Origin of the sequence: Polaromonas sp. A23 (assembly GCF_002001015.1) — a bacterium.
Lineage (GTDB): Bacteria > Pseudomonadota > Gammaproteobacteria > Burkholderiales > Burkholderiaceae_C > Polaromonas.
In genome coordinates this window covers 280003-335281 of sequence record NZ_MUNO01000045.1, presented here as the reverse complement: position 1 = coordinate 335281, position 55279 = coordinate 280003, and the positions used below count along the sequence as shown (strand labels likewise).

58 protein-coding genes (2 of these 58 running past the window's edge) are annotated in these 55279 nt (G+C 62.7%); 39 read left to right on the top strand and 19 right to left on the bottom strand.

Going from position 1 to position 55279, the window contains the following annotated elements:
* Both B0B52_RS20840 and B0B52_RS20835 read right to left on the bottom strand, forming a co-directional pair.
* Positions 1–605, bottom strand: the start of a protein-coding gene (locus B0B52_RS20840; protein WP_077595577.1) for an aspartate aminotransferase family protein. It extends 739 nt beyond the left edge of the window; only the first 605 of its 1344 coding nucleotides appear in the window; it begins with the start codon at positions 603–605; its stop codon lies off the left edge, out of view.
* 17 nt (positions 606–622) lie between these two features.
* On the bottom strand, positions 623–1750 hold the full coding sequence (locus B0B52_RS20835; protein WP_077595576.1) for an FAD-binding oxidoreductase: 1128 nt from the start codon (positions 1748–1750) through the stop codon (positions 623–625).
* Between the two features lie 76 nt (positions 1751–1826).
* Here B0B52_RS20835 and B0B52_RS20830 point away from each other — a divergent pair, with 76 nt between their 5' ends.
* The 3 genes from B0B52_RS20830 (at position 1827) to B0B52_RS20820 (ending at position 4004) form a co-directional block, all read left to right on the top strand.
* Entirely contained in the window at positions 1827–2435 is a 609-nt protein-coding gene (locus tag B0B52_RS20830; protein ID WP_077595575.1) for a helix-turn-helix domain-containing protein, read from the top strand.
* A gap of 291 nt (positions 2436–2726) precedes the next feature.
* Positions 2727–3035 (top strand): hypothetical protein, encoded by a 309-nt coding sequence (locus B0B52_RS20825; protein ID WP_077595574.1) that lies wholly within the window; start codon positions 2727–2729, stop codon positions 3033–3035.
* Between the two features lie 21 nt (positions 3036–3056).
* Positions 3057–4004 (top strand): lytic transglycosylase domain-containing protein, encoded by a 948-nt coding sequence (locus tag B0B52_RS20820; RefSeq protein WP_077595573.1) that lies wholly within the window; start codon positions 3057–3059, stop codon positions 4002–4004.
* Between the two features lie 12 nt (positions 4005–4016).
* On the opposite strand, the gene B0B52_RS20815 is transcribed toward B0B52_RS20820, so the two are convergent.
* The 4 genes from B0B52_RS20815 to xdhA all read right to left on the bottom strand — a co-directional run bounded on the left by B0B52_RS20815 (position 4017) and on the right by xdhA (position 9551).
* On the bottom strand, positions 4017–5033 hold the full coding sequence (locus B0B52_RS20815) for a phosphotransferase enzyme family protein (RefSeq protein ID WP_077595572.1): 1017 nt from the start codon (positions 5031–5033) through the stop codon (positions 4017–4019).
* Between the two features lie 216 nt (positions 5034–5249).
* The gene (locus B0B52_RS20810) at positions 5250–5495 is read right to left on the bottom strand and encodes a nuclear transport factor 2 family protein (protein WP_254425791.1); all 246 of its coding nucleotides are present in this window, start codon (positions 5493–5495) and stop codon (positions 5250–5252) included.
* A gap of 139 nt (positions 5496–5634) precedes the next feature.
* Positions 5635–8076: a xanthine dehydrogenase molybdopterin binding subunit gene (xdhB, locus tag B0B52_RS20805; RefSeq protein WP_077595571.1), complete on the bottom strand. Its 2442-nt coding sequence runs from the start codon at positions 8074–8076 to the stop codon at positions 5635–5637.
* On the bottom strand, positions 8073–9551 hold the full coding sequence (xdhA, locus tag B0B52_RS20800) for a xanthine dehydrogenase small subunit (protein ID WP_077595570.1): 1479 nt from the start codon (positions 9549–9551) through the stop codon (positions 8073–8075). Before xdhA ends, xdhB begins: the two co-directional genes overlap by 4 nt.
* A gap of 71 nt (positions 9552–9622) precedes the next feature.
* Between xdhA and B0B52_RS20795 the strand changes: the two genes are divergently transcribed.
* The 6 genes from B0B52_RS20795 (at position 9623) to B0B52_RS20770 (ending at position 16499) form a co-directional block, all read left to right on the top strand.
* A complete protein-coding gene (locus B0B52_RS20795) occupies positions 9623–10555 on the top strand; it encodes a LysR family transcriptional regulator (protein ID WP_077595569.1) in 933 nt (310 codons plus the stop codon).
* Between the two features lie 58 nt (positions 10556–10613).
* On the top strand, positions 10614–12188 hold the full coding sequence (locus tag B0B52_RS20790; RefSeq protein ID WP_077595568.1) for an ABC transporter ATP-binding protein: 1575 nt from the start codon (positions 10614–10616) through the stop codon (positions 12186–12188).
* A complete protein-coding gene (locus B0B52_RS20785) occupies positions 12175–13239 on the top strand; it encodes an ABC transporter permease (RefSeq protein ID WP_077595567.1) in 1065 nt (354 codons plus the stop codon). The genes B0B52_RS20790 and B0B52_RS20785 overlap by 14 nt, the downstream gene beginning before the upstream one ends.
* A complete protein-coding gene (locus tag B0B52_RS20780) occupies positions 13239–14159 on the top strand; it encodes an ABC transporter permease (protein WP_077595566.1) in 921 nt (306 codons plus the stop codon). The genes B0B52_RS20785 and B0B52_RS20780 overlap by 1 nt, the downstream gene beginning before the upstream one ends.
* A gap of 49 nt (positions 14160–14208) precedes the next feature.
* On the top strand, positions 14209–15360 hold the full coding sequence (locus B0B52_RS20775; RefSeq protein ID WP_077595565.1) for a BMP family ABC transporter substrate-binding protein: 1152 nt from the start codon (positions 14209–14211) through the stop codon (positions 15358–15360).
* A gap of 98 nt (positions 15361–15458) precedes the next feature.
* Positions 15459–16499, top strand: coding sequence for an adenosine deaminase (locus B0B52_RS20770; RefSeq protein WP_077595564.1), 1041 nt, complete (start codon positions 15459–15461; stop codon positions 16497–16499).
* Between the two features lie 51 nt (positions 16500–16550).
* On the opposite strand, the gene B0B52_RS20765 is transcribed toward B0B52_RS20770, so the two are convergent.
* Positions 16551–17327 (bottom strand): response regulator transcription factor, encoded by a 777-nt coding sequence (locus B0B52_RS20765; RefSeq protein WP_077595563.1) that lies wholly within the window; start codon positions 17325–17327, stop codon positions 16551–16553.
* Positions 17328–17511: 184 nt separating this feature from the next.
* On the opposite strand from B0B52_RS20765, the gene B0B52_RS20760 reads away from it, so the two are divergent.
* The 6 genes from B0B52_RS20760 to dcd all read left to right on the top strand — a co-directional run bounded on the left by B0B52_RS20760 (position 17512) and on the right by dcd (position 22225).
* Positions 17512–17868, top strand: coding sequence for a surface-adhesin E family protein (locus B0B52_RS20760; protein WP_077595562.1), 357 nt, complete (start codon positions 17512–17514; stop codon positions 17866–17868).
* 214 nt (positions 17869–18082) lie between these two features.
* Positions 18083–19171: a BMP family ABC transporter substrate-binding protein gene (locus B0B52_RS20755; RefSeq protein ID WP_077595561.1), complete on the top strand. Its 1089-nt coding sequence runs from the start codon at positions 18083–18085 to the stop codon at positions 19169–19171.
* Positions 19168–19800 (top strand): 7-carboxy-7-deazaguanine synthase, encoded by a 633-nt coding sequence (queE, locus tag B0B52_RS20750; protein ID WP_077595560.1) that lies wholly within the window; start codon positions 19168–19170, stop codon positions 19798–19800. The genes B0B52_RS20755 and queE overlap by 4 nt, the downstream gene beginning before the upstream one ends.
* Positions 19797–20159: a 6-carboxytetrahydropterin synthase gene (locus B0B52_RS20745; RefSeq protein ID WP_077595559.1), complete on the top strand. Its 363-nt coding sequence runs from the start codon at positions 19797–19799 to the stop codon at positions 20157–20159. The genes queE and B0B52_RS20745 overlap by 4 nt, the downstream gene beginning before the upstream one ends.
* 55 nt (positions 20160–20214) lie before the next feature.
* The gene (gene guaD, locus B0B52_RS20740; RefSeq protein WP_077595558.1) at positions 20215–21525 is read left to right on the top strand and encodes a guanine deaminase; all 1311 of its coding nucleotides are present in this window, start codon (positions 20215–20217) and stop codon (positions 21523–21525) included.
* Between the two features lie 127 nt (positions 21526–21652).
* Complete coding sequence (gene dcd / locus B0B52_RS20735; RefSeq protein WP_077595557.1) at positions 21653–22225, top strand: dCTP deaminase; 573 nt, start codon at positions 21653–21655, stop codon at positions 22223–22225.
* A gap of 73 nt (positions 22226–22298) precedes the next feature.
* Here the strand turns inward: dcd and B0B52_RS20730 are convergent, their stop codons facing one another.
* Together B0B52_RS20730 and B0B52_RS20725 are read right to left on the bottom strand one after the other, a co-directional pair.
* Entirely contained in the window at positions 22299–22721 is a 423-nt protein-coding gene (locus B0B52_RS20730) for a universal stress protein (protein WP_077595556.1), read from the bottom strand.
* 32 nt (positions 22722–22753) lie between these two features.
* Positions 22754–23197 carry a universal stress protein gene (locus tag B0B52_RS20725; RefSeq protein ID WP_077595555.1) on the bottom strand — a complete coding sequence of 148 codons (444 nt, stop codon included), beginning with the start codon at positions 23195–23197 and terminating at the stop codon, positions 22754–22756.
* Between the two features lie 105 nt (positions 23198–23302).
* Here B0B52_RS20725 and B0B52_RS20720 point away from each other — a divergent pair, with 105 nt between their 5' ends.
* The 10 genes from B0B52_RS20720 (at position 23303) to B0B52_RS20675 (ending at position 31877) form a co-directional block, all read left to right on the top strand.
* Entirely contained in the window at positions 23303–25588 is a 2286-nt protein-coding gene (locus B0B52_RS20720; RefSeq protein WP_077595554.1) for a cation-translocating P-type ATPase, read from the top strand.
* Positions 25589–25726, top strand: a complete 138-nt coding sequence (gene ccoS / locus B0B52_RS20715) for a cbb3-type cytochrome oxidase assembly protein CcoS (RefSeq protein ID WP_077595553.1) — start codon at positions 25589–25591, stop codon at positions 25724–25726.
* A 64-nt stretch (positions 25727–25790) separates the two neighbouring features.
* Entirely contained in the window at positions 25791–27224 is a 1434-nt protein-coding gene (gene ccoN / locus B0B52_RS20710; protein ID WP_077595552.1) for a cytochrome-c oxidase, cbb3-type subunit I, read from the top strand.
* Positions 27225–27239: 15 nt separating this feature from the next.
* On the top strand, positions 27240–27869 hold the full coding sequence (gene ccoO, locus B0B52_RS20705; protein WP_077595551.1) for a cytochrome-c oxidase, cbb3-type subunit II: 630 nt from the start codon (positions 27240–27242) through the stop codon (positions 27867–27869).
* Positions 27870–27878: 9 nt separating this feature from the next.
* Positions 27879–28016, top strand: coding sequence for a cbb3-type cytochrome c oxidase subunit 3 (locus B0B52_RS20700; RefSeq protein WP_077595550.1), 138 nt, complete (start codon positions 27879–27881; stop codon positions 28014–28016).
* A 93-nt stretch (positions 28017–28109) separates the two neighbouring features.
* Positions 28110–29030, top strand: coding sequence for a cytochrome-c oxidase, cbb3-type subunit III (gene ccoP, locus B0B52_RS20695; RefSeq protein WP_077595549.1), 921 nt, complete (start codon positions 28110–28112; stop codon positions 29028–29030).
* Positions 29031–29043: 13 nt separating this feature from the next.
* Positions 29044–30474: a cytochrome c oxidase accessory protein CcoG gene (gene ccoG, locus B0B52_RS20690; RefSeq protein WP_077595548.1), complete on the top strand. Its 1431-nt coding sequence runs from the start codon at positions 29044–29046 to the stop codon at positions 30472–30474.
* 34 nt (positions 30475–30508) lie between these two features.
* Entirely contained in the window at positions 30509–30784 is a 276-nt protein-coding gene (locus B0B52_RS20685; protein ID WP_077595547.1) for a FixH family protein, read from the top strand.
* Positions 30785–30809: 25 nt separating this feature from the next.
* Positions 30810–31091: a hypothetical protein gene (locus B0B52_RS20680; protein ID WP_077595546.1), complete on the top strand. Its 282-nt coding sequence runs from the start codon at positions 30810–30812 to the stop codon at positions 31089–31091.
* Between the two features lie 156 nt (positions 31092–31247).
* Positions 31248–31877, top strand: a complete 630-nt coding sequence (locus B0B52_RS20675; RefSeq protein WP_077595545.1) for a phosphoribosyltransferase — start codon at positions 31248–31250, stop codon at positions 31875–31877.
* Positions 31878–31911: 34 nt separating this feature from the next.
* Here the strand turns inward: B0B52_RS20675 and B0B52_RS20670 are convergent, their stop codons facing one another.
* A complete protein-coding gene (locus B0B52_RS20670) occupies positions 31912–32382 on the bottom strand; it encodes a universal stress protein (protein ID WP_077595544.1) in 471 nt (156 codons plus the stop codon).
* Positions 32383–32790: 408 nt separating this feature from the next.
* Between B0B52_RS20670 and B0B52_RS20665 the strand changes: the two genes are divergently transcribed.
* From B0B52_RS20665 to B0B52_RS20640, 6 genes are all read left to right on the top strand, one after another.
* The gene (locus tag B0B52_RS20665) at positions 32791–34260 is read left to right on the top strand and encodes a PAS domain-containing sensor histidine kinase (RefSeq protein WP_168173605.1); all 1470 of its coding nucleotides are present in this window, start codon (positions 32791–32793) and stop codon (positions 34258–34260) included.
* Positions 34257–34901: a response regulator transcription factor gene (locus B0B52_RS20660; protein WP_077595542.1), complete on the top strand. Its 645-nt coding sequence runs from the start codon at positions 34257–34259 to the stop codon at positions 34899–34901. The genes B0B52_RS20665 and B0B52_RS20660 overlap by 4 nt, the downstream gene beginning before the upstream one ends.
* A gap of 212 nt (positions 34902–35113) precedes the next feature.
* Positions 35114–35503: a response regulator transcription factor gene (locus B0B52_RS20655; protein WP_077595541.1), complete on the top strand. Its 390-nt coding sequence runs from the start codon at positions 35114–35116 to the stop codon at positions 35501–35503.
* A gap of 25 nt (positions 35504–35528) precedes the next feature.
* A complete protein-coding gene (gene fnr / locus B0B52_RS20650; RefSeq protein ID WP_254425790.1) occupies positions 35529–36317 on the top strand; it encodes a fumarate/nitrate reduction transcriptional regulator Fnr in 789 nt (262 codons plus the stop codon).
* A 16-nt stretch (positions 36318–36333) separates the two neighbouring features.
* Positions 36334–37257, top strand: coding sequence for a DnaJ C-terminal domain-containing protein (locus tag B0B52_RS20645; protein ID WP_077595539.1), 924 nt, complete (start codon positions 36334–36336; stop codon positions 37255–37257).
* Entirely contained in the window at positions 37238–37555 is a 318-nt protein-coding gene (locus tag B0B52_RS20640; RefSeq protein ID WP_077595538.1) for a chaperone modulator CbpM, read from the top strand. The genes B0B52_RS20645 and B0B52_RS20640 overlap by 20 nt, the downstream gene beginning before the upstream one ends.
* Before the next feature lie 201 nt (positions 37556–37756).
* Here B0B52_RS20640 and B0B52_RS20635 read toward each other — a convergent pair whose 3' ends face one another.
* Positions 37757–38089, bottom strand: coding sequence for a helix-turn-helix transcriptional regulator (locus tag B0B52_RS20635; protein WP_077595537.1), 333 nt, complete (start codon positions 38087–38089; stop codon positions 37757–37759).
* A 103-nt stretch (positions 38090–38192) separates the two neighbouring features.
* On the opposite strand from B0B52_RS20635, the gene B0B52_RS20630 reads away from it, so the two are divergent.
* The 7 genes from B0B52_RS20630 to petA all read left to right on the top strand — a co-directional run bounded on the left by B0B52_RS20630 (position 38193) and on the right by petA (position 46413).
* Entirely contained in the window at positions 38193–39053 is an 861-nt protein-coding gene (locus B0B52_RS20630; protein ID WP_077595536.1) for an MBL fold metallo-hydrolase, read from the top strand.
* A gap of 166 nt (positions 39054–39219) precedes the next feature.
* The gene (locus B0B52_RS20625) at positions 39220–40299 is read left to right on the top strand and encodes an efflux RND transporter periplasmic adaptor subunit (protein WP_077595626.1); all 1080 of its coding nucleotides are present in this window, start codon (positions 39220–39222) and stop codon (positions 40297–40299) included.
* Between the two features lie 7 nt (positions 40300–40306).
* Positions 40307–43603 (top strand): efflux RND transporter permease subunit, encoded by a 3297-nt coding sequence (locus B0B52_RS20620; protein ID WP_077595627.1) that lies wholly within the window; start codon positions 40307–40309, stop codon positions 43601–43603.
* A 40-nt stretch (positions 43604–43643) separates the two neighbouring features.
* A complete protein-coding gene (locus tag B0B52_RS20615; RefSeq protein ID WP_077595535.1) occupies positions 43644–44915 on the top strand; it encodes an NAD(P)/FAD-dependent oxidoreductase in 1272 nt (423 codons plus the stop codon).
* Positions 44916–44947: 32 nt separating this feature from the next.
* Positions 44948–45172, top strand: a complete 225-nt coding sequence (locus B0B52_RS20610; RefSeq protein WP_077595534.1) for a DUF2892 domain-containing protein — start codon at positions 44948–44950, stop codon at positions 45170–45172.
* 2 nt (positions 45173–45174) lie between these two features.
* Positions 45175–45621, top strand: coding sequence for an OsmC family protein (locus B0B52_RS20605; RefSeq protein ID WP_077595533.1), 447 nt, complete (start codon positions 45175–45177; stop codon positions 45619–45621).
* A gap of 135 nt (positions 45622–45756) precedes the next feature.
* Positions 45757–46413: a ubiquinol-cytochrome c reductase iron-sulfur subunit gene (gene petA / locus B0B52_RS20600; protein ID WP_077595532.1), complete on the top strand. Its 657-nt coding sequence runs from the start codon at positions 45757–45759 to the stop codon at positions 46411–46413.
* A gap of 80 nt (positions 46414–46493) precedes the next feature.
* Here petA and B0B52_RS20595 read toward each other — a convergent pair whose 3' ends face one another.
* From B0B52_RS20595 to B0B52_RS20560, 8 genes are all read right to left on the bottom strand, one after another.
* Entirely contained in the window at positions 46494–47096 is a 603-nt protein-coding gene (locus tag B0B52_RS20595; protein WP_077595531.1) for a hypothetical protein, read from the bottom strand.
* A gap of 22 nt (positions 47097–47118) precedes the next feature.
* Complete coding sequence (locus tag B0B52_RS20590) at positions 47119–47769, bottom strand: SagB/ThcOx family dehydrogenase (RefSeq protein WP_077595530.1); 651 nt, start codon at positions 47767–47769, stop codon at positions 47119–47121.
* Positions 47770–48017: 248 nt separating this feature from the next.
* The gene (locus B0B52_RS20585) at positions 48018–48611 is read right to left on the bottom strand and encodes an NAD(P)H-dependent oxidoreductase (protein WP_077595529.1); all 594 of its coding nucleotides are present in this window, start codon (positions 48609–48611) and stop codon (positions 48018–48020) included.
* Positions 48608–49507: a ribose-phosphate pyrophosphokinase gene (locus B0B52_RS20580; RefSeq protein WP_077595528.1), complete on the bottom strand. Its 900-nt coding sequence runs from the start codon at positions 49505–49507 to the stop codon at positions 48608–48610. Before B0B52_RS20580 ends, B0B52_RS20585 begins: the two co-directional genes overlap by 4 nt.
* Positions 49507–51030, bottom strand: a complete 1524-nt coding sequence (locus B0B52_RS20575; RefSeq protein ID WP_077595527.1) for a thymidine phosphorylase family protein — start codon at positions 51028–51030, stop codon at positions 49507–49509. Before B0B52_RS20575 ends, B0B52_RS20580 begins: the two co-directional genes overlap by 1 nt.
* Positions 51031–51131: 101 nt before the next feature.
* Positions 51132–52601 carry a bifunctional aminoglycoside phosphotransferase/ATP-binding protein gene (locus tag B0B52_RS20570; RefSeq protein ID WP_077595526.1) on the bottom strand — a complete coding sequence of 490 codons (1470 nt, stop codon included), beginning with the start codon at positions 52599–52601 and terminating at the stop codon, positions 51132–51134.
* Between the two features lie 207 nt (positions 52602–52808).
* Positions 52809–53294: a phasin family protein gene (locus B0B52_RS20565; RefSeq protein ID WP_077595525.1), complete on the bottom strand. Its 486-nt coding sequence runs from the start codon at positions 53292–53294 to the stop codon at positions 52809–52811.
* Complete coding sequence (locus tag B0B52_RS20560; RefSeq protein ID WP_077595524.1) at positions 53291–53716, bottom strand: TraR/DksA family transcriptional regulator; 426 nt, start codon at positions 53714–53716, stop codon at positions 53291–53293. The genes B0B52_RS20565 and B0B52_RS20560 overlap by 4 nt, the downstream gene beginning before the upstream one ends.
* Before the next feature lie 140 nt (positions 53717–53856).
* Between B0B52_RS20560 and B0B52_RS20555 the strand changes: the two genes are divergently transcribed.
* On the top strand, positions 53857–55279 hold the 5' portion of the coding sequence (locus B0B52_RS20555) for a bifunctional acetate--CoA ligase family protein/GNAT family N-acetyltransferase (protein WP_077595523.1). It continues 1253 nt past the right edge of the window; 1423 of the gene's 2676 nt are visible here — the first part of the coding sequence; its start codon is at positions 53857–53859; the stop codon falls past the right edge of the window.

The following is a 55279-nucleotide window of genomic DNA, read 5'->3' as shown; positions in this document are numbered from 1 at the left end:
TGGGCCTGCACCAGCGCGCGCACCGCATCGATGTCGTTGTAGGGTGCGACCACAAAATCGTGCGGCACGTTCACCTGCGAGCCGCCACCGCCAAACGACAACACCCCACCGTGGTAAGCACCGTTGAACACCAGCACCTTGCGCCGGCCCGTGTGCGCGGTGGCCGCAGCCAGCGCCATCAGATTGGCTTCGGTGCCCGAGTTGGTAAAACGCAGCAGCGCCATGCCGGGAAAACGGCGCTGGATTTCATGCGCCAGCGCGGCCTCGCGCGCGGTGTGCGAAGACAGGCTCAGGCCGTCCTGCAGCGCAGCCACGATGGCTTGCTGGATCACCGCATTCGAGTGGCCGTAAATGCCCGCCGTGAATTCGCCCAGCGCGTCCAGGTAGCGGTGGCCATCGGCGTCCCACAGGTGGCAGTCTTCGCCCCGCGCCATGTAGAGCGGAAACGGCGTGTAGAACAGCACACTGCGGGTGTTGCCCGCGGGCAGCACATCGGCCGCTTCAAGCAGCAGCCGCTCGCTGGCGGGGTTGTGCGCACGGTAGCGGGCGGTCGCCTCGGCCAGGGCTGCATCAAGTGCAGTGGCTGGAACGGAGGAGGTGTTCATGCAAAAGTCTCTGTTGATCAGCGCAGGCGAGCCGGTGACAGCGCGGCCGCGTTGACGCCATGTTGAACCAGTTCGGCCGGCAAGGCCACTTCGCGCAGCAGGGCATCGGCCAGCGCACTGGCACCGGCTGCGCTTTGAATGCCGTAACCCCCCTGTGCTGCGAGCCAGAAGAAGCCGGGGCAGGCAGCGTCGGGGCCGATCACCATTTCACCGTCAGGCACAAACGAGCGCAGGCCGGCCCAGGTGCTGGTGGGGCGACGAATGCTCAAGGTGGTGACCGACTCGATCTGGTGGATGCCCATGGCAATGTCCAGCTCTTCGGGTACCACGTCATGCGGCACGGTGGGGTCGGCATTGGCGGGCGAGCCCAGCAACTGGCCGGCGTCGGGCTTGAAGTAGTAACTTTCATCCATGCCCCCCACCACTGGCCAGCCGGAAACATCCATACCCTCGGGCCCCTTGAAGGTGAAGGCGCTGCGCCGGTGCGGCACCAGCCCGATAGGGGCGGCGCCGAACAGGCCTGCCAGCTCGTCGGCCCAGGCGCCGGCGGCATTGACGACCGTGCGGGCACGGAAGGCCTGGCCATCGGCGAACTGCAGTGTCCAGCATTGCCCGTCGTGTGCGGCCTGTGTCAGCGTGGCGCCGGTGCGCAACTCGCCGCCCTGCTGGCGGAAGCCGCGCAGAAAACCCTGGTGCAGCGCGTGCACGTCGATGTCCTGGGCGCCCGGGTCGTACAGGCCGCCATGCACCATCTCGGGCCGAAGGCAGGGCACGCGCGCCAAAGTGGCGCGAGCATCCAGCACTTCAAGGTCTGGGCAGCTCGTGGCCAGTTCGCTGCGGGTTTGCGTCATCAGCGCCTCCTGCCCGGGAGTGGCAACGTACAGCGCCCCGCGGGGATGCATGAGAGGCGCTGTGGCAAATCCTTCGGGAGGGTGCTCGTAGAAGGCACGGCTGGCGCAGGTGAGTGCCCGTACGGCCGGCGGGCCGTAACTTTCCATGAACATGGCGGCCGAGCGGCCGGTCGAGTGGTAGCCGGGCTGGGCCTCGCGCTCCAGCAGCAGCACGCTGCGCTGTCCGGCCAGGCGCCAGGCCAGGGATGCACCGGCCATGCCGGCACCAACAATGATCAGGTCATATTCTCGCATTTGAGAATTCTCACATGCGAGAATCATGCCTGTCCAGTCCGCCTGTCTGCTTTTATTTCAAACAAGGGAAAACGCCATGCCCGCACGCTCTGCCCGCGCCCCTGCCGCTGCCCCCGAGGCTGACCGGGCGCAGCTTGGCCTGCAACTGCGCGAACACCGCAAGGCAAGGCGGCTGACCTTGAAGGATTTGTCCGGCCGTTCAGGCGTGGCGCTGTCCACGCTGTCCAAAATGGAGCTCGGGCAGATTTCCGTGAGTTACGAAAAGCTGGCCGCAGTGGCCCGGGCGCTGGCGCTGGACGTGGGGCAGTTGTTTGATGCGCGTGCCGCGGCACCGGTTGGCGCAAAAGCGCCGTCGGTGGTGTGGTCCTCGGCCGGCACGGCGCCGGCCTACAGCTCCGGCAACTATGACTACCGCATGCTGGCCACCGGCTTTCCCGGCAAGCGGATGACGCCACTGTATGGCCGTATCGTGGCACGCAAGCGGGACCAGTTTCCCGATTTCATAAGGCACCAGGGGCAGGAGTTTGTCATGGTGCTTGCAGGCCGGGTGGCCATCCATTTCGAAACCGGTGAAACGATAGAGCTGGGCCGCCACGAGACCGCCTATTTCGACAGCGGCGTGGGCCACATCTATCTTTCGCTGGGGCGCGGCGACGGGCAGGTGGTCGTGGTGATGAGCGAGTAATTCCATTTCCAAATCATCGCGCGCACTTTGTAACGCGCAGGCTTGTGCATGCGAGCGCCATGAGGGTGAATGTGACCGTCTTGGTGAGAATGTTGAAAGTTGTTTCCTGAAAGACAAATCAACATGTAGCCCGCATAAATGCTTGATGTATTGCTATCAAATTTGAACTTCCGTGAACAAAAATTTACGATATGAAAGCAAGTTCCACAATGGCCATCGGCCTTGTCCTACAGGGTGTGTCATTCAGCTTGCCTAGAGTTGAAGCGATCAGCAGAAGAAGGATTTGTATTTATGTCTTATGCCGACACGGGGTCGAACTTCATCCGTATCCACGACGACAGGGCGCTTGACGGCGCGGAATATGGCAAATGGGCCAGCGATTTTGCCCATGCCTACTATGCTTTGGTTAAAGGCGAGGCTGACCTCGGCGACATGATGGAGCGCGGCTATGAAATATGGCCGCAGAGAATGCACGACTCGCCCATCGACGTGGCCCAGGAATTGTTTGATACCATTCCGGATGAAAAGCGTAGACGCTACCTTGCCGGAGGGGAAGCCTATAAGGCCTTCGAGCAATGGCAAGCCTCCTTGGCGGATTGAGACGATGAGTCAAGTTCCGGCATGAGCGTGGCCGTATATCTTCATCGATGGTTCAACGTCAGTCATACAGGGTCTGCAACGCCCAAAACGAAGCCTGCGAGCGTACCCCTTCGTTTCCATGCGTTGTTCGGCGTGCTGGCTCTGTTATGCCTGCATGCCTCACCCGCGAAGGCCGATATCTGGGGTTACCTTGATACGGACCGAATGCCGCATTTTGCTTCCAGCCGCCTCGACGAGCGGTATGAACTTCTTCTCAAAGACAGCGACGCGGTAGAACCATACCGGCCCATGGCTGGTGCGAGTCCTGCGCAGCGGGAGGCATCGAAGCCGGTCGAAGCAGATATGCCCGAAGTTGTTCCGTTTGTTGCCAGTGCCGGTGGTGCCCGCGCTGTGTCGCCCCGGCTGCTGGAGTTCTTTGAACGGTCCAGCAACTACAAGGCGTTCAGTCCTTTGCTGCGGGAGGCGTCAAAAACACACGGCATTGACTATTCGCTGTTGCAGGCCCTGATTAGCACCGAGTCGGGCTTCAATGCCGAGGCCGTTTCACCCAAAGGTGCGGTCGGGTTGATGCAGGTGATGCCGCCTACTGCGGAGCGTTATGGCGTGACAGCAAGCAAGAACAGCACGGTTGCGAAAAAACTGACCAACCCCAAAGTCAACATCAAGGCGGGCGCGAGGTACCTGGCAGACCTGATCAAGATGTTTCCGGGGCGGCTGGAACTGGCGCTGGCTGCCTACAACGCGGGAGAAGGTGCGGTGCAACGCGCCGGGAACAAAATCCCCAACTATCCCGAAACGCAGAAGTATGTGAAAACTGTCATGCAGCTCTATACCGGCCTGGAGCCTTCTGCCGACACCACAGTCACGGCATCGTCCAACGGGAGGGTGCGCGTGGAAATAGGGGGCCGCAACCCGGCGCGTAAACCCACGGTACAGCTGGCGGAATCGAGGTCTTCCCGCTCGCGCTGATTTTTCAGCCCGTTACGCCGATGGCTGGGACTCCGGAATGGTCAAAGTTTCCCAATTCTTCAGCATTTCAAGCTGCTTTCGAAGGTAGGCGGTTGGCATGGCCTGGGAGCCCCAAACTGGAATTCGACCTGCGTACTCTCCCAGCAGCCAGAAGTGGCGCACTGCCATGAAGGAAGGGACCGCCTGCAGGTCGACGGCGGGCAGGGGCCGCACCGTTCGATAGGCAGAGATGAAGTGGTGCCAGCGGGCAAGGGCCTTCTCGTCAAATTGCCCGGCCGTTGTGCGTGGATGCATGCTCCATGCATAAACCGCCAGCTCGAAAGCGAGATACCCCGGCCCCGCGTCGTCAAAGTCAAAGAAAGAGGCAATACGTTGCTGGCCTTGGCCCTCGGACACGAAATTGTTCTGGCCGTGCGCGTCTCCATGGCATACGACACTCATCAGGCCCTCCATGGCGGAGATGCGATGGTGGAGACGGCTTCCAAGTTCGGTGAACCGGGTTTGCATCTCTTCCGTCATGGTCGGGGCTGCCAGCAGACGCTGCAGCGGCGATTCAAGCAGGTAGCTCAAATCCAGCGTGTAGTGGCTCTGGTCGGCAACAAAATCGTCCGCAGCCTCGTGGAGCATGGCCAGCCCCCGGCCAAAGGCTTCAACATCGGGAAGTGCTTCACCGGTCATCTCTCCATCGAGATGCTCAAACAACATCAGGGGGCGTTCGCCCTCGGGCAGTGTCACCATCACCGCCGTCGCGCCGCTGGATGTGCGCAGGCAGTCGGCCACCGGAACATTGCGCGCGCGCAGGTGCCCCAGCAAGGCGGCTTCATAGCCGATCTTGGGATCTCCTCGGGGCCGTTCGGCGCTCAGGCGCGCAACGGCGCGACGTCCGTCGGAAAATTCAAGGCCATACACCTGGTTGAAGCTGCGCCGCAAAAGCTCGCATTCGGCCACTTCTCCGAAGGGATAATGTTTCGAGACCATGCCAGCAATGGCTGCGCCCGTGGGCGTTGATTGCGCAATCGCAAGCGTCATGGCTGCTCCTTCAAGTGCTTCGGTCAGGGCGTGCGATTCTGCCACGCCTCTCGGGCTGTACTTGTTCGGCCAGCAAATAAGAGGCCCTCACCGGGCGTGCGTTCCGTGTTTGTTATCGGGGCTCGATGACAAAAGCTTTCAACTCGGCCATCTTGTTGTCGCGAAAGCGCCAGACGTCGCAGTAGGCATGAAGCGTTGCCTTTCCCGCTTCGGACTTCAAGGTGATCTCTCCGAGCACGGCGAGGAGTCCCCCTCGGCGATCGTGCGCCGGACTTTGAAATTGGGCGGCTCTTTGTACGCGTCTCTCATCCATTGCCTGACGGCTTCCTTGCCTTTCAGCGTCTGGTCACCGACGAACTCCCATTCGGTATCTTCGGTGCAGAAGACCAAAAATCCTTCAAAGTCGCCTCGCATGATGGCCGCGTTGGCCTTTTCGAGGATCGATGTGTGTGTATCTGACATTCGGAGTTCTCCCGTGGGGATGACGGTATTGTTGAGGCGGAATGCAAACAAAATCTGGCTGCAACCCTTATAAAATAAGCGCCAACAGCTACCAATTTCATAGCGCTAAAGTTCGCGGGACGCACGGCACGGTGGCGGGTCAGGCCCGCAATGACGGGCTGGTGAGTGCCTTCAGCACGTTCTCCGCCGTCGCCGGCGCGGTCAACGCCACCGGCTGCCCCTCAGCCCTTGCCGCACCCACAGCCTCCCGCAGCGCCTCATACACACTGATCGCCAGCATGAACGGCGGTTCGCCGACAGCCTTGCTGCCGAACACGTTGTCTTCGCGGTTCGGCTCGGGCCAGAGATCAATCTTGAAATGTTCAGGAATGTCGCCGGCCGCCGGAATCTTGTAAGTGCTGGGGGCATGGGTGCTCAGGTAGCCCTTGTCGTTCCACACCAGCTGCTCGGTCGTCAGCCAGCCCATGCCTTGTACAAAGCCGCCTTCAATCTGGCCGATGTCGATGGCCGGGTTGATGCTGGTGCCGACGTCGTGCAGGATGTCGACCTTCAGCACGCGGCTTTCGCCGGTGAGCGTGTCGATGGCGACTTCGCTGCAGGCGGCGCCGTAGGCAAAGTAATAAAACGGCCGGCCGGTCAGCGTGGTCTTGTCATAGTGGATTTTTGGCGTGCGGTAAAAGCCGTCGCTCCAGAGCTGAATGCGGTTGGCATAGGCCATGCGCACCACTTCCGGGAAGGGCCGGCTGGTTTTTGGCGAGCTGATCATTCCGCCCGCAAATGTCACGGCGCCAGCGCCGCAGCCGTCGAGGCCGGCCACAAACTGGGCCAGGTTGTCCCGCACGTTGCGCGCGGCGTACTGTGCGGCGCGCGCGTTGAGGTCAGTGCCGGCCGAGGCGGCGGTGGCCGAGGCGTTCGGGATCTTGCTGGTGTCGCTGGCCGTGGCCAGCACATCCTCAAAGGCCACGCCCAGTTCGTCGGCGACGACCTGTGCGACCTTGGTGTTCAGGCCCTGGCCCATTTCTGTGCCGCCGTGGTTCACCTGCACGCTGCCATCGGTGTAGACGTGCACCAGTGCGCCGGCCTGGTTGAATAGCGTGGCAGTGAACGAGATACCGAACTTGACCGGCGTGATGGCGATGCCGCGCTTGATCACCGGGCTCTTCGCGTTCCATGCCGAAATGGCCTCACGCCGTCGTCGGTATTGGGCGGACAGCTCCAGTTTTGATAGCAAGGGATCGAGGATGTTGTCCTCGACCTTCATCTGGTAGTGGGTTGTATCGCGGCGCCTTTCAGGCGCGATTCCGCTCATCGGCGCGACGACTTCGTCGCTATACAGGTTGCGCTTGCGCACATCCAGCGGATCCAGGTCCAGATGCCGGGCGATGTCTCCCAGAATGGTTTCAATCAGCACCACCCCTTGCGGCCCGCCGAAGCCGCGGAAGGCGGTGTGGCTTTGCGTATTGGTCTTGCAGCGGTAGGAAGCAATCTCGACGTCTTCAAGAAAGTAGGCGTTGTCGGTGTGGAAGATGGCGCGGTCGGCGACGGGGCCGCTGAGGTCGGCACTGAAGCCGCAGTTGGCAGCCATCATCAGCTTCAAGCCCGTCAACCGGCCGGTGTCGTCGAAGCCCACCGTGTAGTCATAGGCAAACGGGTGGCGCTTGCCGGTGACCATGAAATCATCGTCGCGGTCCAGCCGCAGCTTGATGGGGCATTTGAACTTGTTGGCCGCCAGCGCTGCCCACACGGCGAGGTGGCCGGCCTGCGTTTCCTTGCCGCCAAAGCCGCCGCCCATGCGCCGGCATTCAACCCGCACCGCGTGGTTGCTGATGCCCAGCGCATGCGATACCCAGTGCTGCACCTCGCCGGGGTGCTGGGTGCTCGAGTACACCAGCCACTGGTTTTGCTCCTGAGGCAGCACATAGGCGACCTGGCCTTCAAGGTAGAAATGTTCCTGCCCACCAACCTCCAGTTGACCGGTCAGCGTGTGTGCGGCGGCTTTGAGCGCCTTCGCTGCATCGCCGCGTTTGACAAACACAGGCGGCAGCACATAACTCTCGGCCTTCAGCGCATCGCGCACTTTCAGGATGGCCGGCAGTTCTTCGATGTTGAGTTTTACCTTGCGCGCAGCGCGGCGCGCGGCCATCACCGAGCTGGCCACCACCAGGCCAATGACCTGTCCGACATGCTGGACGGTGTCGGTGGCAAGCACCGGTTCGTCATGCACGAAGGTGGCGAGCAATGGGTCGCCAGGGATGTCCTGCGCGAGAACCACGCCCTCCACGCCGGGCATGGCCAGCGCTGCCGTGGCGTCGACGCCGAGCAACCTGCCATGGGCGACGGTCGAGAGAATGGGCGCGGCGTGCAGGGTGCCGCGGACTTCGGGGATGTCGTCGACATAGGTTGCAACACCGGCAACCTGGGCGCGCGCGCTTTCGTGTTTGTGCGAACGGCCGGCGGCGCCGTGGGCGGGTTTGCTCCCGGCCACAGGGGCTGCCACGGGCGACACGGGAAGCAGGGGCACGGTCGGGTTGTCGGCGCGGCTGACCGGGCCTTCGTCATGGTTGGTTTCCCTGGCGTTCACGAGGATTCCTCCACCAAAACGAAGGATTCCAGATTGATCTGCTGCATGCCCTGGCTCTCCAGCCAGAAGCGCTGCAGCAGGTTGCCCAGCACTTCGCTGCGGTAGGCGCCGGAGGCCCGCATGTCGGAGATCGGCGAAAACTCGGTACGCAAGGTCGTGGTGGCTTGCCGGACTGTTTGCAAGGTCCATGGCTGGCCGGTGAGCGCTGCTTCGGTACGCATCGCGCGCACCGGCGTAGCTGCCACGCCGCCCGCGCCCAGGGAGGCCGAGGCGACAACGCCGTCCTTCATGTGCAGCTTGATTGCCAGACACACGGCCGAGATGTCGTCGTCATAGCGTTTGGAAATCTTGTACACACGGAGCTGCTCATCCGCGACCGGCTTGGGCACTTTGATCCAGGCCAGCACCTCGTCGACGGCCATCACGTTTTTCCGATAGCCGGTGTACAGCGCTTCCAGTGGCATTTCACGATGGCCGCGCCGGCTCATCAGCACGACATTCGCACCCAGGGCAATCAACAGCGGCATGGAATCACCAATCGGCGAGCCGTTGGCCACGTTGCCGCCCAGGGTGCCGGCGTTGCGCACCGGCAGGCCGGCAAAACGGTTGGCAAAGGTTTGCAATTGAGGCCTGTCGGCGACCAGCGCGGCAAACGCGTCGCTGAGCGTGACGGCCGCGCCTATGGCGATGTGCTGCGGGTAATGCTCCACGCGCCGCAGCTCTTTCACCCGGGTGACGTCTAGCACCTTGCCGAACTGCATGTGCATTTTGGTGACCCACAGGCCGACGTCGGTGCAGCCGGCGACCAGTTGGGCATCGGGGTGCGCGGCGCGGGCGGTCAGCAGTTCTGGCAGCGTTCGGGGAGATTTGTAAGTGAAATCGGCTTCTGGCCCTTTGCTGACGGGCGCGAGCAGCTTCAGTTTTGATAGCAAATCGGCTTCGTCGATTTTCACTGGGGGCAAGGCCGCCATCTGCTGCGCAGCGTCAAAGATGGGCCGGTAGCCGGTGCAACGGCACAGATTGCCGGACAGGTCTTGCTGCGCCAGCTCGCGCGTGATGGGCCGTCCCTGCCGCACATGGTTTTGGTACATGCCGAACAGGCTCATGACGAAACCGGGGGTGCAGAAGCCACACTGGGAGCCGTGGCACTGGACCATGGCCTCCTGGGCCGGGTGCAAGCTACCGTTGGCGCCAGCCAGATCCTCCACAGTCCACAGTGCCAGTCCGTCCACGGAATGCGCCAGCTTGATGCAGCTGTTGACCGCCTTGTAATTGATGTGATCGCCCTCGGCCTCGCCGACCACCACCGTGCAGGCACCGCAGTCGCCTTCGCCGCAGCCTTCCTTGGTGCCGGTGCAGCCCAGGTCCTCGCGCAGCACCTCCAGCAGCGTGCGGCTGGGTGGTACATTGGCGAGCGAGACCACCTCGCCTCCACGGACGAACTGGATGGTTTTTAGGGGTGGCTGAATATGCATGGCAACAGGGTAAGACTATTTGGCTCGGGCTGGTATACCGGCCCTCATATCAAGGCAATGTATAAAAAGGTATGAAAGACCAGGCCTTATTCGACAAGATAGACCTCCATCTCATAAGGGTCTTGAACACCGTGCTGACCGAACGCAGCGTTTCACGCGCCGCCATCCGCCTTGGAATGTACCAACCCGCCGTCAGCGCGGCGCTCAAGCGCCTGCGCGAGCTGGCCGGCGACCCCTTGCTGGTGCGGTCCGGTTCCGGCATGGTGCCTACCGATGCCGGCCTGCGCATGATCGAACCGTCAGCGCGCATCCTGCGGGCGGCCGAGGTGCTTTTCAGCGATGCACGCGGGTTCGATGCGGCCACCGCCACACACACCTTCAGCCTGGCCGCCAGCGACTACATGGACCCGTTGTTTCTTCCGCAACTGGTTACGCAGATCAAGAACGAGGCACCGCTGTGCCATGTGGACATTCATCCGCTGTCGGGCGAGTCGGACTACCGGACCCGGCTGGCGCAGGGCGAGGTGGATATCGTGGTCGGCAACTGGCCGGCGCCACCGGACGACCTGCACATGGCACGGCTTTTTGGCGATGAGGTGGTGTGCCTGGTGGCAAAAAACCACCCGGCCGTGCGCCGCGGCTGGGATAGCGAGAGCTGGCTGACCGCCGAGCACATTGCGCCCACCCCGACGCACCCTGGTGCCAAGGGCGTGATTGACGTGCACCTCGACAAGCTCGGCCTGCAGCGCAACATCACCGTCCGCTGCCCGCACTTTGGCCTGATCCCGGCCATGGTGGCCGGCAGCCTGCTGGTGCTGACGACTGGCCGCCAGTACTGCGAGCGCTACACCGCCACGTTGCCGGTCAAAATTTTGCCTTGCCCCATCGACTTCCCGCGCATGATGTATTACCAGCTCTGGCATGAACGCACCCACGCCTCGGCCTCGGCCAAATGGTTGCGCGACCGTGTCAAGGCGGTGGCGGCGGCGCTACGAAAAGAATAGCTGCTCGCACCTGTGCAACAAGGGCCAGAGCCATAAAACCTATAAAAATCCAGAGACAATGACCGTTCCCACCGTGTCCACCGCCATTCCGGGTTCTGCCAGCGGCACAGTGTTGCCGCGGTTGCAGCTCACCGGCATTACCAAGGCCTACCCGGCGGTGGTGGCCAACAGCGATGTTTCCCTGACGGTGCAGCCCGGTGAAATTCATGCGGTGCTCGGCGAAAACGGCGCCGGCAAGTCGACGCTGATGAAAATCATCTACGGCGCGGTCAAGCCCGACGCTGGCAGGGTAGAGGTCGACGGCCGCAGCGTCGTGATCCGAAATCCGCAGGAGGCGCGTGCGCTGGGCATCGCCATGGTGTTCCAGCACTTCAGCCTGTTCGACACGCTGACTGTTGCCGAAAACGTCTGGCTCGGTCTCAGTAAAAGCCTGAGCTTGGCCGAAGTGTCGCGCCGAATCATTGCCACCACGCAGGAATACGGCCTGCAGCTCGAGCCCACGCGGCCGGTGCACACGCTGGGTGTGGGTGAGCGCCAGCGTGTGGAAATCGTCCGCTCGCTGTTGACCAACCCCAAGCTGCTGATTCTTGATGAACCGACCTCGGTGCTGACACCGCAAGCAGTGGAGAACCTGTTTGTCACCCTGCGCCAGCTGGCTGCGCGCGGCTGCAGCATCCTTTACATCAGCCACAAGCTGCATGAAATCCGTGCGCTGTGCACAGCCTGTACCGTGCTGCGCGGCGGCAAGGTCACCGGCGTGTGCGACCCGCGCCAGGAGTCGAACGCCTCGCTGAGCCGCCTGATGATTGGTGCCGAGCCGCCGGCACTGGAACATCGGGAGCAAGCTGCCGGTGCGGTGGTGCTGCAAGTGCGCGACTTGAACCTGCCTCGGGAAGACCAGTTCGGTATGGACCTGCAGCACATTGCGCTGACGGTGCGCGCCGGCGAGGTGGTCGGCATTGCCGGTGTTTCCGGCAACGGGCAGAAAGAGCTGTTGTACGCGCTGTCGGGTGAAGACACGCGCGCGCCAGCGAATGCGATTGAAGTGGCGGGGAAGGCGGTGGGGCGGCTCAACCCCGCGCAGCGCCGCGTGATGGGGCTGCATTTTCTGCCGGAAGAACGCCTTGGTCGCGGCGCGGTACCCACGCTGGGCCTGGCGCACAACCTGTTGCTCACCCGGCGCGACGCGGTGGCTCGCGGCGGCTGGCTCAGGCTGGGTGCCTTACGTGCGCAGGCGGCGGGCATCATCGCGCGTTACCAAGTCAAGGCCGGTGGTCCGCAGGCGGCGGCGCAGTCGTTGTCAGGCGGTAACCTGCAGAAATTCCTGGTGGGCCGCGAGGTCGAGGCCAGGCCCACGCTTCTTATCGTCTCCCAGCCAACCTGGGGCGTGGATGTGGGCGCTTCGGCGCAGATCCGCGGCGAACTGCTCAAGTTGCGCGACAACGGTTGCGCCGTGCTGGTGGTCAGCGAGGAGCTCGAGGAATTGTTCGACGTCAGCGACCGGCTGTATGTCATGGCCAAGGGCCAGATCTCACCAGCCCTGCCGCGTGCCGACGCGTCGGTGGCGCTGGTCGGACAGTGGATGAGCGGTTTGTGGGCAGATGCCGCGGGAGGCACACATGCTCAAGCTTGAAGCGCGCCCGCAGCCGTCCCAATGGTGGAGCCTGGGCTCGCCGCTGCTGGCACTTTTGATCACCGTGCTCATCGGCGTTGCGCTGTTTGTTGCCCTGGGCAAAGACCCGGTGCGCGGCCTGCAGGTTTTTTTCTGGGAGCCGATCAAGTCACCCTATGCGCTGAGCGAATTGATGGTCAAGGCCACACCACTGCTGATCATTGCGCTGGGCCTGGCTGTGTGTTTTCGCTCCAATGTCTGGAATATTGGTGCGGAAGGGCAGTTTGTCATTGGCGCAGTCGCAGCTGGCGGCGTGGCCCTGCTGGCCGGCAAGACCACCGGACCGTGGATTGTGCCGGCCATCATTCTTGCGGGCATGCTGGGCGGCATGGTGTGGGCGGGCATCACGGCCTTGCTGCGTGACCGCTTCAACGCCAACGAAATCCTCGTCAGCCTGATGCTGGTCTATGTGGCCGACATGGTGCTCAGCTACCTGGTGTTCGGCCCGTGGAAAGACCCCCAGGGCTATAACTTTCCGCAAACCAAAACCTTTGAGGCGGTGACGCAGATCCCGCGTCTGCTCCAGGGCTCGCGCGTGAACATCGGCATCTTGCTGGCACTGACCGGGGCGGTTGCTTTGTGGATTTACCTGTTTCGCACCTATGCCGGGTTTGCCCAGCAGGTGGGAGGCCTGGCGCCTGCGGCTGCACGTTATGCCGGCTTTTCATCGCGCAAGGCTTTGTGGGTGGCGTTGCTCACCTCTGGCGGCGCGGCCGGCCTGGCCGGTGCGCTGGAAGTGGCGGGGCCCATTGGACAGCTCACGCCGTATGTGCCGGCGGGCTACGGGTTTGCCGCGATCATCGTGGCCTTTGTCGGACGTTTGCATCCGGCTGGCATGGTGTTTTCGGCCATTCTCATGAGCATGTTTTACATCGGCGGTGAGCTTGCGCAGTCGCGCCTGGGCTTGCCCAAATCGCTGACCGGGGTGTTCCAGGGCCTTCTGCTGTTCAGCCTGCTGGCTTGCGACACGCTGATCGCTTACCGCGTCAAATTCCGCAAGGAGGTTCGCTGATGGACTCCACTGCGCTGCTGTTGGCGGCCACCCTGAGCGCTGGCACCGTGCTGGCGATTGCCGCGCTGGGCCTTTTGATCAACGAGAAGGCCGGCATCGTCAACTTGGGCGCTGAAGGCATGATGCTGTGCGCCGCCATTGCCGGCTTTGCCGCGGTGGTGCACAGCGGCAATATCTGGCTGGGTTTTGCGGCCGGCATGGTTGCCGGTGCGGCGCTGGCAGCCATTTTTGGTGTGCTGGTGATCTGGCTCAACACCAACCAGTACGCCACCGGCCTGGCGCTCAGCCTGTTTGGTGCGGGTTTCTCGGCCTTTGCCGGCATCAAATATGTGCAGGAAAAGCTGCCTGAGCAAAGCCACTATCCCTTGCCCTGGCTGGGCGATTTGCCTTTTGTCGGCCCGGCGCTCTTTCGCCAGCACCCCATGGTTTACATCGCCATGGCGCTGACCGCGGGCCTGATCTGGTTTTTGTACCGCACGCGCGCCGGCCTGGTGCTGCGCTCGGTGGGCGAAAGCCCGGAGTCGGCGCACGCGCTGGGTTACCCGGTGCGGCGCATCCGGCTGGCCGCCGTGGTGGCCGGCGGTGCACTCTGCGGCCTGGCCGGCGCCTATGTATCGACGGTTTACACGCCGCTGTGGGTTGAGGGCATGATTGCCGGCAAGGGCTGGATTGCGCTGGCCCTGACCACCTTTGCCACCTGGCGCCCGGCACGGGTGTTGCTTGGTGCCTATCTGTTTGGTGGTGTCACCATGCTTCAGTTCCACTTGCAGGGGCTGGGAGTGGATGTGCCTTCCCAGTTCCTGACCATGCTGCCCTATCTGGCTACCATCGTGGTGCTGGTGCTGATCTCGCGCAACCCGCGCTGGATCAGGCTGAACATGCCGACATCGATAGGAAAACCGTTTCACCCCGGTTCATAATCGGATTTTTTCGCCAATTCTTGGCATAACCGTCGCTACAGGAGACGACATGACTGACTTGCAAAAACGTTCATTGCTCAAGCTGGCTGCACTTTCCGCAGTTGCTTCAGCCGCGCTGATGGGTTGCGGCAAAAAGGAAGAGCCCGCACCGGCACCTGCTCCGGCTCCCGTGGCCGCACCGGCACCTGCGAAGCCCGCGCCGCTGAAAATCGCGTTTGCCTATGTCGGCCCGGTCGGCGATGGCGGCTGGACTTTCGCACATGACAACGGCCGCAAGGCAATTGAAAAAGAATTTGGCGACAAGGTCGTCACCAGCTTCGTCGAGAAGGTTCCCGAGTCGGCCGATGCCGAGCGCGTGATTCGCGACATGGCCAGCCAGGGCAACAAGCTGATCTTCGGCACCACCTTCGGCTACATGGAGCCCATGCTCAAGGTCGCGCCCGACTTCAAGGATGTGAAGTTCGAGCATGCCACCGGCTACAAGACCGCAGACAACATGCGCACCTATGACAGCCGCACTTATGAAGGCGCCTACATGGCCGGCGTGATTGCCGGCAAGATGACCAAGACCGGCACGCTGGGCGTGGTCGGTTCCATCCCGATTCCTGAAGTCGTGCGCAATATCAACAGCTTCACGCTGGGTGCGCAGTCGGTGAACCCCAAGGTCAAGACCAAGGTGGTCTGGGTTAACGAGTGGTTCAATCCACCCAAGGAAACAGAAGCTGCAACCTCGCTGATCAACGGCGGCGCAGACGTGCTGTTCCAGAACACCGACTCTTCTGCCGTACTGCAGACTGCCGAGAAGATGAACAAGCGCGCTTTCGGCTGGGATTCGGACATGACCGCCTACGGCCCCAAGGCCCACCTCGGTTCGGCCATCATCAACTGGGCGCCTTACTACGTCAAAGCCACGCGTGACGCGCTTGAAGGCAAGTGGGCCACCGGCCAGGTCTGGTGGGGCGTCAAGGAAGGCGCGATTGACATGGTGTCGATTGCTGCCGATGTGCCGGATGACACCAAGAAGCGTATTGACGAAATCAAGGCTGGCCTGAAAGACGGCTCGTTCTCGATCTGGAAGGGCCCCATCATGGACAACACCGGCAAAGAGCTGGTGGCCAAGGATGCTGTGGCCGATGACAAGTTTCTCGGCGGCCTGAAAACCTACGTCAAGGGCGTTGAGGGCAAAGTCCCGGGCAACTGATGCCTGATACTGTGCGGTACAGCGGCGCCGAGCCGCTGACCGTGCAGTGCTAATGCCCAAGCCGCCTCCGGGCGGCTTTTTCTGTTTTTGGAGCTCACATGATTTCCGTTCGATCTGTACCCCCCGAGAGATTGCCCGAGTTGCTGCGCCTGATGCCCAAGGCCGAGCTGCACATTCACATTGAAGGCTCGCTTGAGCCGGAACTGATTTTTGCGCTGGCCCGGCGCAACGGTATTGCCCTGCCTTATGCCAGTGTGGAAGCCTTACGTAGCGCCTATGCCTTCACCAATCTGCAGAGTTTCCTGGACATCTATTACGCTGGCGCGAGTGTGCTGTTGACCGAGCAGGATTTCTACGACATGACGTGGGCCTACCTGCGCAAGGCTGCGCAGGACAACGTGATTCACACCGAGATATTCTTTGATCCGCAGACCCACACGGCGCGCGGGGTGGCCATGGAAACCGTTGTCAAGGGCTTGCACCGGGCCTGTGTGGACGCGCAGGCCGAATTGGGCATCAGCGCCGCGTTGATCATGTGTTTCCTGCGCCATCTCAGCGAGCAAGAAGCTTTCGAAACGCTGGAGCAGGCCCTGCCTTGGCGCGACCTGATCATCGGCGTCGGACTCGACTCCGGCGAGGTTGGCAACCCGCCGGAAAAGTTTGCCCGCGTGTTTGCGCGCTGCCGCGAGTTGGGCCTGCACCTTGTGGCGCATGCGGGCGAGGAGGGCCCGCCCGCGTACATCTGGACGGCGCTGGACCTGCTCAAGGTCGAACGCATCGACCACGGTGTGCAATCTGCCAAAGATCCGGCGCTGATGCAGCGCCTGGCCAAGGACCGCATCGCGCTGACGGTGTGCCCGCTGTCCAACCTCAAGCTATGCGTGTTTCCGGATCTGGCGCAGCACAACCTGCGCCAATTGCTGGATGCCGGGCTGGCTGCCACCGTGAACTCAGATGACCCGGCTTATTTCGGTGGCTATATGAACGACAACTTCACGCAGACTTTTGCGGCCACCGGCATGGATGCGCAACACGCCTACGCGTTGGCCCGCAACAGTTTTGAGGCAGGGTTCACGAGTGCGGCGGACAAGCGCAGCCAGATTGAACGGCTGGACGCATGTTTTGAGTCTTTTCGCTAGGCCCCGGCGTTTGCGATCACCGGGTCGGCCGATGAATGCGAGGTGGCGGGCTCAGAGCAGCGAAAGCCCCGGCCCTTTGGGCTCGCCCATGCCGAGCACGGTGCGGACCACGTGCATCAACGCATCAGCCTCGAAGGGCTTGGTGACATAGCCGTCTGCACCGCCGGCCAGACCCTTGAGCACGGCTTCACGTGTGGCCTTGCCCGTCAGCATGATCACCGGTACGTTTTTAAGTGCCGGGTGCTGGCGCAGCCTGAGCAGGATGTCAAAACCGTCCGCGTCGGGCAGCACCACGTCAAGAAGAATCAGGTCGGGCACCGGCAACTTGCGGAATTCGGCGACAACCTCTGCCCGATTGCTGGCCAGCCGAACCTGAAAGCCTTCAAAAGAAAGGTAGCTCTGGATGAACTTGGCAAGCATGGGTTCGTCGTCCACCACGATGGCAGACAAGGGCGTACCCGGCTGCCGGGGTGGCGTCTGGCTGCGCGGCCTGGCTATCCGGACAAAATAGCCGGCTTTTTTCAGGGATGCTGCGCCCGTGTCGGCTTCGGCTTCGTTCACGACGAACTGGTTCATGCTGGCATTGAACTGCTCGGTAAAAGGATCCACCGTTGCCAAGGTGAGCATCCCCTTGTCCAGCAGCCTCATGACTGCAGCCGTGAATATACCCTCGGCCTCGACGGCCATGCCCGCCCGGAGCTGTTTGAGCGTCAGCGATCCATCGATCCGAACCAACAGCTCAATTTCTGAAGGGCCCAAGGTCGTCGCACCGCTGCGAAGTTCTTCTTGCCCCCGGGCAGTAAGGGTGTAAACGTCGTTGTCATGCATCTTTGCTGGCTTCCTTTGTAAGGCATTGTGGCCGGGCGATGAGAGGCCGTTTCAGCGGATTATCCTCGCTTCACGGCCGTATTGGCCAGCGGACGGATACAGGACAGCAGGGCGGGGTAAAGTAGGCATAAATGACACTCCCCAAGTGCAACTGATGAGACGCCTCGTTTTACTCTGTACCTTGATGTGTTTGAGCGCTGGTGCAGCGGCGCAGTGGACGCCGGTCATGGTTGACCAGATGGTCATTACTTACATCGACCGGACTACCCTGCGCGGCCGGGGCGGCGTGGTGAAAATGTGGTGGTTGATGGACTACCAACTTGTACAGATCATTGACGAGAAGGGATACTTCTCCAGGGTGCACCACAGTGAATTCGACTGCAAACGTCAACGTGCGCGCCTGCTGTCCGTCGCGCTGCTCTCACAGCAAATGGGTTTGGGGGAGGTGGTGTTTGAAGACCCCGTACCGCGGCGATGGGAGCCGGTGGCCGCACAACCTTTCCAGCAGGCTTTGTTGGAAATTGCCTGTATTAGTTACTAGCCCCCACGGTTGCTCACTGCGTGTAGCGCCCTGCCCCCCCGAGGGGGCCGCTGCGCCTGCGGACTGGCAAAGCCAGATCCGCGGCTCCTGCTGGTAGGGGCGGGGAGAGCCTCTTCGCAGAGCTGTAGTGCTTGAGCGGCTAAAATAGTGCTTCACCCTTGTGCTGTCCCGGCGCGCGGTGTTTTTGTTTACCGGGGCCATGTAGAGGACCACCATGTATAAAAACCTCGCAGCCGCGCTCGCGGCCGCCTGTTTTATTTCTCCCGTTTTCTCCCAAACGCCTCCGGCTGCCAGAGAGCCTTTGAAAATCGGCTTTGTTTATGTCGCGCCGCTGACTGACGCCGGCTGGGTGCGCCAGCATGAAGAGGGCCGCAAGGCCGTCGAGTCTGCGTTGGGAGACAGGGTGAAAACCACTTATGTTGAAAACGTCCCGGAAGGCGCCGACGCCGAACGTGTGATCCGCGACCTGGCCGGCCAGGGGCACCGCCTGATCTTCACGCCCAGCTTTGGCTACATGGAGCCGACGCTCAAGGTGGCGAAGGATTTTCCGGACGTGAAGTTCGAGTCCATCACCGGTTACAAGACTGCATCCAATGTGGCGGTGGCGAATGCACGTTATTACGAGGGCCGCTACCTTGCGGGTATCGCGGCGGGACGCATGGCCGGCAGCGCCGGTTATGTGGCGGGTTTTCCGATTCCCGAGGTGATCCAGGGCATTAACGCCTTCACTCTGGGCATGCGGTCGGTCAATCCGCAGGCGACGGTCAAGGTGGTCTGGCTGGGTGCCTGGTTCGACCCGCCGCGCGAGCGTGAGGCGGCCATGACTCTGTTCAACCAGGGGGTCGAGGTGATTGCCTTTCATACAGGATCGACCGCGGTGATGAGTGCGGCGCAGGAGCGCGGCAAGCTGGCCATTGCCTACCACTCGGACATGCGCAAGGTGGCGCCTGATGCGCAGTTGCTGGCCGTCACACACCAGTGGGGCGACTATTACACCCGGCGCGCCAAAGCCATGCTGGACGGCAGCTGGAAAAGCGGCACGGTGTGGGGTGGTGTGAAGGACGGCATGATCCGCGTCGATAGCTTTGGCCCCAAAGTACCGAAAAAGGTTGCCGACGAAGTGCTGGCGCGCCAGCGCGACATTGCCGCCGGCAAGCTGCACCCCTTTCATGCGCGGACGGCCTTGCTCGACAACGAAGGCCGCGAGGTGCTGGCCGCCGGCAAGACGCTGACGGACGAACAGATCCTCGGCATGAACTTCCTGGTGCAGGGTGTGCAGGGCAAGCTGGCGAAAACGCCATGAGTTACCAGGTCAAGGAGATTTTCTACACGCTGCAGGGTGAGGGCGGCAACGCAGGCCGGCCGGCAGTGTTTTGCCGCTTTGCGGGCTGCAACCTGTGGTCGGGCCGCGAGCAGGATCGGGCCACCGCTGTCTGCCGGTTTTGCGACACGGACTTTGTCGGCACCGACGGCACCCTGGGCGGCAAGTTTGCCGACGCCGAGTCGCTGGCCCGGCAGATCGAAGCCCTGTGGCCGGCCAGTGCCGGGCATCGTCTGGTGGTGATGACCGGCGGGGAGCCGTTGCTGCAGCTCGATGCCGCCTTGATAGCCGCGCTGCATGCGCGCAGTTTTGAAATTGCGGTGGAAACCAACGGCAGCATCGCGGCACCCGCCGGCATCGACTGGCTCTGCGTCAGCCCCAAGGCGGGCGCGCCCTGGGTTCAGCGAGAGGGCCAGGAGCTCAAGCTGGTCTGGCCCCAGCCTGGTTTTGATTTGCCAGAACTGGAAGCAGCCAACTTCAGTCAGCGCTATCTGCAGCCCATGGACAATGCCCAACGCGCGGACAACACCCAGGCCTGTATTGCCCTGTGCATGCAGCGCCCCGCATGGCGCTTGAGCCTGCAGACCCACAAGATCACAGGCATCCGATGAGCTACACCATCAGCCAGAAGTTTTTCTTCGACGCAGCGCACACCCTCAAACGCGAGATCGAGGTCGACAGCAGCCGGCGCGTGCACGGCCATACCTACAACGCCGAAGTATTTTTGAGCGGACAGCCTGATCCAGACTCCGGCATGGTGATGGACCTGGCATTGGTGCGGCTGGAGATTGAGCAGCTTCGCCAATTGCTGGACCACCACCTGCTGGACGACGTGCCCGGACTGGGCCCGGCAACGATGGAAAACCTGTGCCGTTTTATTGCCGGCAAGCTGCAACCCCGCCTGCCGGCCTTGAGCTCGGTGCGGGTGTGGCGCGAGTCTGTGGGCGACAGCTGCATGTGGAGCCTATAGTCCTTATTTGCTCTCGCTTATGGGCAAGCCTGCTCACTGAAGTATTCTTGCGGGCATGAAAGCCTGGCGCGCCTCCATCCTCTACTTTTCCGGCCCGGCGCAAGCCGTGCTGGAGACCGACGGCCTGCTGGTCGTTGGCCCCGACGCTGCAGGGCGCCAGGTGGTCCAGGCTGTCGGTGATTACACGGCGCTGGCCGGGCGTTATTCCGGGCTGGAAGTGCAGCACCTGCCGGGGCGCATCATTGCCCCCGGTTTTGTCGACATGCACATCCACTACCCGCAGCTCGACGTTATCGGCTCGCCGGCCGAAGGCCTGCTGCCGTGGCTGGAGAACTACACTTTTCCACATGAAAAACGCTTCTCGGCCCCCGACTACAGTACCGAGGCAGCTCTATTTTTCATAGCAGAACTGCTGCGCCACGGCGTCACGACGGCGCTGGCCTTTGCGACCTCGCACCCTGAATCCGTCGATGCGCTGTTGGGCGAGGCGCAGCGGCAGAACCTGCGCATGATTGCCGGCAAGGTGCTGATGGACCAGAACGCGCCCGATGGCGTGCGCGATGCCACCGAACAAAGTCTGGTCGATACCGAAGCACTGATTTCGCGCTGGCACGGCGTGGACCGGCTCGGTTATGCCATCACGCCGCGTTTTGTGCCCAGCTGCAGCGAAGCGCAGTTGCGCGGCGCGGGTGAGCTGGCTGCCAAATATGCCGATGTGTGGATCCAGTCGCATGTGGCGGAGAACAGGGACGAGATCGCCTGGGTGCGCGAGCTGTACCCAAAGGCACGCAGCTACCTCAGCGTCTACGAACAGTTCGGCCTGCTGCGTCCGCGCGCGGTGTACGCGCATTGCATTCACATCGACGAGGAAGACCGCGCGCTGATGCGCAGCACGGGCACGGCCGCGGCCGTCAGCCCGACCAGCAACCTGTTTCTGGGCAGCGGGTTTTTCGACTACAAGAATGCAGATCGCGCGGGCTTTCTGTATGGGCTGGCCAGTGACGTGGGGGGCGGCACCAGCTTCAGCCCGTTTCACACCATGCTGGCGGCGTATTACGTAGGCAGGGAAGGGCAGACCAAGACAGGTGTGTCACTTAAACCCCAGCATTTGTGGTGGCAGCACACCGCAGGCGCGGCGCAGGCACTGGGCCTGGAAGGCGTGGTGGGCAACCTGTTGCCCGGCTGCGAGGCCGACTTTGTGGTGCTCAATCCGCAGGCCACGCCACTGCTGGCCCGCAAGACGGCGCAAGCCGCCAGCCTCGATGAGCTGCTGTTTGCACTGATCGTGCTGGGCGATGACCGGTTGGTCGAGAAAACCGTGATTTCGCAGGCGGCCAGCGCCGACGCGCTAATTCGCGGAAATTGATAATCAAATCGGCCTTCTGCCCTTTACCCACGGGCGCCTTAAGCTACTAAATTAATAGCAAATTGACCGACCACCGGGAGTCCAGGCAGCTTGCCTACAATCACTGGCATTGCAAGGAATCTCCCACATGAGCATCAAGAGCGACAAATGGATACGCCGCATGGCGGAAACGACCGGAATGATCGAGCCCTTCGAGCCGGGCCAGATCCGCGAGCGCGAGGGGCACAAGATCATCAGCTACGGCACCAGCAGCTACGGCTACGACATCCGCTGTGCGCCCGAGTTCAAGGTCTTCACGAACATTCACAGCACGGTGGTTGACCCGAAGAACTTCGATGAAAAGAGTTTTGTCGATTTCCATGGCGACAGCTGCATTATTCCGCCCAACAGCTTTGCGCTGGCCCGCACGATGGAGTACTTCCGCATCCCGCGCAACGTGCTGACCATCTGTCTGGGGAAAAGCACTTACGCCCGTTGCGGCATCATCGTCAACGTCACGCCGTTCGAGCCCGAGTGGGAAGGGTATGTCACGCTGGAATTCTCCAACACCACGCCGTTGCCCGCCAAAATTTACGCGGGCGAAGGCTGCGCTCAAGTGTTGTTCTTTGAAAGCGACAAGGACGACGTCTGCGAGGTCAGCTACAAGGACCGCGGTGGCAAGTACCAAGGGCAGGTTGGGGTGACGCTACCGAAGGCCTGAGAGCCATAGGGCAGGTAAAACTTGCCCCTATTGACATAGGCAGCACAGGCGGGCCGGGCCCGCCTGTGTGAGCTTATTTAACCAGCAGCACCGGAATATCCGAGTCCGTGACCACGCGCTGGGCCACACTGCCCATCACGGCACGGCCCAGGAGGCCGTGGCCGTGGGTGCCCATCACAATCAGGTGCGCCTTCTCCCGCTTGGCGGCGCGAAGAATTTCTGCCGTGGGCGAACCCACAACGGCCAGCGTCTTGAAGGCGATCTTATGGCGCTTGAGAAAGCGTTCGATGGCCGCCAGCACCTTTTGTGATTCTTCCGCATGGTAGGCCGCGACTTCGGCGGAACCCAGCATGGTCTTGACGCGGCCGGGAACAGGCGCCTGGACATTGAGTACGACCACCTCACCGTCCGGGCCAGCCAGGCTTTCATGCGTGACGAGAAAAGCCAGGGCTTTTTTGGTGTATTTGCTGCCATCAGCGGCGAACAGAATTCTCATTTTTCTTTGCTCCTTGTTGGGTAAAGTTCAGTTTAGCGCAACACCAGCACGGGAACGCTGCTGTGCGTCAGCACATGCTGGGTCTCGCTGCCCAGCAGGACGCGTTTGATGCCCTTGCGGCCATGCGAGGCCATGACGACGAGATCGCATTTCTGTTTTTTTGCGGCATTGATGATGGATTCGGCCACCAGATCGGAAGACGCGATGACCGCTCTGGCCTTGATGCCTTCGCCTTGCGCCGCGAGCTTGACGGCTTCAACCACAGCCTTGCCTTTGTCGGCCCATTGTTTCTCGATGCGTGCCACGTCTTGCGACGAAATGGTGACGCCTCCTTCGAAATAGGCGGTCGGATAACGTGGAACCACGTAAAGCGCGACCAGTTCCGCGCCAACGGCGCCCGCCAGGTCAATGGCGCTGCGCACGGCCTTTTTTGAAAGTGTGGAACCGTCGGTTGCGACGAGTATGCGTTTGTACATGTTGGTCTCTCCTGGGTTGATATGGGTTGCAGCTTAGGGTGAGCATTGTCCCGCCCGCTTGATCCATGTCAAGCGGGCGCTACTGCCCGTCGTTAGGCTTGTTCCATGCAAACTGCCACCCTCTTGGTCGACAGCGGCGCCGCGCTGCAGGCTTCGCGCTGGTCGGCGCTGGATGAACGCGCGGAGTGGGAAGGTTTCAGCCGTCCGCTGACTGGACGGCCGGGCTTCTGGGAGTCCTACCTCGCGATCGAGGGCATGCACTGTGCGGCCTGTTCTCTCACGGTTGAAGAGGTGCTGCAAAACCTCCCCGGTGTCGAGAGCGTGCAGGTTAACGGTGCCAGTGCGGTGGCCCGTGTGGCGTGGACGCCAGAGCGGGGCCGGCCCTCCGCCTGGCTTGCCGCGCTGCAGCGCGCCGGTTATGGCGCCTTGCCTGCGGGCGACATGCTGGCTGCGTCGCCGCGCATTCAGGCCCAGCGCATGATGCTCTGGCGCTGGCTGGTCGCTGGCTTTTGCATGATGCAGGTGATGATGTACGCCTTCCCGGCTTACATTGCCGAGGCGGGCGACATATCGGCCGAGGCGCAGGGGTTGTTGCGCTGGGCCTCCTGGGTGCTCACTTTGCCGGTGGTGCTGTTTTCCTGCTGGCCTTTTTTTTTGGCGGCACTGCGCGACCTGCGCAACCGGCGCATCGGCATGGACGTGCCTGTGGCGCTGGGCATCCTCATCGCTTTCGGTGCCAGCTCGGCCGCCACCTTCGATCCGGCCTCGCGCTGGGGCGCAGAGGTCTGGTACGACTCAATCACCATGTTTGTGTTTTTCCTGCTGTCCGGGCGCCTGCTGGAGCAACGCTTGCGTGACCGCACTGCAGGCTCGCTGGAGGCCTTGATGCGCAGCTTGCCCGACAGCGTGGAGCGGCAGGGTGCCGATGGCGTGTTCGAGCGCGTTCCGGTGCGCCGCCTTGTTCCGGGCGACCTGATCCGCCTTCTGCCTGGTGATGTGGTTCCGGCCGACGGCACGGTGGCGGCCGGTGAAAGCCAGGTCGACGAGGCCCTGCTCACCGGCGAATCCACGCCACTGCAGCGGCGCATCGGCAGTGCGGTGATTGCCGGCAGCCACAACCTGAACGGCATGCTGCTGGTCCGGGTGGAGCGCGCAGGCAGCGAGACGCGTTATGCCGCCATTGTGGCGCTCATGGAACAGGCTTCGGTGCAGAAGCCGCGGCTGGCACGTATTGCCGACCGCATCGCCGGGCCTTTTGTGCTCCTCGTGTTGCTGGCCAGCGCTGCCGCCGCGTTCTGGTGGTGGCCGAGTGATCCGGCGCATGCGATTGGTGTGGCCGTGGCCGTGTTGATCGTCACCTGTCCCTGCGCGTTGTCGCTGGCCACACCGGCCGCCACGCTGGCTGCTGCAGGTGCGCTCGCGCGGCGCGGCGTGCTGGTGCGTCGGCTGGAGGCGCTGGAGAGCTGTGCGGCGGTTGACACGGTGGTGTTCGACAAGACCGGCACACTGACCGAAGACCGCATGACCGTGGCCGTCAGCCGCACCCGTGAGGGCCTTGATCCGTCGCAGGCATTGCTGATGGCGGTTGCGCTGGCGCAGCATTCCCTGCATCCCCTGTCGCGGGCGATTGTTCAAGCTGCAGGCACTGTGCCCGGATCTGCAACTGATGTGACTGAAGTTCCCGGCCAGGGACTGCAGGGGCATGTTGCTTGTGGCGCGAGCGGCCAACAGCGCTTCATGCGGTTGGGGTCGGCCACTTTTTGCGGGATGCCGGTTCCCGTCCATGCGTCCAATGGCCCCCAGGTGCATTTGGCGGATGAAGCAGGCTGGCTCGCCAGCTTCGACATGGACGAAGCCTTGCGGCCGGAGGCCAGCTCATCCGTGGGTGCGCTGCAGACCCTGGGCCTGCAGGTGCAACTGCTCTCGGGTGATCTGATGGCCGCTGTGGCGCGGCTGGCTTCGCGCGCAGGCATCGACGAGGCCTATGGGCAACACACGCCAGAGGCGAAACTGGCCCATGTACGCAGGTTACAGCAGAGCGGCCGGCATGTGGCCATGGTCGGTGACGGCATGAACGACGGACCGGTGCTGGCCTGCGCCGATGTGTCGGTCGCCATGGGCCAGGCCGTGCCGCTGGCGCAGGCCAAATCCGATTTTGTTGTTCTGGGTGGCCAGCTGGCGGCCGTGGCTGCATTGCTGCGGCATGCGCGCCGCACCCGGGCCATCGTGCGCCAGAACCTGTGGTGGGCAGCCCTGTACAACGCTGTGTGTGTGCCGCTGGCCGTGCTGGGCTTCATGCCACCCTGGCTGGCTGGCCTGGGCATGGCGGCCAGCTCGCTGCTGGTGGTGCTCAATTCAGCGCGGCTGGCCCGCATGCCGGAGGCCTTCTGAATGGACATTCTTTTTCTTCTGATTCCCTTGTCCGTCATTCTTGCGCTGCTCATCATCGCCGGCTTGGGCTGGGCTGTCTGGCGTGGCCAGTTCGACGCACTGGAGCAAGAGGGCGAGCGAATTCTGCGTTCGGATTGACCTTCATCAACTCAGACCCTCCTCACGGCAGGGACACTTGGGGCATCACGTTAACAGGTGCTTCATGAACGACAAACAAACCTCCGCCGCGATCTACGACGACACTGTTGTCCGGCAGTTTTCCCTGATGGCCGTGGTCTGGGGCGTGGTGGGCATGCTGGTGGGGCTGTTCATTGCCGCCCAGCTGGCCTGGCCCGAGCTCAACTTCGGCATTCCCTGGCTCAGCTACGGACGCCTGAGGCCTTTGCACACCAACGCCGTGATTTTTGCCTTCGGCGGCTGCGCGTTGATCGGCAGCAGCTACTACGTTGTCCAGCGCACCTGTCATGTGCCGCTGTTTGCGGGCAAGCTCGCTTCGTTCACGTTCTGGGGCTGGCAGGCGGTCATCGTTGCTGCAGCTGTCAGCCTGCCGCTGGGTTACACCCAGGGCAAGGAATATGCAGAGCTCGAATGGCCCATCGACATCCTGATCACGCTGGTGTGGGTGGCCTATGCGATTGTTTTCTTCGGCACCATCGGCATGCGCAAGGTCAGGCATATCTATGTTGCGAACTGGTTCTACGGTTCCTTCATTCTTGCCGTGGCCATCCTGCATATCGTCAACAGCGCTGCGGTACCGGCCGACTGGATGAAGTCCTACTCGGCCTACGCCGGCGTGCAGGACGCGATGATCCAGTGGTGGTACGGTCACAACGCGGTGGGCTTCTTCCTCACCGCCGGTTTCCTCGGGATGATGTATTACTTCGTCCCCAAGCAGGCCGAGCGTCCGGTCTACAGCTACCGGCTGTCCATCGTGCACTTCTGGGCGCTGATCTTCACCTACATGTGGGCCGGCCCGCACCACCTTCACTACACCGCCCTGCCAGACTGGACACAGTCAGTCGGCATGGTGTTCTCGCTGATCCTGCTGGCGCCCAGCTGGGGCGGCATGATCAACGGCATCATGACGCTGTCGGGTGCCTGGCACAAACTGCGTGATGACCCGGTGCTGCGTTTCATGATCGTCTCCCTGTCCTTCTACGGCATGAGCACGTTCGAAGGCCCGATGATGTCCATCAAGACCGTCAACGCGCTGTCGCATTACACCGACTGGACCGTGGGCCACGTGCATTCGGGTGCGCTGGGCTGGGTGGGTCTCATTTCCATGGGTACGCTTTACTACATGATCCCGCGCCTGTTTGGCCAGAAGCAGATGTATTCGGTCAAGGCGATCGAGGCGCATTTCTGGATAGCCACCATCGGCATCGTGTTTTACATCGCCGCGATGTGGATTGCCGGTGTGATGCAGGGCCTGATGTGGCGCGCCATCAACGCAGACGGCACGCTGACCTACACCTTTGTCGAGTCGGTCAAGGCAACGTATCCCTTCTATGTGGTCCGCGTGATAGGCGGCGTGCTTTATCTGGGCGGCATGCTGATCATGGCCTGGAATACCTGGATGACCGTGGCCAGGGGACGCTCGGTCAGTGTCATGGTGCCTGCACCTGCTCATGCCTGAAGAAAGACCTATTCCATGACTGAAAAAAATACCTCCGATGCCGGCTTTACTCACGAGAAGGTCGAGACCAACAACTTCCTGATGATCGTGTTGATCCTCCTGGTGATTGCCGTGGGCGGCCTGGTCGAGATCGTGCCGCTGTTCTTCCAGAAGTCCACCACCGAGCCGATCCAGGGCATCAAGCCCTACACAGCGCTGCAACTGGCTGGGCGCGACATCTATGTCCGCGAGGGCTGCTACAACTGCCATTCGCAGATGATCCGGCCCTTCCGCGCAGAAACACTGCGCTACGGCCACTATTCGGTGGCTGGTGAGTTTGTCTACGACCATCCCTTTCAGTGGGGCAGCAAGCGAACCGGGCCCGACCTGCACCGCGTGGGCGGCAAGTACAGCGACGAGTGGCACCGCATTCACTTGAACAACCCGCGTGATGTGGTGCCCGAGTCCAACATGCCAGCCTATTCCTGGCTCGAGAAGAACACGGTCAATCCCGCCGGCATGGCGCCTCGCATGAAGGCCTTGCGCATGGTCGGCGTTCCCTACACCGATGCGGAGGTCACGCAGTCGGCCCAGGACGTTGCCAGCAAAACCGAAATGGACGCCCTGGTTGCCTACTTGCAGGTGCTGGGCCGGACGCTCAAATAAGGAAACATGATGGACGTCACTACTCTGCGAATCATCGCGACCTTGGTTAGTTTTGCCACTTTCATCGGCATCTGGTATTGGGCCTTTTCGCGCCGCAACAAGGAGCGCTTCGACGAGGCTGCCCGTCTTCCGTTCGAGCAGGACTGAACGGAGCAGGCCCATGGACAACCCCATTCACATTTTTTCGTTGACCTCCAGGCCGGCCATCGCCTGTGCCGAGGCAACGGGTCAGGAGACCTCATGAGCGATTTCAATGGAAACTTCTGGTCGGTGTATGTCGCCGTCCTGACGCTGGTCAGCATTTTGGCCTGTGTGCTGCTGCTTTGGATCACCGCCCGCAAGAAGATGGTGGCTCGCAGCGACAACACCACCGGCCACGTCTGGGACGGCGACCTGCGCGAGATGAACAACCCCATGCCCCGCTGGTGGATGTGGATGTTCGTGTTGAGCATCGTCTTCGGCCTGGCCTATCTGGTGATTTATCCCGGACTGGGGAGTTATGGCGGTCAACTGGGCTGGAGCACCCGCGGCGAGTACACCGCCGAGGTGGAGCGCGCCAACAAGGACCTGGAGCCGCTGTATGCCCAGTTCACCGCCAAGCAGCCTCCCGAACTGGCCGGTGACCCCGCGGCGATGGCTGTCGGCGAGCGCCTGTTCATGAACAATTGTGCCCAATGCCACGGTTCGGATGCGCGCGGCAGCAAGGGCTTTCCCAACCTGGCAGACGCCGACTGGCTGCACGGAGGCATGCCCGCAAAAATTGCGGAGACGCTGACAGCAGGCCGGCAAGGCAATATGCCTCCCATGGCAGCGGCCATCGGAACCCCTGATGATGTCAAGAATGTGGCCAACTACGTGCTCAGCCTGTCCGGCAGCCCGCACGACTCCGTGCGGTCGCAACTTGGCAAGGCGAAATTCATCGCCTGCGCTGCCTGCCATGGCATTGACGGCAAGGGCAACCAGGCGCTGGGTGCTCCCAACCTGACCGATGACATTTGGCTGCACGGCTGGGGTGAACAGGCCATTGTCACCATGATCAACAAGGGAAAGATCAATGAGATGCCGGCGCAGGCCGGCAAGCTGACCGAGGCGCAGATTCAGGTGTTGACTGCTTACGTGTGGGGCCTTTCGAACAAGCCGGTTCCGGCGGCGAAACTCTGAACCGGAGGGCAGTTTGCAGCCGTCGTCCGTTCGCAAGATCATTCCCATTGTTCCAGTGGGAGGTGACGACACGGCGGAGTCGCTGTACGAATCGCAGAAGAAGATTTATCCGCGCTCGGTCAGCGGATTGTTTTCGCGCTGGCGCTGGGGTTTTGTCTTTCTGACCCAGCTGGTGTTTTATGGCCTTCCCTGGCTGGAGTGGGGCCAGCGGCAAGCCGTGCTCTTTGATCTGGGTGCGCGCCGGTTTTACATTTTCGGCCTCGTCCTTTACCCGCAGGATTTCATTTACCTGACCGGCCTGCTGGTGGTCAGTGCGCTGTCGCTGTTTCTCTTCACTGCCGTGGCGGGGCGCCTATGGTGCGGCTTTGCCTGTCCGCAGACGGTGTACACCGAAATTTTTCTCTGGATTGAACGCAAAGTTGAGGGCGACCGCACCGCGCGCATGCGGCTGGACGGCGCACCGATGTCTGCACAGAAACTTGCCAAGAAGTGGCTCAAGCACCTGCTGTGGATCAGTCTGGCCATGTGGACTGGCTTCACCTTTGTCGGTTTCTTTTCACCGATCCGCGAACTGGGCATGGATTTCCTGCAGATGGACATCGGGCCATGGGAAGCGTTCTGGGTGTTTTTCTACGGCTTTGCGACTTATGGCAATGCCGGTTTCATGCGCGAGCAGGTGTGCAAATACATGTGCCCGTACGCGCGCTTTCAGAGCGCCATGTTCGACCACGACACGCTGATCGTGAGCTACGACACGGCCCGCGGTGAGCCGCGCGGTGCCCGTTCGCGCAAGGCGGATGCGGCGACCCTGTCGTTGGGCGCCTGCGTGGACTGCACCTTGTGCGTGCAGGTTTGCCCGACAGGCATCGACATTCGCGAAGGCCTGCAGTACGAATGCATAGGCTGTGCGGCCTGTGTCGATGTCTGTGACACGGTCATGGACAAGATGAACTACCCGCGTGGCCTCATCCGCTTCAGTACCCAGGCAGCGATGGCGAACAAGTGGAGTGGTTCGCAAATTGTCAGGCGTGTGCTGCGCCCGCGCGTGCTAGTTTATGGCGCTGTGCTGCTCGCCTTGTGCGTGGGCCTGCTCTGGAGCCTGGTGGCCCGCACGCCCCTCAAGGTGGACGTGGTGCGTGACCGTGCCGCGCTGTCCCGCATTGTTGCCGGGGGCAAGCTCGAAAACGTCTACCGCCTGCAGATCATGAACGCCACCGAGCAGCCGCAGCGCTACCGCATCGCTGCGGCCGGGATCGAGGGTCTGGTGCTGGCATCGGATGCCGAGGTTGATGTCGGCCCTGCGGAGTCGCGCTGGGTTGCGGTGCGCTTGCAGATTCCCTATGGTTCCACCACCCCAGGCTCGCATCCGATCGAGTTCAGCATAGGTGATGCGGCAGGCCAGTCCCATCTGACTGAAAAGTCGGTATTTCTCGTTCCGCGCTGATGAAACAGGCAAAAACAGATTCAAGGAAACCGTTATGAACCATGTGCTCCAAGCTCCCCCGGTGGTCACTTCTCCTTGGTGGAAACACGGCCATGTCTGGCTGCTTATTGCCGGCCCTGCCGCCGTGGTTGTGGCTGGTTTTGCCACCGCCTGGATAGCCATCAGCAACCCGGATCCGGTGGTGGCCGAGGACTATTACCGCCGCGGCGTCGAGATCAACAAGACGCTGGCGGCGCAAGACAAGGCACTGATGCCGGCCGTGCAGGGCCGCAACCATGCGGCCACGCCCCCCGCCGCTGGCGCTCGCTGATTCATCCCATTCCAAGGAGACCGCCATGTGGAGCCAGAAACTGATGTGGATCGCGTGGCCTGCGTTCCTGGGGGCGTGCGCGCTGGAACTGCTGGTTTTTGCCATGGTGGATCCAGGTGACCTCCATTGGTCGGGCGAGCCGCTGCGGCTTTCGCGCCAGGGTGTGTACACCGCTGCCTTTTTTGTGTTTTGGGCGATCTGCCTGGTCTCCAGTGCGCTGACCAACCTGCTTGGCATGTCATCGGCCGAGGTCAATCGCTGTCCTGTGCTTCCTGGCGAACGTCCGGACAGCTGCCGGCCGCAGTAGCTTCGTGCTCAGGCCTGGCTGCAGCTTGCAGGCAGGCGCGTCGTTCGGCCTGTTACCGCCTGTGGCGAGAGGATGCCGGGGCGTTGACCTGAGTCAATCCTTGCAGGCCGCGTTTGCTCCAGACTCAAACGAATTTCAAGGGAGTCCATAAACGCCATGTTTGCTGATCGGTTCGCTGCCGGGTATGCATTGTCCCAAAGACTTCTTGCTTATGCGGGGCGCAGCGATGTTGTTGTGCTGGGCTTGCCGCGCGGGGGGGTGCTTGTGGGATGGGAAGTGGCCAGCGCACTGGGCGCCCGGCTGGACTTTCTGCTTGTGCGCAAGCTCGGTGTGCCGCATCGCCCCGGGTTGACTCTGGGAGCCATTGCCAGCGGCGGTGCACGCTACATGGATCCACAGGCAGTGGCTGGCAGCGGCCTGACGCCGCTGCAGCTGGAGCAGCTCATTGCGACCGAAAGCGGCGAACTGGCGCGGCGTGATGCGGAGTATCGGGGTTCACGGCATGCTGTGCCGATCGAAGGCCGCACGGTGATCGTGGTTGATGACGGCCTGGTGACCGGAGCGACAGTGTGTGCAGCTTTGCTGGCTCTGCGAGTCTCCAAGCCGGCGTGGGTCGTGGTGGCGGTACCGGTCGCACCTCCTGGTGCCCAGGAACGTATAGGAACGGCTGCTGATGAATTTATCTGCGCCCTGAGTCCTCCGGATTTCAGCCGTGTCGGGCAGTACTACCAGAACTTCGAGCCTCCCAGCGACGAGGAGGTGCGCGCCTTGCTGGCCAGGGCCTGAGGCGACACCAGCCGCCTTCCCGGCGCGTGGCGTCTCAGCCCGATCTGGTTTTGCTGTCCTCAGCCGAGCGAACGACGAGTACAGGCACCGGTGCCTGCCGGATGATCTGTTCGGCGCCGCTGCCCAGCAAGGCACGGCCAACGCCGCGCCGACCATGCGTGCCAACCACGATCAGGTCGGCGTTCCACTCTCGGGCGGCCCCGGCGATTACCTCGGAAAGCCGTTTACCGAGTTTGTCGAACAGCACCGAGTCGGCTTGCACGCCGGCCGCTTGGGCGATGTCCACGCCATCATGAAGGATGTGATTTCCGGCTTCCTGCATGATCCCGAGCAGATCGCCCGAATATCCCCCGAACTGTTCATAGCCGGCAAGATAGGTCAGATCCTCCAGCACGTGCGCCAGGCGCACACTGCCACCGCTTTCTCTGGCAAGCTGCAACGCGGCCACCAGTGCCTTGTTGGATGTTTCGCTCCCGTCCACGGGTACGAGTATTCGCTTGTACATGACTGCTCCTCGAGATTCAGTGATAAAACTCCAGTTTGAATCGGCGCGGGGAAGGAGCGTTGATGTGGGTCAACTGCATCTAGGGTCTGTTCACACTATTTATGCAAGTGCGAACGTGGTTAAAACAGCACCAATCTAGGCGCGCGACGACACTCAGCCTGGGCGGCTGGGCTAGGAGTGCAACGACGAGTGGTGCTGTTTTAACCACGTTCCCTCCGGGTTGCGATCAAAAAGGCCATGCGCAGCGTTGCAAAGCCTTGCCGGGCGCCAGCCCGGCTGCATTTTGCGCCTCACGCATGACCTTTTTGACTCGCAACGCATCTTGCATAAATAGTGTGAACAGACCCTAGCTATTCCTCCACGGTCCGGGAGTCAATGAATACTTTCGTTGATTGGCTACACTGGGCCATGTTTTCTTCCCTGACGGACAGCCTTGATGCGAATTCCCGGGCCAAAAACCCCGGCAACGCGGCCGCATTGCTGGCCGGCGTGCTCGATTCGGCCATGGACGCCATCATCACGGTGGACGAACAGCAGAACATCATTTTGTACAACCGCGCCGCCGAGAAAATTTTCGGCTGGCCCCGCCAGGAGGTTTTGCATCAGTCTCTCCACAAGCTGATTCCCGACCGCTTCCGGCAAGGCCATGCCCGGCATGTGGAGCGTTTTGGAACCACCGGGGCAACGTCCAGGCGCATGGGCACGCTCAATGTCGTTTACGGCCTGCGCGCCAATGGCGAGGAATTTCCCCTGGACGCGTCCATTTCCCATCTGGACACGCCCGACGGGAAACTTTTCACAGTGATCCTGCGCGACATCACGGAGCGACTCCAGGCCCAGGAAGAGCATCTGCGGCTCGCAGCCCTTCTGGACTCGGCCATGGACGGGATCATCACCGTGAACGAGGCGCAGTCCATCGTGCTGTACAACCAGGCAGCCGAAAAAATCTTCGGATGGCCCAGTGAACGGGTTTTGGGGCAATCCTTGAACAAGCTGATTCCTGAGCGTTTTCGCGCCAGTCATGGCAAGCACATACAGCGCTTCTCCGAAACAGGCGTCACCTCCAGGAGAATGGGTGATGGCACCGTGATTTACGGGCTGCGTGCCAGCGGCGAAGAATTTCCGATGGATGCTTCGATCTCGCAGCTCGATACCGCGGATGGAAAGCTTTACACGGTGATCCTGCGCGATGTGACCGAACGCGTCCGTGCCCAGGAGGAACGCACTGCCTTTGCCGCGGATGTCAATGCGGCGCGTGAAGAGGAAAAAACGCGCGTGGCGCGCGAGTTGCATGATGAACTGGCCCAGTCCATGACGGCCCTGAAGATGGACACCATCTGGCTGCGCGACAACACGCTTCCTGCATCCGGTGCTGTTACCGTCAAGCTGACGGACATGTTGGCCATGGTGGACGGCATGGTTGCTTCAACAAGGCGCATTGCTGCAGATCTGCGCCCGTTGCTGCTTGACGACCTGGGCCTGCTGGCGGCGATCGAATGGCTGGTTCAAAACTTCATCCAGCGCACGGGCGTGAGCTGTACGCTTTCAGCGGACGAAGAACTGGAGCTTCAGGAGCCCTACGCGACGGCTGTCTTCCGGATCGTGCAGGAGGCCCTGGCCAATGTGGCTAAACATGCTGGCGCGACCGAGGTCACTGTGGCCATTGACGCGTTCCCCGGCGCGATCTCGCTGGCGGTGCGCGACAACGGCCGAGGCTTTGCAGCCGAAGAGCCGCGCAAGCCGCAATCGCTGGGCTTGATGGGTTTGAAGGAGCGGGCGCTGCTGCTCAAAGGATCAGTCGACATTCACAGCGCGCCGGGGCAGGGCACGCGCGTCGAGGTGAGTATTCCGCTGCCTGAAGGAGAGCAAATCCCATGATCCGTATCGTGATCGCCGATGACCACGCGATCGTTCGCGAGGGCCTCAAACGGATCGTTTCATCCGCAGATGACCTGCGTGTAGTGGGTGAGGCAGCCGACGGAACAGAGGTCATGCAGCGAGTGCGCGAAACCGACTTCGACATCCTGGTGCTGGACCTGTCCATGCCCGGCCGCAGCGGCATGGAACTGATCAAGCTGGTTCATGCCGAAAAGCCCAGATTGCGCATTCTTGTGCTCAGCATGCACCAGGAGCTGCAATATGCCGTGCGCGCCATCAAGTCCGGTGCGAGCGGCTACCTGACCAAGGAGAGTGCTCCGGCTCAACTGGAGCAGGCCATCCGCAAGATCGCCTCAGGCGGCGCCTTTATCAGTGCCGAAGTCGCAGAACAGCTGGCCTTGAGCGCCATGCCGGGCGGGGCCTCCGCGCCGCACGAGTCGCTGTCGAACCGGGAGTTCGAAGTGTTTCGCCTGATCGCGGCTGGCGTATCGGTGACGGACATCGCCACCCGCCTGAAACTTTCCGTCAAGACCATCAGTACCCACAAGGCCAACCTGATGCAGAAAATGGGGCTGCAAAACCAGAGCGAACTGATTCGCTACGCCATCAAGCATGGCGTTTCGGATCCGCTGGAGCCCTGACCCGGGTGATGCGGAAGGCGCATTGAAGGCGCGCGAACAGCGCAAAGTCTTCGGCGCTTCGCAACCGTGGCTTGCACCCCGGACTGCCTGGCACTGCTAGGAATATTCCTAGGGGCGCTCGGAACGCACGTGTTCCGAATCCGGACTTCTCCGAGGGGTGCATTCATCCGCCGCCTATGGCGGCAGGCGGGGATCACGGCCACAGTAGAGCCATGCCTTCCCACCAAGTTCCTGTCAAAGTTTTCATCGCAGACGACTCTGTCCTGATCCGCAATCGTGTCGCCGCCATGCTCGAAGCCAGCGCCATCGCAGTGGTGGGCCAGGCCGGGACGCCCCAGGCATCCATAGACGGCATCCTGTCCACTTCACCCGATGTGGTGGTGCTGGATGTCCAGCTCGAAGGCGGCCAGGGGCTCGAGGTTCTGCGGTCCATTCGCCAGGCTGCGCCTATCGTCGCTTTTGTGGTGTTCAGCAGCAACTCCGGTCCGGCTTACCGGAAACGGTATGTCGCCGAAGGTGCCACCGCATTTCTCGATAAAAGCACTGAATTTGACCAGCTTGTTCACGCCGTGAAAAGCGCTTCTGAACATGCCACGAATTGACCGCAAGTTACCCAAGGAGAATCTCATGTCCGCAGCCACCATGCATACCGTGACCACGCCCATTCGCGTTATTCCTCGTCAGGCAGCTCTGGTTTCGGGAGCGGTTGCCCCGCTTGTCACACATTGTTCGACCTGCCATTTGCGCGACCTGTGTCTGCCTTGCGGCCTGGCTGGCAGCGACGTGGAGCGCCTGGATGACCTGATGTTCAGCCGCCGCAAGGTGAAGGCCGGTCAGACCCTGTACCGGGAGGGCGACCGTTTCCAGTTTATCTATGCGGTGCGCAGCGGCACCTTCAAGTCCAGCCTGACACTGGCCGATGGCCGCGAACAGGTGGGCGGGTTTTACATGGCCGGTGAATTGATGGGTCTGGACGGTGTGGCCAATGGTTCGCATGCCAGCAGCACCACGGCGCTGGAAGACACCGAGGTCTGTGCCATCCCTTTTGCCCACTTTGCAGAAGTAGCGGCCGGCAACCCGGGCATGCAGCACGTGGTGACCCGGCTGATGAGCCGCGAGATCGTGCGGGAGCACAGTCTCATGGTGTTGCTCGGCAGCATGAATGCCGAGGAGAGGCTGGCGGCATTTCTGCTGAACCTGTCGCAGCGACTGAAGGCGCGCGGTTATTCGGCCAATGAGTTTCACTTGCGGATGTCGCGTGCGGAGATCGGCAGCTACCTTGGCATGACCCTGGAAACCGTTAGCAGGACCTTTTCGGGTTTTCAGCAGCAGCGCCTGCTGGAAGTGGACAAGCGGCACATCCGCATCACCGATCTGGATGGCCTGACACGGGCTTTCGAGACGCGCGTGCATTGACGCGGCGCTTGGCGCCATGAAATACAAAGACTATTACGCAACGCTGGGTGTGCCGCGCGATGCGGACGGCGAGCAGATCAAGAAGGCCTACCGCAAACTCGCGCGCCAGCATCATCCGGATGTGTCCAAGGCGCCTGAAGCCGAGGCTCGCTTCAAGGAGGCCGGCGAGGCCTACGCGACACTGAAGGATCCTGAAAAGCGCGCGGCCTACGACCAACTGGGTCGCCGCCCCGCGGGCGAAGAGTTCGCGCCGCCACCGCAGTGGAGCCATGACTTTGCGAACGACCAGGCGTTCGAGGGTGTCGATCTGGCTGACCTGCTGGCTGCGATGGGACAGGGGCGTGCTTCGTCCCGTGGTCCTGTTCCCCTGCACGGGCGCGACTATGAAACCAGTGTCCGCATTCCGCTGGAAGATGCTCACCGCGGTACAAGCGTCAGTCTGGAACTCGCTGACGGGGAAGGGGGGCGCACGCTGGAAGTCACCATTCCGCCGGGCACCACGGACGGCCAGAAATTGAGATTGCGTGGCAAGGGCGGAAAAGGTCGCCACGGTGGAGCTGATGGAGATATTTACCTTTACATCACGCTGGCACCGCACGCCGTGTTTCGCGCCGACCATCACGACCTGCATTTCAACCTGGCGCTGGCTCCCTGGGAGGCTGCGCTGGGTGCGGAAGTGGAGGTGCCGACACTGGACGGACCGGTGATGCTCACCGTGCCGCCGGGAACGCGTTCGGGCCGCAAGTTGCGCCTGCGCGGCAGGGGTATGGCCAGCGGCCGTGATGGCCGGGGTGACCTCTATGCCACCGTGCATATCGATGTGCCCGCCACATTGTCCGATCGCGAGCGGGAACTGTTCAAGGAACTGGCAACTACCTCCCATTTCAACCCGCGCGTGCTTGCGGGTAAGGAGAAGTCTCATGAAAACGCAACTGTTTGACGTCGCATGGCTTGATGCACGCGAGGTGATAACTATGGCGGAGCTCGCGCGAATCTGCGCCCTGAGTCCGGCTGAGCTGGATGAACTGGTAGACGATGGTGTCCTGGTTCCCGTGGAGGAAGGCAGGCAGGAGCGCCTGTTCAGCGCCGAATGTGTGATGCCTTTGCGCACGGCCGGCAGGCTGCGCCAGGATTTCGACCTGGACCTGTTCACGGTTGAGCTGTTGCTTGGCTACCTGAACCGCATCGAGGCGCTGGAGCGCCAGGTGCGGACATTGAAGGCACATCTGCCGTATTGACAGCCGCCCGGCCGTGGCCGCCCAGGCTCCTAGTAGGCTGAATCAATGAAATTCACTGTCACTCGACTGCCCCTCGCCGCACCATGCGGCGTTGCAAATGCGCGCCGGGCCTGCGGGTCCGCCTGTGCTTTGCGCCTTGCCTGGCACACCGCTGGGCAGCCGCTTCCCAGCGATTTCACTGATTCAGCCTACTAGTGATTCTCAGCGTTTCTTTTTTGTGGGGACGCTACAAAACTGGTCGTACAGCACCCCCAGCACGCTCAGCGCCTGCGGGCTGTCGATCCGGTAATAAATGGACTTGCCGTCACGGCGGGTACTGACCAGGCCTTCGTCGCGCAACACGCCCAGCTGCTGCGACAGCGTGGGTTGCATGACGCCGACAAGCGCCTCCAGTTCACCCACGCGCATCTCGCCCTGTGCCAGCTGGCACAGCAAAAGCAGGCGATCCGGGTTGGAAAGCACTTTCATCAGGCGACAGGCCGCATCGGCGGAACTGCGCAGGCTGCCGAGATCCATCACAGTGTCTGCGGGCATGGGATGCACTCCTTTTGATTTGCGACAATGACATTATATTTACAAATATAATGTTTGTAAATAGAATGTCAGAATTGAAATTGAACAAGCAGGAGAGTAGAACATGACACCCGCCGTCACAAGCTTTTTTGATCCTGATACCTGGACTGTCAGCCATGTGGTCTACGAGAAGACAGGGACAGCCTGCGCCATCATTGATTCCGTCCTTGACTACGACCCGAAGTCCGGGCGCACCCGCACTGCCTCGGCCGACAAGCTGATGGCTTTTGTGCGTGCGCAAAACCTGCAGGTGGCATGGATCCTGGAAACCCATGCCCACGCGGACCACCTGTCGGCAGCGCACTATCTGCGCGGGAAGCTGGGCGGAAAAATTGCCATCGGCGCAGCCATCACCCAGGTGCAGGATGTCTTCAAGCGCGTCTTCAACCTGGAACCCGGATTCCGGACCGACGGCCGCCAGTTCGACCACCTGCTGAAGGACGGTGAGACTTTTGCCATAGGCGCGCTGCAGGCCCAGGCCTTGTCGGTCCCCGGACACACACCGGCCTGCATGGCCTATCGCTTCGGTGATGCGGTGTTCGTCGGCGACACCCTGTTCATGCCCGACGTGGGCACCGCCCGATGCGACTTCCCGGGTGGACACGCACCGGCCTTGTACCGTTCGGTACGCAGGCTGCTGAGCCTGCCGCCCGCAACGCGCCTGTTCATGTGCCATGACTACCCGCCGGAGGGCCGGTCCCCCGTCTGGGAAACCACGGTGGCCGAGCAGCGCGCCAAAAACATCCATGTCCATGACGGCGTGAGCGAAGAGGAATTCGTGAAGATGCGCACAGCCCGGGACGCCACGCTCGACATGCCCACCCTGATCCTGCCTTCGGTGCAGGTCAATGTCCGCGCCGGCGAGATGCCGCCGGTCGAAGACAACGGGGTGTCCTACCTGAAGATTCCACTCAATGCGCTGTGATCGGGCGCCGGTCTGTCGTCCGGGATGGAGCGGAACCTTGCCAGGAAAGCAGCGAGAGATTGACAAGAAACAAATGCAGAAACAGCCCCTGGATCCACTATGGAAAGACAGGTCGCAGGCACGGATGGCGGTGCCCGGCAGCCACCGGCATGACAAAGGACAGACGATGAAAAAATTGCAGCTCCCCGGCATTCAGATGCTGGCCTTGGTGCTGGGGCTGGCACTCAGCGCGGGTTCGGCGCGCGCCGCCACGGCCGTCGAGGTACCCGTGGTGCAGATCCGCGCGCAGGCGGTGCCCACCGGCTTCGAGCTCGACGGTGTGGTCCAGCCGGTGCAGCAAAGCACCTTGTCGGCGCAGGCGTCGGGGCGGGTGGCATCGCTGCTGGTGAAGGCGGGTGACCGTGTCCGCGCCGGACAGTTGCTGGCCACCATCGATGACCGGGAGACCCAGACCGGTGTCCAGCGCAGCCAGGCACAGGTGGCGCAGGCTGAAGCGGAATTGCGCAATGCGCGGGCGAACGCCGAGCGCTCGCGGGAACTGCAGGCCATGGGTTTTGTCAGCAAGGCCGCGCTGGATACCGCCAATACCCAGCTCAGCGCCGCACAGGCCGGACGCGACCAGGCCGTCGCCGGAGGTCGTCAATCGGCGCTGGCGCAGGGCTTCACGCGCGTGACCGCACCTTACGACGGCTGGGTGTTGCAGACCCTGAGCGAAGCCGGCGACCTCGCATTGCCCGGTACGCCCCTGTTGACGCTGTACGCGCCCCTGCCTTTGCGTGCGGTGGTGCAGGTGCCGGCGTCGCTGGGTGAGATCGCCCGTTCGGCGAGTCGGGTGGATATCCAGATTCCGGCCGGAAAGTCCGCGTCGCCGCAATGGCTGGTGCCGGTAGCACGCAGCGTCCTGCCGTCGGCAGACCCGGTGTCCCAGACCATCGAATGGCGGCTGGAACTGCCAACGGCCGGTGCGGGCGGCTTGGTGCCCGGTCAGCAGGTGCGTGTGCGTTTTGTCGGTGGCGCTTCGGACCGCATGGTGGTTCCGGCCGCCGCAGTGATGCGGCGCGGAGAGTTGACGGCCGTGTACGTGGCGGCGGGCCAGCGCTTTGCCCTCCGGGCCGTCCGTCTCGGCACCGACCATGGAATGGCGGGTGTGGAAGTGCTGGCTGGCCTGTCCGCCGGTGACAGCGTGGCGCTGGACCCGGTGCGCGCCGGCCTGTCCGGTGCCCGTCCACAGGCCGCTGCGCGCTGAGATGGCCATGAACGATCCCACATCTTCCGGCTCCACCCGCCTTGGCGCCTCGGGACGCATGGCGGCGGCCTTCCAGGCCAATGCGATCACGCCGCTGCTGGCGCTGGTGGCCTTGCTGCTGGGGCTGTTCGCCGTGCTGGTTACACCGCGCGAGGAAGAGCCGCAGATCAACGTGACCATGGCCAACGTGCTGATTCCCTTCCCGGGGGCCAGCAGCGAAAACGTGCAGAACATGGTGGCCCGGCCTGCCGAGCAGGTGCTCAGCCAGATTGCAGGCATTGAACACACCTATTCGGTGGCCCGCCCCGGCCTGGCCGTGCTGACGGTGCAATTCAAGGTGGGCGTGCCGCGCACCGAGGCGCTGGTGCGCCTGTATGACGTGCTCAACGCCAACCAGGACTGGCTGCCGCGTGACCTGGGCACACTCGCGCCCATCGTCAAGCCCAAGGGCATCGACGACGTGCCCGTGCTGGCCGTCACGCTCTGGAGCGCGGACGCACTCGCCGCGACTGATCTGGAGCGGGTGGCCAGCACGCTGGAGATGGAACTCAAACGTGTGCTGGGCGCGCGCGAGGTGCAGACCCTGGGCGGCCCGGGCCGCGCCGTGCATGTATGGCTGGACCCGGTGCGCCTGCGCGAACGCGGGGTCGATGTGCTGGGGCTCAAACAGACCTTGGCGGCGGCCAATTTCGGCATGCCCTCGGGTTCGGTGCTGGATCCTTCGCGGCAGCCGGCCCAGATGCTCAGCGTTGAAACCGGCGAATTTCTTTCGTCGGCCGAAGACATCGGCTCCCTGGTCGTGGGCGTCAGCAAGGGCAAGCCGGTCTATCTCAGCGAAGTGGCCCGCATCGAGGCTGGCGCCAAGCTGCCACAGCGTTATGTGTGGTTCACGCCGGGCGCAGCCGGGGCAGATGGCGGCACGGATGCCGCGCCGCAGCCGGCAGCGGGGCAGGTCTATCCGGCAGTGACCCTGACGGTGACCAAGAAGCCCGGCGAAAACGCCGTGGATGTGGCGCGTGCAGCCAACGCCCGGCTGGAGGCACTGCGCAACACGGTGATCCCGGCCAATATCCAGACCACCGTCACGCGTGACTATGGCGAAACCGCCGCAGAAAAAGCCAACAAGCTGATCCAGAAGCTGGCCTTTGCCACGGGCTCGGTGATTTTGCTGGTGGGCTTCGCCCTGGGCCGCCGGGAGGCCGTGATCGTCGGCGCTGCCGTCATCCTGACGCTGATGGCCACGCTGTTTGCCAGCTGGGCCTGGGGCTTCACGCTGAACCGCGTGTCGCTGTTTGCACTGATTTTTTCCATCGGCATCCTGGTGGATGACGCGATTGTGGTGGTGGAGAACATCCACCGCCACCAGCAGCTCTATCCGGAGAAGTCGCTGGCCGCCATCATTCCCGGCGCGGTTGACGAGGTTGGCGGCCCGACCATCCTGGCCACCCTCACAGTCATTGCCGCGCTGCTGCCCATGGCTTTTGTGAGCGGACTGATGGGCCCTTACATGAGCCCGATCCCGATCAACTCCAGCCTCGGCATGGCGATTTCGCTGGCCATTGCTTTCACGGTCACGCCCTGGCTCGCGCTCAAACTCATGAAGCCGCACGGCGCCGGGCACGGCCATGAGGCCGCGGCGACGTCCGGCGGGCTGGGCCCCAAGCTGCAGCGCTTTTTCACGCGCATCCTCACGCCCCTGCTCGACAGCGCGCGTAAACGCTGGTTGTTGCTGGCCGGCATCCTGGTTGCCTTGCTGCTGTCGGTTGGCCTGACCATGGTGCAGTGGGTGGTGCTCAAGATGCTGCCCTTTGACAACAAGAGCGAGTTCCAGGTGGTGGTGGACATGCCGGCCGGCACGCCGCTGGAAAACACCGCTGCGGCACTGCACGAGCTGGGCGCTTTCCTGGCGCAGCAGCCCGAGGTGCGCGACCTGCAGGGCTATGCCGGTACGGCCAGCCCGATCACCTTCAACGGCCTGGTGCGCCAGTATTACCTGCGCGCCGAGGCCGAACAGGGCGACCTGCAGATCAACCTGGTGGACAAGGCACACCGCAGTGACAAGAGTCACGCGATTGCCCAGCGCCTGCGCCCGGAGCTGGAAAAAATCGGCGCGCGCCATCAGGCCCGTGTCAAGGTGGTGGAAGTGCCGCCCGGCCCTCCGGTCATGAGCCCTCTGGTGGCCGAGGTCTACGGTCCGGACGAGGCCGGCCGTCAGGCACTGGCGCGGCGCATTGCCGCTGCCTTTGCGGCCACGCCCGACATCGTGGGCATCGACACCTCGCTCAAGGAAGACGCGCCGCGCGCCTACCTCACGGTGCACCGCCAGCGTGCCGAGTCGCTGGGCATTCCGGTGGCGGCCATTGCGCAGACGGTGCACGGCGCGCTTTCGGGTGCAGACGCTGCCTGGTTGCACGACGGCCAGTCCAAGTACCCGGTGCCAGTTCGTCTGCAACTGCCGCTGGACAGCCAGGTCGGACTTGATGCCCTGCTGGCCCTGCCCATGAAAGCCGCGAATGGCCGTATGGTGCCCTTGTCCGAGCTGGTGCAGGTGGAGCGCGGCGTGATCAACAAGCCGCTGTTCACCAAAGACCTGCAACCGGTCAGTTATGTGTTCGGCGACATGGCCGGCAAGCTCGACTCGCCGCTCTACGGCCTGTTCGGAATCCGGCCCAAGCTGGCGCAGGCGGCCCTGCCCAACACCGGGGAACTGGGCGAATACTGGATCCACCAGCCCTCGGATCCCTACCGCGAGTACGCCATCAAGTGGGACGGCGAATCGCAGATCACCTACGAAACTTTCCGCGATATGGGCACCGCCTACGGTGTGGGCCTGATCCTGATCTACCTGCTGGTGGTGGCGCAGTTCAGGAGTTACCTGGCGCCGCTGGTGATCATGGCGCCCATTCCGCTGACCATCATCGGCGTGATGCCGGGGCACGCGCTGCTCAATGCCCAGTTCACGGCCACCAGCATGATCGGCATGATCGCGCTGGCGGGCATCATCGTGCGCAACTCCATCCTGCTGGTTGACTTCATCGAGCTGCAGGTCGCGCAGGGCATGGCATTCAAGGAGGCCGTGGTGAGCTCGGCCGCCGTGCGCGCGCAGCCGATTGCGTTGACCGGCCTGGCCGCCATGATTGGCGCCTTTTTCATCCTGGACGACCCTATCTTCAACGGCCTGGCCATTGCGCTGATCTTCGGCATCCTGGTATCCACGCTGCTGACGCTGGTGGTCATTCCGGTTCTCTATTTCGCGCTGTACCAGCACCGGGTGGCCCCGCCGGCTGCGCGCGTTGAAGCCTGAGCGACGGACTGACTTTCAACCTGAACCAAGGAGACATGACATGGCCAACATCATCATCATGGGCGCCGGGATAGGCGGCATGCCGGCTGCCTACGAGCTGCGGGAACTGCTGCCCCCCGAGCACAAGATCACGGTGGTCAGCGCGGTGGACTATTTCCAGTTCGTGCCCTCCAACCCCTGGGTGGCGGTGGGCTGGCGCAAGCGGGATGACATCGTGCTGAAGATCGCCCCCCTGCTGGAGCGCAAGGGCATCGCCTTTGTGCCCAGGGCCGTCACCACCATCGACGCCGAGGCCAGGCGCCTCACGCTGGAAGGCGGCGACAGCCTGGACTACGACTATCTGGTGATCACCACCGGGCCCAAGCTCAGCTTTGACGAGGTTCCCGGTGCCGGCCCCCATGGCGGACACACCCATTCCGTGTGTACCGTGACGCACGCCGAAGCGTTCTGGGCGGAGTACCAGGACTTCCTCAAGAACCCCGGCCCGGTTGTCATTGGCGCCATGCCGATGGCCAGCTGTTTCGGTCCGGCCTACGAATTCGCCTTCATCCTCGACGCCGACCTGCGCAAGCGCAAGCTGCGCCACCTGGTGCCCATCACCTTTGTGACCAGCGAGCCCTACATCGGCCACCTGGGCCTGGGCGGTGTCGGCGACAGCAAGTCCATGATGGAGTCGGAGATGCGCGGCCACGACATGAAGTGGATCACCAACGCCAGGACCACGCGTGTCGAGGACGGGAAAATGTTTGTCACGCAGGTCGATGAGCTCGGTAATGTGTACAAGGAGCATGAAGTCCCGTTCAAGCTGTCCATGATGCTGCCGGCCTTCAAGGGCGTGGACGCGGTGGCGGCGGTGCCGGGGCTGTGCAACCCGCGCGGTTTTGTGCTGATCGATGAACACCAGCGCAGCAAGGCCTGGCCCAACATCTTTGCGGCTGGCGTCTGCGTGGCAATCCCGCCGGTGGAGGTCACGCCCGTGCCGACGGGCGCGCCCAAGACCGGTTACATGATAGAGACCATGGTGACCGCGATCACCCACAACATCGCCGACGAAATTGCCGGCCGGCCGGTGCAGGCCAAGGCCACCTGGAACGCGATCTGCCTGGCCGACATGGGCGACACGGGCGCGGCCTTTGTGGCCCTGCCGCAGATACCGCCGCGCAACGTGAACTGGTTCAAGAAGGGCAAATGGGTGCACCTGGCCAAGATCGCGTTCGAGAAGTATTTCATCCGGAAGATGAAGACCGGCAATTCGGAGCCGGTGTATGAGAAGTACGTGCTCAAGCTCCTGGGCATCGTGCGCCTGAAATAGAACCAACCTTTTTTAACCCTCTGGAGAATTTCATGACCGTCGAACGTTACATCCGCATCATTGCCGGCCTGTTCATCCTGGTGTCTCTCGCGCTCGGTGTCGAGGGCAGCCCGGTGTTCGTAAGCAAGTGGGCCCTGGCCTTCACCGCCTTTGTGGGGGCCAACTTGTTCCAATTTGGTTTCACCAACGTCTGTCCGCTCGGCTTCATCCTGAAGAAGCTGGGCGTGCCCGAGTCCAAGCTGCCCTGCGGCGCCTGAGCATGAGCGACACCCTTGTCCAAGTCAGCCTGGTTCAGCAACACGACTACCGGTTTGACATTCACTTCGGTGGCGACATTCCGGTATTGACCGGCGATGAACCGGCACCGCTGGGGACGGGTCTCGGGCCCTCGCCGGTGCAGCTTCTCAGCGCGGCCGTCGGCAATTGCCTGAGCGATTCGCTGCTGTTTGCGCTGCGCAAGTTCAAGCAGGCCCCGGAGCCGATACGTTGCGACATCACCTCGCAGGTGGGCCGCAACCCGGAAGGGCATCTGCGTGTGCTGGCCATGACCGCGCAATTGACGCTGGGTGTGCCGGCGGCCTCGCTGCAGCACCTGGACCGCGTGCTCGAGCAGTTCGAGGCGTTCTGCACGGTCACCCAGAGTGTGGGGAAGGGCATTCCGATCACCATCGAAATTTCAGACAGTATCGGCCAGCGCCTGAAATAGGTATCAAAACGCTTGCTGGCCCTTGTATGGAAAGGAGATTTAGCTATTAAAAACATAGTAGATCATCGACGGCTTGTCCGTCGATGATCGAATTCCCGAAGCGCAGTGTTCCCTCCGTCAACATGGAAAATTCCTATGAACCAAGCCTTGACTCTTCCCTCGCATCCCACATCTCCGGCTACCACTGATCACCCCACCGGTCAGGGTGCGCCTGATGCCGCACGCCGCCAGATCGTGCTGATCACCGCGGCAACTGCTGGTGTTGGTGTTGCCGCCGTTGCCGTTCCCCTGGTATCCAGCCTTGCCCCCAGTGAGCGAGCGCGTGCCATGGGTGCCAGCGTGGAGGTTGATATTTCCGACATACCGCCCGGCGGCATCAAGACGGTGGAATGGCGCGGCAAGCCCGTGTGGATCATGCGCCGTACGCCGGACATGCTGGCGGGCCTGGCCGGGCTGGATGCAGGCCTGGCCGATCCGGACTCCGGAAAAGACCAGCAACCCGACTACGCGCGCAACCCGCAGCGCTCCATCAAACCCGAGGTGTTTGTGGGTGTGGGCATATGCACTCACCTGGGGTGTTCACCCAACCAGGTGCCTGCCGGTACCGGAAACCCAAGCCTGGGCGCGGACTGGTCGGGTGGTTTTTTCTGTCCTTGCCATGGTTCCACGTTTGATCTGGCGGGGCGGGTGTTCAAGAACAAGCCTGCACCGACGAACCTGGAGGTGCCGCCGCACCGGTACATCGCAGATGGCACGCTGCTGATCGGCGAGGACGCTGACAGCGCTGCCTGATTCAGTCAAAAGTGACCTGAGTCCCTATGGACAGTGCGCTATAAGCTATGAAAACAGGAGCGGCTCGGGTGTGCTGCGAGTCACTTCTTCTCGTGCGTATCAAGCGCGGCAAGCCCGGACCGCAAAGCCTGCAGGCCTTCGCGATAGGCTGGCGCGTCTCCATAGTCGGTGAAGTTGCTGTAGTAGGGGTGGGCATGGAGCACGCGTCTCGCGTGTTTGATGGGGCACCAGTACTGTTCAGTGCGGCCCACCACTTCCCGGAGGTATGCAGCCAGGCCGCTGGCGTAGGAGCAATAGGCGCAATTGATTTTCTCCAGCAGGTTCAGGTAAGCCAGATGGGTCCGGTCAAACACCAGGTAGTCACGCCTGCGGATGCGTGTGATGCCGTACAGCGGAAAACAGGTGTATTGGTAGATGATCAGGAACAGGTCCAGTATCAGTAGCGGAAAAATAAGGGAGTAGATGACTGGAGCGCTAACCGCATGGCGCCAGTCCGCGCCCAGGATATAGGCGGCCAGTCCGATTTTGAAGCGGCGTTGCTGTTCAAGGACTTCTTGCTCGAAACGGATGCGCCGGTCCTCGAAATCGGCGTTGAGGGCCAGCCGGCGGCGCCTGAGTTCCTGCTCCATGTCCTCCTCAAGCTGGCGGACGCGCTCTATCAGTTCGCCGATTTTTTCGTTCATGCAAATTCTCCCGCGCGCCGCGTCATGAGGTGTCCGTCGGATAACCCACCGTTTGCGACAGCAGAACCTGCTGGTCGTGTGTCAGCCCCAGGGCATCGGCGATGGCACTGCGGTCTATCCAGGCCCGGATCACCGTCGCCAGGCCGGTGCTGGCCGCAAACAGATAGACGTTCTGTGTGATGGCGCCGGCCGCCACATGCGCGTAGGCTTCTCGCTGTGCAGCAGGGACCAGTCCCATGCGCGGGTAGTTGGCAACGAAAACAAGATCCAGCGGCGCGGTGTCGACGAAATCCTGGTAGCCGGTCACGCGCCTCAGGTCAGCGCCGGCGACCAGATGCAGCCGGTGGCTGCTGGCGTTGTAGCGGTAGGCACCTGCAGGCAGGGCCACAAAAATGTCAATCTCCTGGGCGTTGAGGGCCGAGGGCGCTGTGCGTCCGCCGTCGGCGCGGTTGACGCCACAGGCTGCCCACAGCAGTCCGGACAGCAGCTCCATCGGCAGAGCGTCCGGCTTGTAGTCGCGGCCGGACTGGCGTTTCGCCAGGGCCTGCATCAGGGGCAGCCCTGCCTTCCTGTCGGGCTGCGGCAGGGTGATCAGGGCATCGGAATTTCCGAGGGCAGGCTGCGGCCGCAACTTGCCCATCATGCCGAGAGCAAGCTTGGTCAGTGTGGTCATGTCTTTTCTCCTTGTTTCCGTTTCCATATCCGGGTGGGTCAGACCGCCTTGGTCATGTAGCCTATCCACGGCCAGTAGGTCAGCGCGAAGATGACCAGCAGCACCATGGCGGCTGCCGTGATCACCAGGCCGGTGCGCACGAAGTCGCGTGCCGTTGCAATATTCCGGCACAGCAGCGATGGGTACAGCGCTTGGTGTGGATGCCATGCTTGCTTTCCTCGGGTGATGAATGAGGTGATCCTGAGCTTCTATTGCGCGCGTTGTCCGAGCCGGCGCAGTTTTGCCAGCCAGCGGCTGCCGTCTGCCGGCTTGAAATCGTCAACCATGCCGACCAGCGTTTCATGCACGGGAGCAATGCCGACAATACCCAGGATGTTGCGCTGGAGCGATTTGACGCTGTGGGCCCTGAAGTACCAGCGGTAGATCAGTGCGGGCATGCCCATGGTCACCACGACCCGGGCCGAGCGATTTTTCAGCCCCTTCTTCGTGAAGGTGGCCTGGCCCGCCTCCTGCTCAAAAGCAAAGTCCGGCCTGGCCACCTGTTCGAGAAAGCCTTTGAGCAGAGCCGGCATGTCGCCCAGCCAGACCGGAAAAAAGAGCACGATGTGTTCGGCCCAGCGGATGTCGGCCTGTGCCTGCTCCAGGTCAGCAGGCAGGGCGCTGCCTTCCCAGGCCTGCTGGCTGCGCAGCAAGGGAAAATCCAGTTCGGCAACCTTGATACAGCGCACGAGATGTCCCGCTTCTTCGGCGCCCGCCGTGTAGGAGGCAGCCAGCGCATGGCACAGGTGGGGTCGGGTCGCATCGGGGTGGCCCTGGATCAGGACAATGCGTTTGGGGCTCATGGGGCAGGCTCCGTGGCGGCCCGAAGCTGACGCACGGCACGGGCGAGCAGCGAAGCCATGCGTATCGCGTTGGTGGGATGGACAACCGTGTCGCAGCTCACCACACGTGTGACGCCGGCTGCAAGCAGCTCACGTTGTGCATCGCTGTCAAGAAGCGCGTGCACGGCGATGCAAAGGGGTGCGCCCAGGCCTGCTTTGATCAGAAGCCTTGTTGCTGCCAGCATGGTGTGGCCTGTGGAGATGATGTCGTCGAGCAGCACCGGCGTTCGCCCGGGCCAGCGTTCGCGGCTCGCCAGGCGGACACCCACGTTACGGTCACCACGGCGCGTTTTGGCCAGCACCGTCCAGGGGGCGCCGGACAATCTTGCCACTTCGGCGACCCACTGTTCGCTCTCCTGGTCCGGCCCGATCAGCCAGGGCACTTCCACGTGGCTGCGTAGCCAGCGCGCGATCATGGGTGCGGCCGGTACCACCTGTGTGCGGAGGGTGTAAATCTCGTCCAGGCTGTGGATGCGGTGCAGATGCGGGTCCACGGTCACCAGAAAATCCAGCGAAGCAGACAGCAACCGGGCATAGCTGCGTGAAGTCACGGCCTCACCGGGCTGGAAGCGTTTGTCCTGCCGCATGTAGGCCAGGTAGGGTGCAACCAGCCCTACCTGCCGTGCGCCCAGCTCGCGCGCCGCGTCGGCGGCAAAAATCAGTGGCAGGGTCTTGCCGTCGGGCTGGTCTAGGCTGCCGGCCAGCACGACGCAGCGGCCTTTGACCGGCGCGTCAATGCGCACGCCGGTTTCACCATCGGGGAAATGGTGCAACTGCAGTTCGGCGTGTTCGCAGTGCAGACGGCTGGCCAGGCCGGCCGCCAGATCTGCAGCGCCGGGCAGGGCCAGGACCAGCATCAGGCTTCCTCCATCACATGGACGGCGCCAGGCTGCGTGGTGGCGTATTCCAGGGCATAAGCCAGCTCGCCCGGTGTGGCCGCATGCAGCGTGAACAGCGGGTCCCCGCGTTCGACCACCGTACCGAGCCGCACGTTCATGTCGATGCCCGCACACGCCGCAGTGGGCGCGCCGGCGAGTTTGGCAATACGCGCCAGGCGCCGGTTGTCGATGGCAATCACGGTGCCACCATGCAGGGTTGTCACCGGCTGTTGGTAGGCAGCCACCGGAGGTTCGCGCAGGCCACCCTGTGCTTCGCAGATGTCCTGAAATTTCTGCCAGGCGCGGCCGTCCTCCAGCACCGACGTTGCCTGGGCGAGGCCGGCGCCGGCTTGCGCGGCACCTCCGAACTCAAGAATCTGTCCGGCCAGCTCAAGAGCGCGCAAGGCAAGATCGTCCGGAGCCTGCGCCTCGCGGCGCAGCACGGCCAGCACATCGCGTGCCTCCAGCGCAGGGCCTATGCCCCGGCCCACGGGAGCCACACCATCGGTTTGCACCACGCGCACCTGCAGGCCCAGCGCCTGCCCGACTTGCTCAAGCTGCCGTCCCAACTGGTGCGCGGCATGTGCGCTGCGGACCTTGGCGGTCAGCCCGACCGGCATGTCGATCAGCACATGGGTGGCTCCGGCCGCAGCTTTCTTGGACAGGACCGAAGCGACGAGTTGCCCCTGGCTGTCCAGGTCCAGCGGGCGCTCGACCCGGATGAGGATGTCGTCCGCCGGACTGAGCCGCACGGCGCCGCCCCAAACAATGCAGCCGCCGGTGCGGCCCACCACGCGGCGGATCTGCGCGACGTCCAGGTCCACCGGCGCCAGCGTTTCCATGGTATCGGCGGTGCCGGCGGGCGAGGTGATGGCGCGCGACGAGGTCTTGGGCATGCGCAGCCCGCAGGCCGCGATGATGGGAACAATGATCATGGTGGTGCGGTTACCGGGCAGCCCGCCCACGCAGTGCTTGTCCATGACCAGGCCCTTGCCCCAGCTCATGCGCTCACCCACATTGACCATGGCGCGAGTCAGTGCGATGGTTTCGTTCATGTCCAGATGGTCGCCCGCGCAGGCGGTGACGAAGGCCGCGAGCTGCAGATCCGAGTAACGTCCGGCTGCCACGTCCCCGATCACCGCATCAATGGCGGCCTGACCCAGGCGACGTCCGTAGACCTTGGCACGCACATGGCTCAGTGATTCAAGTGGCGCTGGATGGTGCAGCGAAACCTCTTCACCCGGCCGCGCGTGGAGCAAGCGCCAGGCCGCTTCGGACAGACCGGCCTCTTCAGGCGACAGAAAGTCCCCGCTCACCACATTGAGCGTGGCCACGATGGTGTGGCCATTGAGCCGCAGTTCCACACGAGACCGCGCTTCGAACCCTTCCGAATGGCAGACGGGGCAATCGCGGTGCATGTACAGCACCGGTTCCTGGTAGGTGTCGATACCCAGCCGGCGCAGGCGCAGGCGGTTGACAGTGGGCGGAGATGGGGTTGGCATGAAGATCCTTCGCGCCACTGTAGGCAGGACGGACATGCCCGGCCTTGACAAAACGCAAGCCCGGCAGGGGATGTTTGCGGGACTCGCATGTCCCGGGGCTTTCAGGACGGTGGGCCAGGCGCTACGGTTCGCAAAAACGGCAGTTCGTCGTCAGCCAGCGCTTCGGTGCCAGGTCGCAATTGCTCCAGTACGGCAAAGTTGGCTTCAGATGCGTCACCCCGGCGGGCCAGCAGGCGCTGGCGTAACACAGGCAGGGGCGCTTCGCAGTGCACGATGGAAAACGGTACACCCAGGTCCCGGGCCAGGGCATGTGCCTGGTCCCGTTCGGCGCGATGCGGGAAGGCTGCGTCCAGGATCACCGGGAAGCCTGCCTGCAATGCCGTGCGCGCCACGCCGAACAACTGCCCATAGGTGCGCGCAGTGACGTTGGCGCCGTAAAGGTCCAACCCCTTGGCACGCGAATCATCCAGCATGCCCAGGCCGTACAGGCGCTTGCGTTCCACGTCCGAGCGCAGCCGGATAGCGCCTTCCTGCTCGAGAAGGCGCTGAGAGACGTAGGTTTTGCCCGACCCCGGGAGGCCGTGCATGATGGACAGCCAGGCAGTGCCCGGTTGTGCCCAGACCAGCGCCACGTCCAGATAGCGGCGGGCTGTATCGTTCCCCGGGTCCCGCAGGTGCGCCACCTGGGCCCGGACCAATGCCCGGTACACGACTGCAAAACGCAGGGCGGGCAGGCTGCCATGGTCACCCGTCCGGTCCAGCCAGGCGTTGAGAAAACGAAAGCACAGGTCGCGTTGTTGGTAGGCCGCGAGGTCCATCACCACAAAGGCCGCGTCATCGAGAACGTCGATCCAGCGCAGTGCCGGGTCGAACTCAATGCAGTCAAATGCCGCCACCCCATCGTCAAGACGAACGATATTGGCCAGGTGCAGGTCGCCATGGCATTCGCGCACACGCCCCTCAGCTTTCCGGGACGCCCACAGGGGAGCCAGCATCCCAGCCTGGGTTTCGATCCAGCTCTGCAGCGCGGCCTGCGCGGCAGCACTTGCAAACGGACGCACCCCCTCCAGTGCGGCCAGCGCATTGCCCCGGCGATGGCCGGTATCGGCAAAGCTGCTTGCGGCATCTGCGTGCGGAGCTTTCCCATGCGCATCGGCCAGCAGCGCGGCGAGTTGGTCGATATCTGTGTTGTTCAGTGTGCGCGCGGCGATCCTTTCGCTGAACAGTGCTCCCGGCGCGAACCGGCGCATGCGCACCGCGTACTCCAGCACCGGTCCGGCTCCGTCGAGTTCGGGTGAGTGGGCTGTACCGGTGATGCGTGTCATACCCAGGTACAGCGAAGGTGCGAGCCGCTGGTTCAGCCGAACTTCCTCTTCGCAGAAATGTTGCCGGGCCTGCAGAGTGCTGTAGTTGACAAAAGGCAGATGCACCGGCTTCTTGATCTTGTAGGCGGTGTCCTTCGCCAGCAGTACCCAGGAAATGTGGGTTTCAATCAGCTGCGCCTGTAGCACAGCAGCCAGCGCGGCCACCAGCGTGCGGGCAGGTTCCGGGGGCTTGTTGTCGGTGGACATGGTCAGGGCTTGCGTACCCGTACCTTGCTGCCTTCGCGGATGGTAGCGGGCGGGTAAACAATCACGGTCTGCTCCGGTCACTGGCCGTGACAATTCGCACCGACACCCGGGAGCCGTCGCTCATGCTGCGCCATGCCTCTGGCGGGTTGCTGACGTTGATCAGCACATTGACACGCTGCTCTTCAATGACCCGGGCCGGAAACCGTGTCAGGCATGGGGCTGCCCGGCTGGGGTTTCCAGCTTGCCTGCAAAAAACCTGTTGCCGGAAGCCATCGCTGTCTGAAAGTCTTCCAGGGCCGATTTCCATCCCCCATGTTGTTCGTCGGTGAGCAGGTGGCTGGTGCTGGCCATCATCTCGATCTGCGACTGCAGTGCCGCTGTCGTGATCTGCTGCCAGTATTGGATGGCGCCTTGCAGGTCAAAACGCAGCAGGCTCGACTGGATGGCCAGCAGGTCGCCCGGCGCGCAGTTGCCGTGCAGCTTTTGCGCGGCGACCTGATGGCGCAAGGATGCCTCGTGTGCTGCCTGCTGCTGGATGGTGCGCAGGGCTTCGCTGCCGCGGAACATGGCACAAGCTGCATCGGTGGCCGCTGCCAGTTGCTGACGGCCGAGTTCGGCCAGAAAGTTGGGGGTTGCTGCGCCGTTCCCCCCGGTTGTGGGAGACGCGGCAGCACGGGATTTTTTTGCACTCATGCGAGATCCTTTCGGGTGTGGGTCAAAGTCAAGGTCCTGCGCCGCAGCGCAGGCGCTTGTTCATGCTCGTGGATGGCCTGGCATGCGGTGCACAGCGATGCTGCGGGCACAGCCTCGAGGCGCCGCAGGTCAATGGCTTCACCACAGTCCAGGCAATAACCGAACCTCTGGTCGGTCAACCGGCGGCGTGCCGCCAGCACCTCTTCCAGCTCGAGAAACGCGTGCCCGGCCTTGGCTTCGTCGACCGTGGCGAGCGCCTGTTCCATGGCAACGTCCTTGAAATCCATGACGCCATGTGATCCGGTGTCGCCTGTCTGCTCTGGCAGGTCGTCGCTGGCTCGCAGAATGGACCGCAGGTCGGCTTCGCGTTGTGCCAGGAGGCGGCGGAAGTGCGGCATCAGGGTACTGTCGTATGTTTCCATGGGAGACCTTTACAGATCCGTTCATTTTGTGGGTCAGCACCTGCCCGGGTCTTTGATCTGGAGCAAGTGAGGGGACTGTGCGGGCGTTAATCTGCCTGCACCGGCGGTCCCGTCCGCCCCACCGCGTTTGAAGGAGATCCATGAGCGTACGCAATCTCGAAGCCCTGTTCCAGCCTGCCTCGGTGGCCCTGATCGGCGCCTCCGACCGGGAGGCAAGCCTGGGCTCCGTGGTGCTGCGCAACCTCCGCGCTGACGGGTTCCAGGGGCCGGTCTGGCCGGTCAACCGGCGGCACGGCAACGTCGGCGGTGCGCCGGCCTGGCGCGATGTCGAGTCGCTGCCGCGGGCGCCGGACCTGGCTGTGATCTGTACCCCGGCAGAAAGCGTGCCGGAGATCATTGCTGCCTTGGGCCGCAAGGGCACGCGTGCTGCCATCGTGATGTCGGCCGGGCTCAAACAGGCTACCAGCGCGGATGGCCGCTCACTTGAACAGGCCATGCTGGATGCAGCGCGGCCGCATCTGCTGCGCATCCTCGGGCCCAACTGCATCGGGGCGCTGGTGCCCGGTATCGGGCTCAATGCCAGTTTTGCGCCCGGCAACGCCTTGCCCGGCAAGCTGGCTTTTGTGACGCAATCGGGCGCGCTGGCGACGGCCATGCTCGACTGGGCCAACAGCCGCGGCATCGGGTTTTCGCATTTCATCTCGCTGGGAGACAGCGCAGATGTGGATTTCGGCGATGTCATTGACTACCTGGCCAGCGATCCCGGCACCCGGGCCATCCTCATGTACATGGAATCGGTGAAGTCGGCGCGCAAGTTCATGTCGGCGGCCCGGGCCGCCGCGCGCAACAAGCCGGTGATTGTCGTGAAGGCGGGCCGTGCGCCCGATGGAGCCCGGGCCGCCGCCTCGCACACCGGTGCACTGGCCGGTTCGGACGCGGTGTTCGACGCCGCAGTTCGCCGCGCCGGCATGCTGCGTGTGGATACGCTGGAGTCCCTGTTCGATGCGGCCGAGACCTTGACCCATGTCAGGCGCTGGCATGGCGAGCGCCTGGCGGTCCTGACCAATGGCGGTGGTGCCGGTGTGCTGGCTGCCGATGCGCTGGCCCTGGGCGGTGGAACGCTGGCAGTGCCTGGCGAGGACACCTTGCAGGCGCTCAATGAGTGCCTGCCTTCGACCTGGTCGCATGGCAACCCGGTCGACATCATCGGCGACGCGCCTGTAAGCCGCTATGCAGATGCACTCAAGGTTCTGCTGGCGGCACCGGAAATTGACGGCGTGCTGTTTATCCATGCGCCCACGGCGATTGTTCCCGCCGCTGACATCGCCGCAGCCTGCTTGCCGCTGATCCAGGCATCGGTCAAGCCTGTACTCACCTGCTGGCTCGGTGGCGTGATGGTGGCGGCTGCGCGGCAGAGCACGGCAGCGGCCGGTATTGCCAGCTACAGCACGCCGGAACGTGCGGCCGCCGCGTGGCTGCAGCTGGCCACCTATGCACGCAACCAGCAGGCGCTGCAGCAGTTGCCCGCCGCTGCGATGGAGGACTTCACGCCCGACCGCGAAC

Bases quoted from the DNA above. Each gene is read 5' to 3' on its own strand.
- B0B52_RS20580 (WP_077595528.1), bottom strand. From the start codon at position 49,507: ATGCTGGTCCTGGCCCTGCCCGGCGCTGCAGATCTGGCGGCCGGCCTG.
- B0B52_RS20635 (WP_077595537.1), bottom strand. From the start codon at position 38,089: ATGCCCGCAGACACTGTGATGGATCTCGGCAGCCTGCGCAGTTCCGCC.
- B0B52_RS20675 (WP_077595545.1), top strand. From the start codon at position 31,248: ATGTTTGCTGATCGGTTCGCTGCCGGGTATGCATTGTCCCAAAGACTT.
- B0B52_RS20720 (WP_077595554.1), top strand. From the start codon at position 23,303: ATGCAAACTGCCACCCTCTTGGTCGACAGCGGCGCCGCGCTGCAGGCT.
- B0B52_RS20790 (WP_077595568.1), top strand. From the start codon at position 10,614: ATGACCGTTCCCACCGTGTCCACCGCCATTCCGGGTTCTGCCAGCGGC.
- fnr (WP_254425790.1), top strand. From the start codon at position 35,529: ATGTCCGCAGCCACCATGCATACCGTGACCACGCCCATTCGCGTTATT.
- B0B52_RS20620 (WP_077595627.1), top strand. From the start codon at position 40,307: ATGAACGATCCCACATCTTCCGGCTCCACCCGCCTTGGCGCCTCGGGA.
- B0B52_RS20685 (WP_077595547.1), top strand. From the start codon at position 30,509: ATGAACCATGTGCTCCAAGCTCCCCCGGTGGTCACTTCTCCTTGGTGG.
- B0B52_RS20565 (WP_077595525.1), bottom strand. From the start codon at position 53,294: ATGAGTGCAAAAAAATCCCGTGCTGCCGCGTCTCCCACAACCGGGGGG.
- ccoP (WP_077595549.1), top strand. From the start codon at position 28,110: ATGAGCGATTTCAATGGAAACTTCTGGTCGGTGTATGTCGCCGTCCTG.
- ccoS (WP_077595553.1), top strand. From the start codon at position 25,589: ATGGACATTCTTTTTCTTCTGATTCCCTTGTCCGTCATTCTTGCGCTG.
- B0B52_RS20825 (WP_077595574.1), top strand. From the start codon at position 2,727: ATGTCTTATGCCGACACGGGGTCGAACTTCATCCGTATCCACGACGAC.
- B0B52_RS20820 (WP_077595573.1), top strand. From the start codon at position 3,057: ATGAGCGTGGCCGTATATCTTCATCGATGGTTCAACGTCAGTCATACA.
- B0B52_RS20570 (WP_077595526.1), bottom strand. From the start codon at position 52,601: ATGTCCACCGACAACAAGCCCCCGGAACCTGCCCGCACGCTGGTGGCC.
- B0B52_RS20660 (WP_077595542.1), top strand. From the start codon at position 34,257: ATGATCCGTATCGTGATCGCCGATGACCACGCGATCGTTCGCGAGGGC.
- B0B52_RS20775 (WP_077595565.1), top strand. From the start codon at position 14,209: ATGACTGACTTGCAAAAACGTTCATTGCTCAAGCTGGCTGCACTTTCC.
- B0B52_RS20605 (WP_077595533.1), top strand. From the start codon at position 45,175: ATGAGCGACACCCTTGTCCAAGTCAGCCTGGTTCAGCAACACGACTAC.
- B0B52_RS20670 (WP_077595544.1), bottom strand. From the start codon at position 32,382: ATGTACAAGCGAATACTCGTACCCGTGGACGGGAGCGAAACATCCAAC.
- B0B52_RS20590 (WP_077595530.1), bottom strand. From the start codon at position 47,769: ATGACCACACTGACCAAGCTTGCTCTCGGCATGATGGGCAAGTTGCGG.
- B0B52_RS20780 (WP_077595566.1), top strand. From the start codon at position 13,239: ATGGACTCCACTGCGCTGCTGTTGGCGGCCACCCTGAGCGCTGGCACC.
- B0B52_RS20560 (WP_077595524.1), bottom strand. From the start codon at position 53,716: ATGGAAACATACGACAGTACCCTGATGCCGCACTTCCGCCGCCTCCTG.
- B0B52_RS20725 (WP_077595555.1), bottom strand. From the start codon at position 23,197: ATGTACAAACGCATACTCGTCGCAACCGACGGTTCCACACTTTCAAAA.
- B0B52_RS20680 (WP_077595546.1), top strand. From the start codon at position 30,810: ATGTGGAGCCAGAAACTGATGTGGATCGCGTGGCCTGCGTTCCTGGGG.
- B0B52_RS20700 (WP_077595550.1), top strand. From the start codon at position 27,879: ATGGACGTCACTACTCTGCGAATCATCGCGACCTTGGTTAGTTTTGCC.
- B0B52_RS20655 (WP_077595541.1), top strand. From the start codon at position 35,114: ATGCCTTCCCACCAAGTTCCTGTCAAAGTTTTCATCGCAGACGACTCT.
- ccoO (WP_077595551.1), top strand. From the start codon at position 27,240: ATGACTGAAAAAAATACCTCCGATGCCGGCTTTACTCACGAGAAGGTC.
- petA (WP_077595532.1), top strand. From the start codon at position 45,757: ATGAACCAAGCCTTGACTCTTCCCTCGCATCCCACATCTCCGGCTACC.
- B0B52_RS20755 (WP_077595561.1), top strand. From the start codon at position 18,083: ATGTATAAAAACCTCGCAGCCGCGCTCGCGGCCGCCTGTTTTATTTCT.
- B0B52_RS20810 (WP_254425791.1), bottom strand. From the start codon at position 5,495: ATGTCAGATACACACACATCGATCCTCGAAAAGGCCAACGCGGCCATC.
- B0B52_RS20585 (WP_077595529.1), bottom strand. From the start codon at position 48,611: ATGAGCCCCAAACGCATTGTCCTGATCCAGGGCCACCCCGATGCGACC.
- B0B52_RS20665 (WP_168173605.1), top strand. From the start codon at position 32,791: ATGTTTTCTTCCCTGACGGACAGCCTTGATGCGAATTCCCGGGCCAAA.
- B0B52_RS20765 (WP_077595563.1), bottom strand. From the start codon at position 17,327: ATGCATGACAACGACGTTTACACCCTTACTGCCCGGGGGCAAGAAGAA.
- queE (WP_077595560.1), top strand. From the start codon at position 19,168: ATGAGTTACCAGGTCAAGGAGATTTTCTACACGCTGCAGGGTGAGGGC.
- B0B52_RS20830 (WP_077595575.1), top strand. From the start codon at position 1,827: ATGCCCGCACGCTCTGCCCGCGCCCCTGCCGCTGCCCCCGAGGCTGAC.
- B0B52_RS20770 (WP_077595564.1), top strand. From the start codon at position 15,459: ATGATTTCCGTTCGATCTGTACCCCCCGAGAGATTGCCCGAGTTGCTG.
- B0B52_RS20615 (WP_077595535.1), top strand. From the start codon at position 43,644: ATGGCCAACATCATCATCATGGGCGCCGGGATAGGCGGCATGCCGGCT.
- guaD (WP_077595558.1), top strand. From the start codon at position 20,215: ATGAAAGCCTGGCGCGCCTCCATCCTCTACTTTTCCGGCCCGGCGCAA.
- B0B52_RS20795 (WP_077595569.1), top strand. From the start codon at position 9,623: ATGAAAGACCAGGCCTTATTCGACAAGATAGACCTCCATCTCATAAGG.
- B0B52_RS20640 (WP_077595538.1), top strand. From the start codon at position 37,238: ATGAAAACGCAACTGTTTGACGTCGCATGGCTTGATGCACGCGAGGTG.
- B0B52_RS20610 (WP_077595534.1), top strand. From the start codon at position 44,948: ATGACCGTCGAACGTTACATCCGCATCATTGCCGGCCTGTTCATCCTG.
- B0B52_RS20730 (WP_077595556.1), bottom strand. From the start codon at position 22,721: ATGAGAATTCTGTTCGCCGCTGATGGCAGCAAATACACCAAAAAAGCC.
- B0B52_RS20625 (WP_077595626.1), top strand. From the start codon at position 39,220: ATGAAAAAATTGCAGCTCCCCGGCATTCAGATGCTGGCCTTGGTGCTG.
- B0B52_RS20595 (WP_077595531.1), bottom strand. From the start codon at position 47,096: ATGAACGAAAAAATCGGCGAACTGATAGAGCGCGTCCGCCAGCTTGAG.
- B0B52_RS20575 (WP_077595527.1), bottom strand. From the start codon at position 51,030: ATGCCAACCCCATCTCCGCCCACTGTCAACCGCCTGCGCCTGCGCCGG.
- B0B52_RS20745 (WP_077595559.1), top strand. From the start codon at position 19,797: ATGAGCTACACCATCAGCCAGAAGTTTTTCTTCGACGCAGCGCACACC.
- B0B52_RS20785 (WP_077595567.1), top strand. From the start codon at position 12,175: ATGCTCAAGCTTGAAGCGCGCCCGCAGCCGTCCCAATGGTGGAGCCTG.
- B0B52_RS20760 (WP_077595562.1), top strand. From the start codon at position 17,512: ATGTGTTTGAGCGCTGGTGCAGCGGCGCAGTGGACGCCGGTCATGGTT.
- ccoN (WP_077595552.1), top strand. From the start codon at position 25,791: ATGAACGACAAACAAACCTCCGCCGCGATCTACGACGACACTGTTGTC.
- xdhA (WP_077595570.1), bottom strand. From the start codon at position 9,551: ATGCATATTCAGCCACCCCTAAAAACCATCCAGTTCGTCCGTGGAGGC.
- dcd (WP_077595557.1), top strand. From the start codon at position 21,653: ATGAGCATCAAGAGCGACAAATGGATACGCCGCATGGCGGAAACGACC.
- B0B52_RS20630 (WP_077595536.1), top strand. From the start codon at position 38,193: ATGACACCCGCCGTCACAAGCTTTTTTGATCCTGATACCTGGACTGTC.
- B0B52_RS20645 (WP_077595539.1), top strand. From the start codon at position 36,334: ATGAAATACAAAGACTATTACGCAACGCTGGGTGTGCCGCGCGATGCG.
- B0B52_RS20835 (WP_077595576.1), bottom strand. From the start codon at position 1,750: ATGCGAGAATATGACCTGATCATTGTTGGTGCCGGCATGGCCGGTGCA.
- B0B52_RS20815 (WP_077595572.1), bottom strand. From the start codon at position 5,033: ATGACGCTTGCGATTGCGCAATCAACGCCCACGGGCGCAGCCATTGCT.